We start from the raw sequence: 57,671 nt of genomic DNA, 5'->3' as shown, positions 1-57,671 counted from the left end.
TCTCCTTGTGGTCAGGCCCAGTCACATGGATGAGCAGGATTTTGCGTTTGGAAAGTGCTGCTTTTTCTAAGGTGTAGAATCAATATATGCCATTAGATAGCAATTGGTAAAGCGATTTATTGGTAATCGTGCATGCTGGCGGGAGACCGAGGCGAAGCGCATTCGCTCGCTTCACGCTGCGTTGTATGGAATAATCGTTGACACAATCTAGTTTCCGCCAAATGGCACCGGTAACTGCCAGAGATTGGCAACGAAAGGCATGCAATGGAGAATAATGTAACTAACCAACAGGTAGTGCGCGTCATGCTGGCCGACGATCATCCGATCGTGATGACAGGGTTTGCCATGTCGCTTGCGGCCGAGGGCATGGACGTCGTCGCCCAGGCGCGCACCCCGGAGGAGGCGGTGGCGCTGTATGCCGACAACAAGCCCGACGTCGTCGTGCTCGACATCCGCTTCGGCACCGAACTGACGGGCCTGGACGCGGCGCAGAACATCCTGCGCGCCGACCCGCAGGCCAAGGTGGTCTTCCTCAGCCAGTTCGACCAGGATAGCCTGATCAAGGAAACCTACCGCATCGGCGCCCACGCCTTCGTCACCAAGGATTGCGACCCGGCCGACCTGGCCGCGGCGGTGCGCCAGGCGAAAGCGGGTAAACTGTATTTTCCGCCGCAGATCGCCGAGCGATTGGCCAGCATCGCGGTGCGCGGCGACGTCTCGCCGCAGTCGCAGCTGGACGAGCGCGGCCTCGAGATTTTCAGGTTGATGGCCGAGGGGCTGACGAACGCCGAGATCGCCGAGAAGCTGAATCTGTCGACCAAGACCATCAGCAATACCAGCCAGTCGATCAAGGAAAAGCTGGGCGTCGAGCGCCAGGCCCACATCACCAAGCTGGCCGTGAAGTATGGCCTGATCCAGCCTTGAGACGATTGCGCGCGCTGGCGGCAAGCCTGGTGCTGGTCACCGGCGCCGCATTTGCCGCACCCACCTCGACGCCCCCCTCCGGCTACCGCTTCCAGATCGTCACCGGCGACGACAGCCACCTCACTGTGCGCATCGCCGAAGATCTATACAAGCGCCTGATGCCGACCTTTGCCGCCTTCCGCACCGAACTGGCGCAGCAGCGGCGCATGGTCTATATCGCCATCGGCCCGGATGGGCTGCGCCAGGCCGCGGCGCGCCGCTGCGATTGCGTCGTGATCGCCGCCTTTACCTCGAGCCAGGTGTGGCGCGCGGTCGTCGCCGCCTTGCCGCCGGCGCGCGCAAAAACGATGACGGCGGTGTACGCCGAGCCGGCGCCTGCAGACCAGGTCCGGCTGGCCACGCTGCTGTACCGGCGTCCGGTGCGGGTGGCGGCAGTCCTCGGACCGGACAGCGCGTTTCTCTTGCCCGACCTGGCCGGCCAGGCCGAGGTGCTGCAGGCCGGGCGCGAGGACGACATGGGCGACATCCTGGCGCGCGTCAAACGCAGCGAAGTGCTGCTAGCGCTGCCCGACAGCGCGATCTACAACCCGGAAAACATCCGCAACATCCTGCTCTCGACCTACCGCCGCAAGCAGGCCGTGATCGGCTTTTCCGCCGACATGGTGAAGGTGGGCGCGCTGGCGTCGACCTATTCCGAGATCGAGGACATCAACGCGCAAGTGGCCGAGATGGCGGCCGCCTTTGTCGCGACCGGAGAATTGCCGGCGCCGCAGTTCCCGCATTACTTCCGCACCGTGATCAACGAGGGCGTGGCGCGCTCGCTCGACGTCGCCGTGAGCGAGGAGGCGCGCCGCTTTGCGCGCGCGCGGCCATGAATGTACCGGGTTGGCGTTTTTGGCGCAGCTGGAGCATCGGCCTGCGCATGGCCTTCATCACCATGCTGCCGGTGGTGTTCCTGTTCACTGCCTTTGTCTGGTACTCGTGGTATGCGCACCGCGCGCAGGTGGCGGAAGAGCTGGCCGAAAGAGGGCGTATCCTGGCGCGCGCGCTGGCCGAGACCAGCGAGTACAACGTCATCTCGGGCAACCTCACCGACTTGCGCCTGACGATCAACGGCCTGGTGCAGTCCGACAGCAGCATCTACCGGGTCGACGTGGTCGACGCCAGCGGCAAGCGCGCCGTGCGCGTCACTTCCGAGACCGCGCAGGACGCCGAGCCGCATTACTACGAAGCGCCGATCCGCAAGCAGGTGGTATGGATCAACCTGTTTACGGACAACGGTACCCCGCACGTCTCAGCGTCCAGCGACGCCCGCCCGCCGACGCTGACCACCGAGATCGTCGGCGCGGTGCAGGTGCGCATGTCGCCCTCGAACATGCTGGCCAAGCAGGCCAGGCGCTTTCGCATCGAACTGGCGATGGCGGCGCTGGCCTTGCTCGCCAGCGGTATCCTGGCCTGGGTGCTGGCGCGCTCGCTGACAACGCCTTTAAAGGAGGCGATCGGCGCGCTGCGTGTCATTCGCGGCGGCCAGTACCGGGTCGACTTGCCGGTGACGACCGGTGGCGAAGTCGGCGAGCTGCAAGCCTCGATCGGCGAGATGTCGGTCGCGCTCGAACGCTCGACCCAGGACCTGGAAAACAAGGTGGCCGAGCGCACGCGCGACCTGCTCGCCTCGCGCAATGAGGCGCTGCGCGCCGATGCCGACAAGAGAAAGCTGATCCAGAAGGTGAACAACATCATCGAGGACGAGAGAAAGAGCATCGCGGTCGAGATCCACGACGAATTGAATGCGTCCTTGATCGCGGTGCGCCTGGAAGCGCAGAGCATCGGCACGCTGGCGTCACGCGCGCAGCCTGGCGCCGAGGTCGACGAGATCCGCACCAAGGCGCAGGCAATCACGAAACTGGCGCTCGACCTGTACGCCAACGGCCGCCGCCTGGTGCGGCGCCTGCGCCCTGAAGTGCTCGACATGCTCGGCCTGCATGGCGCGGTGGAAGAGATGCTGCGCCATTACGAGAGCGCCGACTGCCGCTTCGCCTTCCACTCCGAAGGGGACTTTTCGAAGCTCGGCAACGAGCTCGCTATTTCGGCCTACCGCATCGTGCAGGAAGCGCTGTCGAACATCATGAAGCACGCCGGCGCCACGGCGGCCGAGGTGACGCTGTTACTCGATGCCGAACACCGGCTGCTGCGCATCGAGGTCGCCGACAACGGCCAGGGCTTCGATCCTGCCAGCCGCGGCGAGGGCATCGGCATCATCGGCATGCGCGAGCGCGTGTATGCGCTGCGCGGCACGATCGCGGTGCGCTCGGCGCCAGAGCGGGGCACCACGCTGGCGATTGCACTGCCACTGGATGGTGCATCTGCGGTATCGTAGCGCCTTGGCCCAACCTCCCGCATCCATCATGTCGAACAATTTGAAGACGCCCTACGAACAGGGCAACCAGAACCAGACCACCACGCTGACCGACTGCATCGCCTGGTACGAAGCCCTCGCGCGCGACTACCCGCAGGTGCTGCGCTTCGGCGTGGTCGGCACCTCGGATGCCGGCGTGCCGATCCATGCAGGCGTGGTCAGCGCCGACGGCGTGTTCGAAGTCGCGGCAATCAAGGCGGCGGGACGGCCGGTCTTCTTCAACAACAACGGCATCCACCCGGGCGAACCGGAAGGCGTCGATGGCTGCATGGCGCTGGTGCGCGATTTTTGTACGCAGCCGGAACGGCTGGCGGCGCTTGGACAGACCGTGTTCCTGTTCGTCCCGCTGTACAACGTCGACGGCAGCCTGAATCGCGCGAATACCTCGCGCGTGAACCAGGACGGCCCCGAGCAGTTCGGTTTCCGCGGCAACAGCCGCCACCTCGACCTGAACCGCGACTTCGTCAAGTGCGACACGCTCACCGCGCAGGTGTTCAACAAGCTGTTCACGACCTGGGACCCGGACGTGATGGTCGACACGCATACCTCGAACGGCGCCGACTACAGCTACACCATGACGCTGATCCACACCCAGGCCGACAAGCTGGGTGGAGAACTGGGCGGCTTCCTGCGCGAGACCATGCTGCCGGCGCTGTACGCCGACATGGAGGCGCGCGGCTGGCCGACCTGCCCGTACGTGAATCCCGTAAAAGACAGCCCGGACCACGGCATCGCCGAGTTCCTGGAAACGGCGCGCTTCTCGACCGGCTACGCGGCCCTGCACCACACGATCGGCTTCATGCCCGAGACGCACATGCTCAAACCCTTCAAGGACCGCTACGAATCGATGCGCGCACTGGTCGAGTCGGCGCTGGCGTTTACGGTGCAGCACGGCGCCCAGATCCAGGCCTTGCGCCGCGCCGCCAAAGCCGCTGGCCGCACGCGCGCCGAGTGGCCGATCCACTGGACCATGGACGAACAGAACACGGCGACCTTCCGCTTCAAGGGCTACGAGGCGAAGTACAAGCCGAGCGCGCTGGGCGACTATACCCGCCTGTACTACGACCGTTCCAGCCCGTGGGAACGCGACATTGCCTACTACAACCGCTTCAATGCCGACGTAACGGTGACGGCGCCCAAGGCCTACATCATCCCGCAAGCCTGGCGTGAAGCGATCGAACGCCTGGCACTGAACGGCGTGCAGATGGAACGCGTGACTGAGGACCGCCTGCAGGACGTGGCGTACTACCACGTCGTCTCGGTCTCCTCGCGCCCCAACGCCTACGAGGGCCACATGTTCCACGACGACGTACAACTCGATAAGCGCCGCGCCCGCGTGCAGCTGCGCGCCGGCGACGTCATCGTCCCGCTCGACCAGGACCGCGCGCGCTACGTCGTCGAAACCCTGGAACCGCTCGCCCACGACAGCTTCTTCCGCTGGGGCTTCTTCAACAGCGTGCTGGAAAAGAAGGAAGCGTATTCGGATTATGTGTTCGAAGACGAAGCCGAGCAGCTGCTGCGCGATGAACCGACGCTCGCCGCCAGGTTCGCCGAATGGAAAGCCGCCAATCCGGGGCTGCTGTCGAACCAGGAAGCCGTCCTCGACTTCATCTTCGCCAACTGCGACAAATACAGCGAACCCGAATGGCGCCGCTATCCGGTGTTCATGGTCGAGTAAGCGGCTCGGCCTGCGTTCCGTGCACTGGACACGGAACGCTTCCCTTACCCGCGGCGCCTGCGCGCCGCGCACCGGATACGAAACGCTTCTCGTAGGATGGGCACTCGTGCCCATGCGGATCCAACCTACCACTTACAGCGCAGGCAACAGCCCCACGTACGCCTGCGCTCCAACCGCACGCGCACTGCCTGCAACAAAAACAAAGAGACCATGAAAACCCAGATTCACACTGCGGCCATCGCCGCCTGCCTCGCGCTCTCAGGCACCGCCATGGCCGCCACCCCCGGCCAAACCTTCTTCGAACAAAACTGCGCCAGCTGCCACACCGTCGACCCCGCGCTGTCCTCGCGCGCCGGCCCCGGCCTGTTCAACGTCCTCGGCCGCAAAGCCGCCGGCGTCCCCAGCTTCAACTACACCGACGCGCTCACCAAAGCCGGCGCCGCCGGCAAAACCTGGACCCGCGCCGAACTCGACATCTTCCTGCGCGACCCGAACAAGGACGTCCCCGGCACCGCTATGCCAATCGGCGTCGCCGATGCCAAGCAACGCGCCGCCGTGATCGCCTACCTCGCCACGCAAAGCGGCAAGTCCTCCGCTCCAGCAGCGGCAGCCGTCACAAAAACCGCAGCCGGCGACCACGCCGCCTGGACCGTCGACAAGCCCGGCGACCTGCACCACATCAAACCGACCGACCTGGTTGCCCCCTTCGCCAGCGAGAGCGCCGGCAACGGTCCCAAGCTCGCAGCCCGTCCCGATGGCGCGATGCCCGCCGTCCCCAAGGGTTTTAAAATCAGCATCTACGCCGACAAACTCGGCAAGCCGCGCCTGCCGCTGCGCGCGCCGAACGGCGACATCTTCCTGTCCGACGCGGCGAAGGGGCAAATCACGGTCCTGCGCGCCAACGGAGAGAAAGCCGAGACCGCCGGCGTATTCGCCGGCGGCCTGTCGCGTCCCTACGGCATGGCCCTGTGGCCGGCCGGCGCCAATCCACAATACCTGTACGTCGCCAACGTCAATTCAGTCGTGCGCTTCCCGTACAGCGTCGGCGACCTCAAGGCCAAGGGCGAACCGGAAGTGGTCGTCGAAAAAATCAGCGACACCAGCGGCGGCCACGTCACGCGTACGCTCGCGTTCTCGAAAGATGGCAAGACGATGCTGCTGTCGGTCGGCTCGGCGACGAATATCGCCTCTAAAATCGGCGCCACGCCGCCGCAGCCGCTGGCGCAGTGGGAAGCGAAATATGGCGTCGGCGCCGCCTGGGGCGAAGAAACCGAGCGCGCCGCCGTGCTGGCATTCGACGTCGACGGCCGCAACCGCCGCCCCTTCGCCAACGGCCTGCGCAACTGCGTCGGCATGCTGGTGTACCCGGCCACGGGCGACCTGTACTGCAGCGTCAACGAGCGCGACGAACTGGGCGACAACCTGCCGCCGGACTACATCACGCGCGTGAAAAAGGATGGCTTCTACGGCTGGCCGTGGTACTACATCGGCGCCAACGAAGAGCCGCGTTTAAAAGGTATCCGTCCCGACCTGAAAAACAAGGTGATCGTCCCCGACACCCTGATTCAGGCGCACTCGGCGCCGCTGGGCATGGTCGTCTACCAGGCACCGAAGGGCGCAAAAAATGCCTTCCCGAAAGAGTACGAAGGCGACATCTTTCTGGCCTTGCACGGCTCCTGGAACCGCGGCATCAGGACCGGCTATAAAGTCGTGCGCGTGCTGATGAAGGGTGGCGTGCCGACCGGGCAGTACCAGGACTTCATGACCGGCATGGTGCTCAGCGACCGCGATGTGTGGGGCCGTCCGGCGGCCGTCGAAGTGGCGGCGGATGGGGCGCTGCTGGTGGTCGACGATGGCGGCGGGGTGGTGTGGCGGATCGCGCCGGAGAAATAAAGCTAGCTGAAACGTTCCGTAGGGTGGACGGCTCTGCCGTCCACGCGTGCAGCCAGCCTTGCACACCTATAACCGGACAGGCTAAAGCCCCGCCAGTCATGTCCAAAAAAGAGTGCCGGCGTCACGCGTCTGCATTCACGGCGACAAACGCATCACTTCCCGCCACGCGCTCGAAGATGCTGTCGACCTCCGCTTCCAGTAACGGCAGTATTGCGTCATCGCGATTCAAAACCGCACCAAGCGATATATAGAAAACGGTGTCCTCGCCCGCAAAGTATTCATCCGTTTCGTCACCGGCAAAGATGCGCCAGCCGCTGTCATCTTCCTGTTCCGGGGCTTCACGGTACAGATACCCGATCGGTGCTCGATCGTACAGTACCCTGGCTGAAACATAACAGCGCGGGTGATAGCGGCTTACGAGGTCGCCGCCGCTGCTGTCGTCGTGCTCGACCTGGATGATGTGGAAATCGCTGAACTCGAGCGTATCGCCCGCATGCAGGTCGTTGATGTGACGGGGCTCATTGTCCAGGCGCCCGCGAAAATGGCCCTGTCCATCGATGTAGTCGACGAGAACCCACATGCGCTCGCCCGTCCAACCGTCGGGATTGTCGTTATCGTAGTTGAATATCAGCTTGACGGTATCGCCGACAGCCACCCTGCCGATCGCTTCGGCCGATGGACGATAGAACGTGTATTTGTTGGCAGCAGCAAGCTCCGCCCCATTTGCAAGGCTCCACGATGGCACGGCTTCTCCCGGGAATGTCGCTACACGCACGCACAAGGTGGAGCAAGGCTCACCTTGTGCGTACTCCTTACTTCGACTTAACGATCCACCGATCCACCTTCGCCTCCAGCAGCGACAGCGGCAGCGTCCCTTCACCCAGCACGATATCGTGGAAAGCGCGCAAATCGAACTTCGGCCCCAGCGCAGCTTCCGCGCGGCGGCGCAGTTCGGTGATCTTCAGGGCGCCGATCTTGTAGCCCAGCGCCTGCCCCGGCCAGATCATGTAGCGCTCGATCTGCGCGCGCGAATCCGCCTCGCTGTAGCCGAGCGTGTCGCTGAAATAGGTGATCGCCTGTTCGCGCGTCCAGCCCTTGGTGTGGATGCCGGTATCGACCACCAGGCGCGCCGCGCGCAGCATTTCGTCGTTCAGGTGGCCGAAATAATCTTCCGGCTTGTCGAACAGGCCCATGTCCTTGCCGAGGGTCTCGGCATACAGCGCCCAGCCTTCGGTAAATGCGTTGTTGCCGCCGAACTTGCGGAAGTTCGGTAAACCCAGTTCCTGTACCAGCGCGATGTGGAAGTGGTGGCCCGGCTGGCCTTCGTGCAGGAACAGCGTGACCATGCCGGTGCTGCCGTATTGCGTCGGGTCGTTCACGACCGACCAGAACACGCCGGGACGGGTGCCGTCCACAGCCGGCGGGGTGTAGTGGTCCGATGCGGTGGCGCGGCTCAGTTCAGGCTCGAGGCGCAGGTCGAGTGGCGACTTCGGCATCAGGTTGAACATCGACGGCAGCTTGGTGCGCAGTTGCGCATCGAGCTTGCGGTAGACGTCGATGACTTCCTGCTCGGTCTTGAACGGCTTGAATTTCGGCTGCTGCGCCACCCAGGCCGGCAGACCGGCGGCGGGGCCGTTATAGCCCATCTTCGGACCGGTGCGGCCGTATTCTCCCTGGATGCGCGCCACTTCCTTCAAGCCGATTTCGTGGATCGCCTCCGGCGTCAGGTCCGTCGTGGTCTGGCTGGCGACACGCACCTGGTACCAGGCGGCGCCGTTCGGCAGCGCGTTCCAGCCGGTGCTGGTGCGCGTGGCCGGCAGGTATTCCTTGTCGATGAAGGTGGCCAGGCGGTTCAAGGCCGGGTTCAATTTGCCGCCGATGGTCGCGCCATACAGCTTGGTGAGCGCGCGCTTGTCGGCGTCCGAAAAGCCGCCCGGAAAGTTGGTCACCGGCGTGTAGTAGATGCTCGTCTCCGGACTTGCTGCCACCAGCTGCTTGAACTGGGGCAGGGCGGAGACCATCACCGGACGTGGATGAACGATGCCGCGCTTGATCCCTTCGCGCATGTTGGCGATCGCCTGGTCGATCCAGGGACCCAGCTGCGCCAGGCGGCTGGCGTAGGCGCGGTAGTCCTGGGTGGTGGTCAAGGGTTGCGCGCCCTGGCCGCTGGCGTAATTCGCCAGCGTGACCGGCATGCTGTCCATCTGGTTCAGCGGCAGCAGGTGTTCGGGGAAGGGTTCGAAGCGCAGCGCCGTGGCCAGCTCGTAGTCGAGGATGTCGTAGCTGGTCTGGTCGCGCGCGTTCAGCTGGTTGCGCTTGATCGCGTGCAGGCGCTTCTGGAATGCCTTGTAGCGTGCGAACTGTTTGGTGCGCTCGGTCGGCGAGATCGTCATGCCGATCTGGTCGATGAAGCGGTTGTCGCCGCTTTCGCTGGCGGACACCGGGTCGAAGCGCGCCAGCGCATCGTAGTACTCGTCGGCGAGTACGTTCAAGGCTTTGCCGGCCTGCGGGCTGACGACGGCCTGTTTCGCCGAAGGCGCTGCGGCCTGTGCGGCGAGCGCCGGCGTGCAGGCGATCAGGGCGGCGGCGGCCAGCGCGCCGATGTTAAAAACGTGGTTCATGTCGTAAAACCTCAGTAACTTGCCAGTGGCGCCAGCGCGCTGTTTTTGAACGTGTAGACGGTGACGGCGGTCTTTTTCAGGTTGCCCTTGTCGTCGTAGCCGTAGCTGCCGACCACGCCCTGGTGGCTCAATGTACGCAGCTGTTGCGCCACCGCTGCCGGATCGAGGCTGTTGGCCGCTTTCATCGCCTGGGCGATGAACATGGTCTGGTCATAGAACGAGGGCGCGTAGACGTCGGGCTCGCGCTTGAAGCGCGCCTTGTACTTCGCCAGGAAGGCCGGACCCGCGGGCTGCTTGGCGATGATGGCGCCGGCCTGGGCGCAGCGCACGTTTTCTCCAACGGCCGCGCCGCCGAGTTTCGCCATCTCCGGACTGCACAGCGTGTCGCCACCGAGCAGCGGCACGTTCAGGCCGAGCGCCTTCATCTGGCGCACCATCGGCGCCGCCTGCGGCGCATAGCCGCCGAAGAAGATGGCGTCGACCTTTTTCGCCCGCAGGGCGGTGAGGATGGCGGCGAAATCGCTGGCCTTGTCGTTGGTGAATTCGTGGCCCGCGACCTTCATGCCGGCGGCCTGCGCCTGGCGCTTGAATTCGGTGGCGATGCCGGTGCCGAAGGCGGTGCGGTCGTCGATGACGCCGACATTCTTCAGCTTCAGCTCGCGCGCGGCGTAGTTCGCCATGGCGCCGCCGACCTGCGAATCGCTGGCGACGATGCGGAACACGCCCTTGTAGCCGCCTTGCGTGATCTTCGGATTGGTGCCGACCGTGGACATCAGGGCGCCGGCATCGTTGTAGACCCGCGAGGCGGGGATCGCGACGCCCGAATTGTAGGGGCCGAGCACGAACTTGACGCCGCCATCGACCAGTTTTTGCGCGACCGTCACGCCTTGCTTGGGATCGCCGGCATCGTCTTCGGACTGTAGCGCGAAGCGCAGCGTTTTACCCGCCACCTTGATGTTCTGGGTGTTGAGTTCTTCGACGGCCAGGCGCACGCCGTTTTCGTTGTCCTTGCCGGCAAAGGCATTCGCGCCCGAGAGCGGGCCGGTCACGCCAATCTTGATGGTCTGTTCCTGCGCCAGCGCCCCATTCGAGGCGCACAGCAGCGCGGCCAGCGCCAGCGGCGCGAGGTTCATTGTTGATGGCATCAGCCTGTCTCCGTTAATAGTACGAACGGCCGCAATCATCGCATACAACGACAGCCCGGTGCGACTGTCTCAGGCAGGCAAGCCGTGCGCGATCAGCTCCAGCGGCAGGGCAGTCGTGCACTTGATCTGCTCCATCGAGAAGGCCGAGGAGACGCCGCTCAGTTGCGCGGTCTTGATCAGCTTCTTGTAGAAGCGGTCGTAGCCGGCGATGTCGGTGGTGGCCACCTTCAGCAGGTAATCGACGTCGCCGCTCATGCGGTGAAATTCCAGCACTTCGGGCAGCGCGACGACGGCGGCGGCAAAGCGCTCCAGCCATTTTTCATCATGTTCGGGGGTACGCACGCTGACGAACACCGTCACCGGCAAGCCGACCTTCTGGCGGTTGACGATGGTGACGCGGCTTTCGATATAGCCCTCTTCTTCGAGGCGCTTGACGCGCTTCCAGCAGGGGGTGCTGGAGAGGCCGACCTTGTCGGAGAGGCCCGAGATCGACAGCGTCGCATCGGCCTGGAGTGCGGCAAGGATCGCACAATCAAACTTGTCCAGTGAATTCATTTTAATTATGGGTCACTAATAGAACAAACATGCTTTAAAAACTGTTTTTAATAGCTTATTTAGAACGTGCTTTCTGCCATATCTTCGTAAGATATTGCTTAACAATAACACGATCTGGGATCGTGTTTATTAGATATTGAGATTTATTATGAATATTGAAATTTACCTCGACGCGAATGCGACGTCACCGGTGCTGCCGGCGGCCATTCAGGCTGCGCAAGCGGCGCTACGCCAGTGTTTCGGCAATCCGAGCAGCAGCCATGCGGCCGGCCTGCGCGCGCGTGCGCTGCTCGACGACGTACGCAGCCGCGCCCGCCGTGTGCTCGGCGTGCAGGACGGCCGGGTGATCTTCAACAGCGGCGCTACCGAAGGCATCCAGACCGCCGTGCTGTCGAGCCTGTGCGCGCTGCGCGCACGGCGCGCGGCCGGGCTGCCCTGCGGCGACCTGCTGTTGTACGGCGCGACCGAACACAAGGCGGTGCCGGAAAGCCTGGCGCACTGGAACGCGCTGCTTGGCACCGGCTTGACGCTGCAGGCGCTGCCGGTCGACGCCGGCGGGCGCCATCGTCTCGACGTCTTGCGCGAACTGGCGCCGCGCACCGCCTTGCTGTGCACGATGGCGGCGAATAACGAAACCGGGGTCGTGTCCGACCTCGACGGCATTGCCGCCGTGCTCGAAGAAACCGGCAGCGCCGCGCTGTGGATGGTCGACTGCGTGCAGGCGCTCGGCAAGCTGCCACTGGCGCTGAGTAAAACGCGCATCGATTACGCGCCGTTCTCCGGCCACAAGCTGTACGCGCCGAAGGGCATCGGCATGCTGTACGTGCGCGACGGCGCTCCCTACACGCCGCTGCTGTGCGGCGGCGGCCAGGAAGCGGGCCAGCGCGCCGGCACCGAGAACATGGCCGGCATCGCCGCACTCGGCGCGGTGCTGCGCGCGCTGGAAGAGGGCGCTACATTCCGCAGTCATGCGCAGCTGCTTGCCATGCGTGCGCGGCTGGTGGCGAGCCTGCGCGCGGCCTTTCCCGGCATTGCATTCAATGCCCCTTTCGACCACGCGCTGCCGACCACGCTCAACTTCACGGTGCCGGGCAGGTCGGGCAAAGCGCTGCTCGACCTGTTCGATGCCGCCGGCATCCGCGTCAGCGCGGGGTCGGCCTGTTCGGCGGCGCAGGCCGCGCCCAGCTATGTGCTGGTGGCGATGGGACTGCCGCACGAACGCTGTGCGAATGCAGTGCGCATGTCCTTCGGGCCGCTGGCGGACGAGGCGTTCATCGACGCGGCCTGTGCACGCATCGCGCGTTGCGGCCAGGCGCTGCTGGCGCCGCCACCCGCCGCCTGTCCGGTAACCGGATCGGGCGCCATGCCTGCCGCGCCTGCGCTGCCGGCGTCGGCAGTGGCGCCATGCGCACTGGATGCGCAGGGATTGGCGATCTTCCTCGATGCGCACCCGAACGCGCTGCTGGTCGACGTGCGCGAAGCCTGCGAGCACGCGCTCGGCACACCCAGGCTGCATGGACGCGCGGCCTACAGCCTGCCCTTGTCGCGCCTGCCCGAACACGCAGCCTGGCTGGGGCGGGAGACGCGCCCGCTGGTGTTCTTCTGCCGCAGCGGCAGCCGCAGCGCCCAGGCGGCGCGCATCGCCGGCGAACTGGGGCACGCCACCGTGCGCCACCTCGCCGGCGGCCTCGCCTTGCTTGTACCCTGATGGCGCCCTGATCCGGGCCGGATGACAGGCACGCCCGTGGCGCGTTTGTAACCGTCCCGCCTGTGCGTTCGTCAACGCACAGTCTCTCCCTTGATGAGGTTTTAGCATGGTGCCAGCCGTGCGACGGGTTGCGCGCACGCCCATCATCGAGGCTTCTGTTGAACGACGAATTGCACACCAAGGCCGACGCGCCGCGCGCGGGGCAGGCGCCCGTCCGCGATGCCAGCGCCGCGGACGGTGCACCGCTGCGCGCGGCGCGTTTCGACGCCGCGCAGATGGCCGACCACGGGCGCCGCCTCGCGGCAGTCCACACGCTGGCGCCGCAGGAAGGCCCCGGCCGCCTGCGCGCGCGCCTGGACGAGAATGCGGCGGCCATCAGCGCGGCCTGTAGCACGCTGGCGGCGGGCGCCGATACGCCCGCGGCCGCCGACCTGTTGCTCGATCACTACCACCTGGTCATCGAGGGAATCCATAGCGCACGCCTGCAACTGCCGCATCGGTTGCCGCTGCTGGCGGCGCCGGCGCAGGCCGCGGGTACGCCGCGCGTCTACGAACTGGCGCTCAATCTGGTCGCCCATGGCGACGGCCTTGTCGAGGAAGACAGCCTGGCGCGCTTGATCGCCGCCTACCAGGAACACGCCCCACTGACGCTTGCCGAACTGGAGGCAATCCCGCTCATGCTGCGCCTGGCGCTGCTGGAAAACCTGCGCCGCCTGACCGTGCGTCTCAACGAGCGCGTGCTGCAGCACGCCCTGGCCGACGCATGGGCCACGCGCCTGCTCGAGACCGCCGCGCGCCGCCCCGGCGACCTGGTCTTGCTGATGGCCGACATGGCGCGTGCCCAGCCTATGGCGCCAGCCTTTGTCGCCGCACTGGCGCAGCGCCTGCAGGGGCAGGGCGCGCCGCTGGAGCAAGTGCTGGAATGGATCGGCACGCGCCTGGCAGACAGCGGCGATACGCTCGACGTGCTGGTGCGGCAGGGCGGCGAAGAGGCGACGCTGGACGCCGCCTCGCTCGCCAACGGCCTGGCCAGCCTGCGCCTGCTCGCGCGCATCGACTGGCAGGGTTTTATCGAAACCGCCAGCGTGGTCGAGCAGGCGTTGCGGCGCGATCCCGCCGGCGTGTACGCGCACATGGATGGCGCCACGCGCGGCCTGTACCGGTGCAGCGTGGAACGCCTGGCGCAGCGCAGCGAACAAGGCGAAAGCAACATCGCCGCCATGGCCCTGGCGCTGGCCGAAGGCGCAGCGGATGCGCGCAGCCGCCACGTCGGCCATTACCTGGTCGGCGCCGGCTTGCCCGCATTGCAGGCGCAACTGACGGCGCCGCCGGGGGCCTTGTTCGCACTGCGGCGCGCGGCGCGGCGCCGGCCGCTGCTGTCCTACCTGGGCGCGATTGGCGCTTTTACCCTGCTGTTCACGGCGGCATTGCTGGTGCATGCCTGGCAAGCCGGCGCCGGCGCGGCGCTGTTGATCGTGCTTGGTGTGCTGGCCGCCGTCGGCGCCAGCCAGCTGGCGGTCACCCTGACGAACCTGATGGTGGCGCGCCTGGTCGCGCCCCGTCTCTTGCCGCGCATGGATTTCAGTGGCGGCATCCCGCCGCAGGCGCGCACGCTGGTCGCCGTGCCGGCGCTCCTGCACGACAGCGCCACCGTCCAGGCATTGTGCGCGGGGTTGGAGTTGCGCTACCTCGCCAACCGCGACCCGCAGCTGCGCTTTTGCCTGCTGACCGATTTCGACGATGCGCTTGACGCGACGGTGTTCGGCGACGCCGAGCTGCTGGAAGAGGCGCGCGCCGGCATCGCCGCGCTGAATGCGCGCCATGACGAGTGCCCCTTCCTGCTGCTGCACCGCCCGCGCGTGTGGAGCACGAGCGAGCAGGTTTGGATCGGCCGCGAGCGCAAGCGTGGCGCACTGGCCGACCTGAACGCTTTCTTGCGCGGCGGCGCGCACGAACGCTTCATGCTGGTCGAAGGCGGCATTGACGAATTAAGCAGCGTGCGCTACGTGATCACGCTCGACCCCGACACCGGGCTGCCGCCCGACAGCGCGCGCCGCATGGTGGCCGCCATGGCGCACCCGCTCAACCAGCCGCAGTTGGACAGTGGCGGACGCCGCGTGGTCGCCGGCCACGCCGTGCTGCAGCCGCGCGTGACGAGCGCGCTGCCGCGTGCGCGCGCCTCGCTCTACGAACGCCTGTGCGGCGCCAGCCCCGACACTGGCGCGAACGTCTACCAGGACCTGTTCGCAGCAGGCTCGTACATCGGCAAAGGCATCTACGAAGTCGACACATTCATGCGCGTGCTGGGAGGGCGCCTGCCCGACAACGCCGTGCTGTCGCACGACCTGCTCGAAGGCTGTTACCTGCGCAGCGCCGCGCTGGGCGACGTCGCGCTGACCGACAGCTGTCCGGCGCACTACAGCGACGCCATCGCGCGCCGCCACCGCCGGGTGCGCGGCGACTGGCAGCTGGCAGGCTGGCTGCGCGCAACCGTGCCAAGCGCGGGCGGCGGGCGCGAAGCGAATCCCTTGCCGCCGCTGGCGCGCTGGAAGCTGCTCGACAACCTGCGCCGCAGCCTGGTGGCGCCGGCACTGACAGCCATGCTGGTGCTGTGCTGGGCACTGTTGCCGGGACCGGCCTTCTGGAGCGCCGCCGCGTTATCGGTGTTCTTCCTGCCCGCCTTTTTGACGATCCTCGTCGGCCTGGCCGACAAGCCGCGCGCCATGCCCTGGCGCCAGCACGTGCCCCACTGGGCGCACGGCGCGGCGGGCAGCCTCGCGCACGCCGTGATGGACACCGCCTTCCTGCCGCACGAAGCCTGGTACAGCATGCACGCGATCGCGCGCACCGGCTGGCGCATGCTGGTTTCGCGCCGGCGCCTGCTGCAATGGAAGGCGTCCAGCCTGGTGCGCGCGAGCACCGACGTCGAATCGGCCTGGCGCAGCATGTGGTTCGCGCCGCTGCTGAGCGTGGTGGTTGCGGTGCTGCTGACCTTCCTGCACCCGTTCGCCCTGTTCGCGGCGGCGCCTTTGTTACTGTTGTGGTTCCTGTCGCCGCTTGTCGCCTGGTGGGTCAGCCTGCCGTTCGAACGGGAGGCGCCCAACCTGTCGCCCGACCAGACCCGCTTCCTGGCGCGGCTGGCGCGCCGTGGCTGGCGCTATTTCGAGGATGTGGTGAATCCCGCCACCAACTGGCTGCCGCCGGCCGGCGTGCAGGAGTTCCCCGAACCGCTGCTGGTGCACACGACCGCGCCGACCCACATCGGCCTGTCGCTGCTGGCCAGCTTGAGCGCCTGGGACTTCGGTTTCATCCCGCAATCGAGCGTGCTGGCGCGCGTGCGTGGCGCGTTTGCCAGCATGGCGCTGCTGGAACGCCATGCTGGCCACTTCTATGCCGGCTACGACACGCGCACGCTGGCGCCGCTGCTGCCGGCGCGGGTGTCGACCGAGGACAGCGGCAACCTCGCTGCTTACTTGCTGACCCTGGCGAGCGGTATCGATGGCCTGGCCGACGCGCCGATCGCCGGCGTGCGTTCGATCGAGGGAATGCGCGCCACCCTGGACGTGCTGGAAGAGCACGCGCAAGGCGCCTCATCTCCGGTGCGCCGTGCGCTCGACGCCTGCCGCGACGCCTTCGATGCGCAGCGCTGCCGCAACGGCGACACCCTGCCGGGGCTGGCCGAATGCCTGCAGGCGGCGCTGCGCGCGGCGGGGGCGCTGACCGCCGCGCTGCCGGAAGATGCCGACGCCAACCTGCGCAACTGGGCGACGAAACTGGAGGAAGACTGCCGCGCCGCCCACGACGACTTGCTGCTGCTCGCGCCCTGGATGCGCGCGGTGCAGGAATACGTGCTCGACGCCAGCCTGACGCGCATCCCGACGCTGCGCGAACTGGCCGCCTGTTCGGTGCGCGCTTCCAGTGCGGGCGATACGGAGCAGGCACTGGCGCAAATGGTGGAAGAGGGCGCCGCCACCGCGCGCGAACGCCTGGCCGAGATCGAGGTCCTGGCCGCCTGCGCGCGCGAATTCGCGGACATGGATTTCGATTTGCTGTTCGACCCGGCGACCCGATTGCTGGCGCCTGGCTTCGACGTCGGCGCCAACCGGCGCGCGCCCGGCGGCATCGACCTGCTGGCCTCGAACGCGCGCCTGGCCAGCTTCATCGGCATCGCCCGTGGCCAGCTGCCGCAGGCGCACTGGCGCGCGCTCGGGCGCCGGCTGTCCCTCGTCGGCGACACGCCAGTACTGTTGTCCGAGCACGGTGCGCTGCACGACCACCTGATGCCGCAGCTGGTCATGCCGGGCTTGCGCCGCACCCTGTTTGATCGCAGCAGCCGCGCGCTGGTGCGCATCCAGATCGACTACGCGGCGCGCCACGCCATTCCCTGGGGTTTTACGCAATCCGGCTACAACAGCCTGGACGGCGCGCTGCACTACGAATATCGCGCGTTCGGCGTGCCGGGTGCCGGGCGCGGGCGCGGTCTCGGCGACGACCTGGTGGTGGCGCCGCACGCGTCATTGCTGGCGCTGCTGGTGGCGCCGGAAGCGGCATGCGCCAACCTGGAGCGGATGGCGGCGTTGGCTGCCGGCCCCTATGGCTTGTACGAGGCAATCGATTACACCGGGTCACGACGGCCGCGCGGCCAGCGCCATGCGCTGGTGCGCGCCTACCGCTCCGATCACCAGGGTATGGGCTTGCTGGCCCTGTCGTCCCTGCTGCACGGGCGCCCGATGCAGGCGCGCTTCGCGGCCGACCCACAATTGCGGGCGGCGCTGCCGCTGTTGCAGGAACCGGTGCCGCCAGTCGCCGCCATCGAAGCGGACGATTTTGCACCGTTGGCGCAGCGCGGTACGCCGCCACAGGCGCAGCTGCCGCTGCGCACGGTCACGCGCGTCGGCCTGGCGCAGCCGCAGGTGCAGCTGCTGTCGAACGGCCGCTACCACGTGATGGTGACGAGCGACGGCGCCGGCTACAGCCGCTGGAACGAGCTCGCGCTCACGCGCTGGCGCCTGGACGCCACGAGCGGCGACTGGGGCCTGTTCTGCTACCTGCGCGACCTCGACAGCGGCGCGGTCTGGTCGAGCGCCTGGCAGCCGACGCTGGCCCAGCCCGAGCACTACGAAGCTACCTTCCCGGAAGGACGGGCGCAGTGGCTGCGCCGCGACCACGGCATCGAACTGTTCACGGAGATCGTGGTGGCGCCGGACGACGATGTCGAGTTGCGCCGCACGCGCATCAGGAATTTATCTGACCGCGCGCGCCGCATCGAGCTCACCAGTTATACCGAGCCGGTGCTGGCGCCGAGTGCGGTGGATGATGCCCATCCCGCCTTCAGCAAGCTGTTCGTGCACAGCGAGATCGAAGCCGCGCATGACGCCATCCTCTGTATGCGCCGGCCGGGTGCGCAGCAGGAATCAACACCCTGGCTGGTCAACGCGATGGCAGTACATGGCGCCGCCGGCACGATCTCCTTCGAAACCAGCCGCGCGGATTTCATCAAACGCGGCCACGGCAACGCGCTGCCGGCGGCGCTGGTCGAGACCACGCCCCTGGACGGCGCCGCCGGCACCGTACTCGACCCGGCGCTGGTGAAGCGCCGCAGCCTGACGCTCGCGCCCGGGGACGAGGTCACGGTCGACCTGGTCCTCGGCGTGGCCGCGAACCGCCTCGAAGCCCTGGCGCTGGCCGACAAATACCGCGAACGCGAAGGCGCCGACCGTGTCTTTGCATTGGCCCCGGCCCGTGCCACAGCTGCGCTGCAGGACGCCAACACGAGCGAAGCCGACAGCCAGCTGTATGCGCGCCTGGCCGGCGCCGTGCTCTATCCGGGACGCGCACTGCGCGCCGAGCCCGGCCTCATCGCGCGCAACCGCCGCGGGCAATCGAACCTGTGGCCGTACGGGATTGCGGGCGACCTGCCACTGGTGCTGGTGCAGGTCGATGACGCGGGCGGCCTGGCGCTGCTGCGCCAGCTGCTGGGGGCGCACGCCTGGTGGCGTGCGCGCGGGCTGCACGTCGACCTGGTGATCTGGTGCGGTGAAAACGCAGCGGGCGAGCGCTCGCTGCACGCACAGGTGCTGGAGACAATCGGTGCTTCCGAGCGCGATCGTCCGGGCGGCGTGTACGTGCAGGTACATGACCAAGTGCCGGAAGAAGACCGCATCCTGCTGCAGGCAGTCGCGCGCGTGGTGCTGCCGAACGAACGCGGCAGCCTGGCCGAGCAACTGCGGCGCGTGGAGGCGCAGTTCGCCCCGGTATTGCCGGCGCTGCGCACCGAAGCGCCACCGCCCGCTGCCGCCCCAGTGCAGATGCCCGGCCCGGAACTCCTGCTCGACAACGGCATCGGCGGCTTCAGCCCCGACGGGCGCGAATACATCATCCGCACCAGCCCCGGCCGCCCGACACCGGCGCCCTGGTCGAACGTGCTGGCCAACCCGCGCTTCGGTTCGGTCGTCTCGGAAAGCGGCCAGGCGTATACCTGGAGCGAGAACGCGCGCGAACTGCGCCTGACGCCCTGGGAAAACGATCCCGTCAGCGACCGCGGCGGCGAAGCGTTTTACCTGCGCGACGATGCCAGCGGCGTGTTCTGGTCGCCGACCGCGCTGCCGGCACCGTCGGGCGGCGCCTACCTGTCGCGCCACGGCTTCGGCTACAGCGTCTTCGAGCACAGCGCGCATGGCATCCATTCCGAGCTGTCGACCTTTGTCGCCCAGGACGCGCCGCTGAAGTACACGGTGCTGCGCATCCGTAACGACAGCGGCAGGCAGCGGCGGCTGTCGGCCACCGGCTATGTCGAATGGGTGCTGGGCGAGCTGCGCGCGGCCTCCTGCATGCACGTGGTGAGTGAACGCGATGCAGCCAGCGGCGCGCTGTTGGCACGCACTGCCTGGAACAGCGACTACGCCGACCGTACGGCCTTTTTCCACGTCGACGCCGAGGTCAGCGCCTTTACCTGCGACCGCAGCGAATTCATCGGCCGCGGCGGCCATCTGCGCCAGCCGCAAGCGTTACGGGCCGCCGGCCTGTCCGGCAGCGTCGGCGCCGCGCTGGATCCGTGCGCGGCGCTGCAGGTGGCTTTCGTGCTGGCGCCGGGCGAGCAGAGGGAACTGGTGTTCATGCTGGGCGCCTCTAGCGGCGATGCCGCCGAACTGGTGCAGCGTTACCGCGGCAGTGTCGCGGCGCGCGCGCTGCGCGAACAGGTACACGCCTACTGGGAAGAGACGCTGGGCGCGGTGCGCATCGCCACGCCCGACCCGAGCCTGGACGTGTTGGCCAATGGCTGGCTGCTGTACCAGACCATCGCCTGCCGCATGTGGGCGCGCAGCAGTTACTATCAATCCGGCGGCGCCTTTGGCTTCCGCGACCAGCTGCAGGACGCGATGGCGCTGGTGCACACGCGCCCGCAACTGCTGCGCGCCCATTTGCTGCTGTGCGCCGCGCACCAGTTCGTCGAGGGCGACGTCCAGCACTGGTGGCATGCGCCGTCGAACAACGGCGTGCGCACGCGCTGCTCCGACGATTTGTTGTGGCTGCCGCTGGCGACTTGCCGCTACATCCGCGCCACCGGAAACCTTGCCGTGCTGGGCGAAACGGCGCCCTACCTCGAAGGGCGCGCGTTGGAAGAAGGGGAAGAGTCGTATTTCGACACGCCGCGCGTGGCGCAGCAGCATGGCGACCTGTACCAACACTGCGTGCGCGCGATCCGCCACAGCCTGCGCTTCGGCGAACACGGTCTGCCGCTGATCGGCAGCGGCGACTGGAACGATGGTCTTGACCGCGTCGGCGACAAGGGCCGCGGCGAGAGCGTGTGGCTGGGCTTTTTCATGATCGAAGTGCTGCAGCGCTTCGCCGAACTGGCCGACCGCCGCGCCGACTACGGCTTCGCCACCACCTGCCGCGCCGCTGCCCAGGCGCTCACCACCCAGCTGGAAAACCACGCCTGGGACGGCGAGTGGTACCGGCGCGCCTGGTTCGACGACGGTACTCCGCTCGGCTCGAAAGACAACGACGAATGCCGCATCGACCTCGTCTCGCAGAGCTGGAGCGTATTGTCGGGTGCGGCCGGTCCCGAACGCGCGGCCCAGGCCATGGCGGCGGTCGAGGCGCGCCTGGTGCGGCGCGAAGCGAGACTCATCCAGCTGTTCGATCCGCCTTTCGAGGCCGGCAGCCTGAATCCGGGCAGCCTGCGCGCCTATGCGCCCGGCCTGCGCGACAACGGCGGCCAGGCCACCCATGCCGCATTGTGGGGCGCGATGGCCTTTGCGCGCATGGGAGAAGGAGAGCGCGCCTGGGAACTGTTCGACATGCTCAATCCGGTGCGCCTGGCCGCCACGCCGGAGGATTGCGAACGCTACCGGCTCGAGCCGTATGTGGTCGCCGGCGACGTGCTGGCCGCGGCGCCGCATGTCGGGCGCGGCGGCTGGAGCTGGTACACTGGCTCCGCCGGATGGATGTACCGGCTGATCGTCGAATCGCTGCTCGGCATCGAGCGCATCGGCGAGCGGCTGGTGCTGGCGCCGCAACTGCCGCGCGGCTGGCCAGGTTTTACGCTGCAATACCGCTACCGTGCCACCACCTACGCCATCGACGTGCGCGCCGCCACCAGCCCGGCCTTGCTGGTCGATGGCGTCGACGTCGGCGGCGACACGGTGCAGTTAATCGACGATGGCCAGGCGCACCACGCCCTGCTGCACGTCGTGCGCCGGCAGCAAGGCGCCGGCGCGGCGGACCATCAACAACCTCATTCAAGAACGATCACATGAAAAAAATCCTGTTGGCCACTGGCGCCACCCTGTTGCTATCCTGCGGCGCCGCGAGCGCGGCCGACTGGAGCGACACCTCGATCAGCTGGCGTTACGGCACCCGCTTCGCCGAGCCTTTCAATCCGGAGCACATCAGGAAGCACATCTTTGCGCTGACCCACGCCAGCGGCTACAAATACGGCAGCAATTTTTTCAACGTCGACCTGCTGCAGTCCGATAAAACCGACCCGGCTTCGCTGACGCAAAACGAGGGCGCCCAGGAAGCCTATGTCGTCTACCGCCACCTGCTCGACATCGGCGCCCTGCGCGGCACCGAGAAGCGCTATGGCCCCGTCAAAGGCGTCGGGGTCACCCTCGGCTTCGACTGGAACACGAAGAACGACGTCGGCTACAACTCCCGTAAACGCATGCTGGTCGCCGGTCCGACGCTGATGTGGGACGTGCCGGCCGGTTTCCTGAATACGAGTCTCCTGGTGCTGCGCGAATCGAATGCGCCGAGCGGCGCCTTTCCTCCGATCGCCAACGTGAATGGCCGCTACACCTACGATACCCACGCGGCGCTGTCGGTGAACTGGGCGATTCCCGTGGCCGAGCGGCTCGCGTTCGAGGGCTATGGCATGTTCATCGCCGCCAAGGGGCAGGATGAAGTCGGCCTGGGCACCGGCGCCGAAACCAACATCGACATGGCGCTGATGTACGACGTGGGTGCTCACTTCGGCCAGCCCAAGAACCGCTTCCGGGTCGGCCTCGAATACCAGTTCTGGAACAACAAGTTCGGCAATACCCGCGCCACCACGGGCGGGCGCGGCCAGCGCGCCAGCACGCCGATGGTGCGCGCCGAATACCATTTTTGAACGCGAGCGGCAGCCAGTGCAGGCCGCTGTCCTTTTATCAAAAAATATATAATTATTAGCAACTAATGCGCGCTCTGGCGCAAGTTGGACTCATAGTGCAATTGCAACAATTGCACTATGAAAACCTCACTCCATACCCCTGCCAAGCTCGCCCTGTTCCTGCTGTGCTTGTGCGCTCCCGGCGCCTTTGCAGCCATCGACGAACACAGCGAATTCGAAGCCACTTTATACGCACCGTATCGGGCGCCTGATCCCGGCAAGGGCGAGGCGCGCACCTTTACGCTGGCGTTCGATTATCCGAACGCGCGCCAGGCGCAAGTCGTCGACTGGCAGCTCGAACTGATCTCGCCGCGCGGCGTCGTCGTGCGCCGCTGGCAGGACAGCACGCCGCTGGCCGAACAACCCGTGACCGTCACGGTGCCGTGGTCTGGCCTCGATGCCGGCAAGCTGGCCGCCGGCGTCTACGGCGTGCGCCTGCGCGCGACCAGCCGCGACGCGCTCGCCAAGGCGCCCGCACCCGACGTGCACGAGCAACTGTGGCAGATCGAGATCGGGCCGCCGCAAGCGCCGGTACTGCCGCCGTTTGCGCCGCTGCCGAGCGGCCGCATTGGCCAGCCCGGCGTCGCCCCGGCCGCCGGCGCGCTGCCGTTTATCGTTTATCTCGGCAACCTGCACAGCCAGACCAACCACAGCGATGGCGGCGCCGAACTGTCCGACTGCAAGGGCGCGCAAGAGCCGCTGACGGCGAAGTACGGTCCCGATGCCGCCTTCGGCTACGCGAGAAAACACGGCCTCGACATCCTGGTCGCCTCCGAACACAACCACATGTACGATGGCTCCGACGGCACCAAAGCCGACACCGATCCGGCCGTGCCCAGGGCGCTGTACCGCAAGGGGCTGGACACCGCCGCCGGCTTCAATGCCGCCCATTCGGATTTCCTCGCCGTCTATGGCATGGAATGGGGCGTCATCAACAAGGGCGGCCACGTCAACATTTTTAATGGCACGCAGTTGCTGGGCTGGGAAAAGAACGCCAAGGGAGAACTGCTGGCCGACGTAGCGACGCCGCGCAGCGATTACGCGGCGCTGTACACGCTGATGCGCGAGCGCGGCTGGGTCGGTCAGTTCAACCATCCGTCGACCAGCGGCCAGTTCAGCGTGAATGGCACGGCGCTCGGCTATACGGCCGATGGCGACGAAGCGATGGCGCTCTGTGAGGTGGTCAACAGCACGGCGTTTTCGAAGAACGACAAGGAAGGCGAGACCCGCCGCAGCAATTTCGAGACGGCCTGTAACAAGATCCTGGAGGCCGGCTTCCACGTTGCCTTCAGCACCAACCAGGACAACCACTGCGCCAACTGGGGCACGGCCTACACCAACCGCACCGGCATCCTGATCCCGAACGGCGCCGCACTGAGCCAGGCCAGCTTCGTCGACGCGTTAAAGGCGCGGCGCGTGTTCGCAACCATGGACAAGGGCTCGCAACTGGTCCTGACGGCGAACGGCCGCATGATGGGCGAGCGTTTTACCAATACCGGTCCGCTGAACGTGGTGGCGCATTTCGCCAGCACGGCGGGCAAGCAGGTGGCCTCTGTGGCGATCATGGAAGGAGTGCCGGGACGCGGCGGGGTGGTGACGCAGATGTCGGACCAGGCGACTGTGAATTTCACGCCGTCGGCAGGCGCACATTTTTATTATGCGAAGGTGACGCAGGCGGATGGCAACATCCTGTGGTCGGCGCCGGTGTGGGTGACGCAGGAGGTGGAGGAAAAATGACCATGCCTGCAACCGTTGAGCACGTAGGGTGGGCGCCCCGTGCCCACGCGGAATGATGCGCAGAGATAGCGTTTTCTCGAACCCGAGCCTATGCAAAAACGCGGCAGGATTAAATGTCCTAACCATTTAATCCTGCCGCGTTCATGCGAGCGATGCAGCAGAAAGAACGCCGCAGGCCGTGCAAACGTCCGCGTGGGCTCGGAGAGCCCACCCTACGGTACGCACATGATTCGATTACAAATAGTGAATCATTACTCGACCATCTGGCTCTGCAAATAATTCTGGATCCCGACCTTCACGATCAAATCGAGCTGGGTCTCGAGCCACTCGATATGTTCTTCGGTGTCTTCCAGGATCACCAGCAGCAGGTCGCGCGACACGTAGTCGGCGGCGGCTTCGGCGGCGGCGATGCCTTCCTTGACGGTCAGCTGGGCGGCGCGCTCGAGTTTCAAGTCGGCGGCCAGCATTTCCTCGGTGTTTTCGCCGATCAGGAGTTTATGCAGCGCCTGCAGGTTCGGCAGGCCGTCGAGCATCAGGATGCGGTCGATCAGCTTGTCGGCATGCTTCATTTCGCCGATCGATTCGTCGTATTCCTTTTTGCCGAGCTTGAAAAAGCCCCAGTGGCGGTACATCCGCGCATGCAGGAAATACTGGTTGACGGCGGTGAGCTCGTTGGTCAGCTGCGCGTTGAGCAGCCGGATGACGTTGGGGTCGCCCTTCATGATATGCCTTGTTGTGGTTATGCGTTGCCACAACTATAGCAAAGAGGGCGAACGCGCGCGCCGGAAACCCGGCGGCGTGGAAGAAAGAAACTTACGCGGTTTGTGTGGCGCGGAAGCTCAGTTCGGTGACAACGGTCTTGCTGTCGAGCGCTTCGTGCAGGACTTCGCGGGCATAGCTGATGCACTTGCCGCAGTCGGTACCCAGGCCCAGTTCGGCGCGCAGGGCGGCGATCGAGGTAATGCCGAGGTCGACGGCCTGGCGGATTTCACGGTCGGAGATGTTGTTGCAGACGCAGACGATCATCGAAGTAGTCCCTGAAGCGTTAACTCAAGTTGTCACTTAAATAATGAGAATCGTTCTCATTCGTGTTCTATTCTGCGCAGTTTTTTCGACGGACGCAAGCGGTTTTGTCGTGTAATCGTTCTGCAAATAGAAATAATTCGCATTTAGGTTTATGATGCTAGTATCTGTCTCATCAGCGCTACAGGTGAGCACCACACACCGGAAACGTCATCATGACTCTAGTCCCCACTTTGACCACACTCGACGCCCTCAAGGCCGGGCAGAGTGCGACCGTGATCCACCTTGCGCCGCACGCACTCGGCGGCCAGGACGTGGCGCGCCGCCTGATGGAACTCGGCTTCGTGCCCGGCGAACGCATCCGCATGCTCAAACGCGGCCTGCCGGGCGGCCCGGTTGCCGTGAAGGTCGGCGAATCGACTTTCGCCCTGCGCAAGTTCGAAGCCGCACTCGTCTCGATCCAGCCGGAATAATCGATGGGTGTCATGGAACAACAGGTGGCGACGCGCTCGCCCCTGATCGCTTTGCTCGGCAATCCGAACTGCGGCAAGACGGCCCTGTTCAACCGACTCACCGGTGCGCGCCAGAAGGTCGCCAACTACGCCGGCGTCACCATCGAACGTAAAGAGGGCAGTTTTACCTCGCCGGCCGGACGCGCGCTGCGCGTGCTCGACCTGCCGGGCGCCTACAGCCTGTCCGCGCAAACCCCGGATGAAGCGATTACGCGCGACGTCGTCGCCGGCCTGCGCGCCGGGGAATCGGCGCCGGATGCGATCGTCTGTGTCGTCAATGCCACAAACCTGCGCCTGAATTTGCGCCTGGTGCTGGAAATCCAGCGCCTCGGCTTGCCGATGGTGCTGGCCCTGAACATGGTCGACGTCGCCAAAAAGCGCGGCATCGAGATCGATACCGTCAAACTGGCGCAGGAATTGAAGATGCCGGTGGTCGAGACCGTCGCCATCCAGGCCGGCGGCGAGCAAGCTCTTTTAGATGCGCTCGACCGCATGCCGTTTGAACACGTGACGCCGCAGCCGCTGGCCGCCATCGATGCCGTCCCGGTCGAACAAACCCAGCGCGAAGTGCGGCGCATTCTCGACGCCACCACCAGCTACGCCCACGACAAGGGCAACCTGTCGGAGAAAATCGACCAGGTGATCCTGCATCCGGTCGCCGGCCCGATCCTGCTGGCCGCGCTGATGTTCGTCATCTTCCAGGCCGTGTTCAGCTGGGCCGAAGCGCCGATGGATTTCATCACCGGGTCAGTGGAGGGCATCGGCGCCTGGATCGGCGAGGCCATGAGCGACGGACCGCTGCGCAGCCTGATCGTGGACGGCATCATCGCCGGCGTCGGCGGGGTGCTGGTGTTCCTGCCGCAGATCCTGATCCTGTTCTTCTTCATCCTGATCCTCGAAGACGTCGGCTACCTGCCGCGCGCTGCCTTCCTGCTCGACCGCATGATGGGCGGCGTCGGCCTCTCCGGGCGCGCCTTCATTCCGCTGCTGTCCTCGTTCGCCTGTGCGATTCCCGGCGTGATGGCCGCGCGCACGATCCAGAACCCGCGCGACCGCCTGGTGACGATCATGATCGCGCCGCTGATGACCTGCTCGGCGCGTTTGCCGGTGTACGCCTTGATCATCGCCGCCTTCATTCCCGAGCGCGACGTCGGCATTTTCAACTTGCAGGGCCTGGTGCTGTTCGCGCTGTACGCGCTCGGCATCGTTAGTGCGATGGGCGTGGCCTGGTACATGAAGCGCCGTAGCGGCGGCGCCCAGCATCCACTGCTGCTGGAGCTGCCGGCCTATCACTGGCCGCACCTGCCGACGCTGGCGCTGGGCCTGTGGGAGCGCGCCAAGATCTTCCTGATGCGCGTCGGGACGCTGATCCTCACCCTGATGATCCTGCTCTGGTTCCTCTCGAGCTTCCCGGGCGCACCCGAAGGCGCGACCCAGCCGCCGATCTATTACAGCGTGGCCGGCATGCTGGGGCGCGCGCTGGCGTTCATCTTCGAGCCGATCGGCTTCGGCTGGCAGATCTGCATCGCCCTGGTGCCCGGCATGGCCGCGCGCGAAGTGGCGGTCGGCGCCCTTGGCACCGTCTACGCGCTGTCCGGTTCCGGCGACGAGGTCGCCAACACGCTGGGGCCGCTGATCGGCGCTTCCTGGTCGCTGGCCACCGCCTTGTCGCTGCTGGCCTGGTACGTGTATGCGCCGCAGTGCATCGCGACCCTGTCGGTGGTGCGCCGCGAAACCGGCAGCGCCAAATATGCCTGGATGATGGCCGGCTACATGTTCGCGCTGGCGTATGTCGCCTCCTTCATCACCTACCGCGTCGCCCTGGCGCTGGGCGGCGGCTGACATGTGGCAGGAACTGGTCGTCGCGCTGGTGGTGGTGGTCGCTGCCGTCTACGTCGGCGCCAAATACCTGCCGGCGGCCTGGCGCATCCGCCTCGTCAACCGCCTCTCGCGCGGCGGCGCCGACTCGACGCTGGTGCGCTGGCTCGGTACCGCCGACAGCTGCGGCGGCGGGTGCAAGAGCTGCAATACCTGCGAGACGCCGGCTGAGCCGGCGGCGCCGGAGGGAAGTAAACATCGGGTGATCAAGCTGCACCAGAAACCTTGATGATGTCGAGCACGTAGGGTGGAGTCCCGACTCCACGCGTAAACGTTGCGCACCACCTGCTTGTCCGACTCCACGCGCCGGCAACTCAACCGTTCTGCGTCCCATTTGACCTGCCCCATCCACGGCTAACCGGCATCGCTTTACGATGCCGCACCATGCCCCGCTACCGCCGCCAATTCACTGGCACCACCTATTTCTTCACCGTCGTCGCCTACCAGCGTCGCCCCATCTTTTGCTCTCTATTGCTGCGCACATCTTTGCGCAACGCCATCCAAACGGTACGCACGACCCGTCCCTTCGTCATCGACGCCTGGGTGCTGATGCCTGATCACATGCACTGCATCTGGACGCTGCCCGAAGGCGACGACGATTATTCGACACGCTGGGCAGAGATCAAGCGTTACGTTACCAGTGCCTGCAGGAACGACTTGCATGACCCACGTCTGTTGACGCGAGCGGCGCGACAGCGCGGCGAGTCGACCATCTGGCAGCGGCGTTTTTGGGAGCACCAGATTCGCGATGAAGGCGATATGGAGCGCCACGTCGATTACATCCATTTCAATCCGGTCAAACACAGGCAGGTAGGGCAAGTAAGCGATTGGCCGTATTCGACCTTTCATCGGTACGTGCTCGAAGGGATATATTCTTGTGATTGGGCAGGATCGCCGGACATCGCGGAAGCGGATTTGGAATGAGCAGGGTGGTGCGCAGCGTTTACGCGTGGACTCGGGAGTCCACCCTACATTCGCGATCAATCAGCCGTCGCGTCATCCATTCGGGCGGGCGCGGTGAACATCAAACCGATCGCCAATGCGTGATATATCGGGAATGTAGGGTGGACTCCCGAGTCCACGCGTAACGCACGCAGACCACAATCGTCACGTCATCCAACGAACGAGGCGTCACCTCAACCCCAACGCCGCCAGCAACCTTTGCGCATCATACGGCGCGTGCACCTTGATATCGTTATCGAAGTAGCAGTACACATCGCGGCTGGCGCGCTGGGGCGGGGCGGAGGTGGAGGCGCACATGAAACCGTCCGGCTGGCCGCCGGTGCTCCAGGCGCGGATGCGCGCGGCCCAGCGGGCGGTCGCTTCGTCGTCGTAGCCGCTCGCGTATAACTCCTTGTCGCCGTGCAGGCGGATGTAGACGAAGTCGGCGGTCACGTCTTCCATGTACGGCCAGCGGCCCGCCGTGTCGGCCACCACCAGCGCCACGTTGTATTTGCGCAGCAGGGCAATGAAGCGGGCGTCGCGGAAGCTCTCGTGGCGGACCTCGACCGCGTGGCGCATCGGACGTCGTTCATCCATTTCGAGGAAGACCTTGCCTTCAATGCGCGGCTGGTGCCGGCGCGCGAGCGCGAGGCCGCTTTCCGTGTCCTGGGGCAGGATGCTGAGGAAGTGTTCGAAGCGCTCGGGGTCGAACTTGACCATCTCCGGGAACTGCCACAGGAAGGGACCGAGTTTTTCGCGCAGCGCGAACACGCCCGAAGCCAGCACGTTCGCCAGCGGCCCGTCGACGTCTTTCAACTTCAGCATGTGGGTGATGAAGCGGTTGCCCTTCACCGCGAACAGGAAGCCGGGCGGCGTCGCGGCGTACCAGGCGGCGTAGCTTTCCGGGCGCTGCAGCGAATAGAAGGAGCCGTTGATCTCGATCGTCGGCAACTGGCGCGAGGCGTAGTCGAGTTCGCGCGCCTGCGCCAGCTTGGGAGGATAGAACTTGCCGCGCCAGGGCGCATAGCGCCAGCCGGAGATGCCGATGTGGATGTTGGCCATGATTTTGCCCATGCCTGGCATCATAGAAGCGCAGGCGCGGCGGCCTCGGTGCGTTGCCGAACCGTGCCGAGGTAGGGATAGGAAGGCGCGCCCTTACGCCGCCAACAGCAGGTGCGATGCGCGCTGCGGCTCGCCTGCCGCGACCTTGAACACGCCGACGACCTCGGCCAGGCGCTCGGCCTGCAGGCGCATCGCCTCGGCCGAGGCGGCCGCTTCTTCGACCAGCGCGGCGTTCTTCTGGGTCACGCCGTCCATCTCGGCGATCGCCTGGTTGACCTGGCCGATGCCCGCTTCCTGCTCTTCGCTGGCGGCGGTGATCTCGGCGATGATCCCGTTCACCTGGCGCACGCTGCTGACGATTTCTCCCATTCTCGCGCCGGCGCTGCGCACCAGCGTGCTGCCGGCGGCGACGCGCTCCACCGAGTCGTCGATCAAGCCCTTGATTTCCTTCGCCGCCGCGGCCGAGCGCTGGGCCAGCGTGCGCACTTCGCCGGCCACCACCGCAAAGCCGCGCCCCTGCTCGCCCGCCCGCGCCGCCTCGACGGCCGCATTCAGGGCCAGGATGTTGGTCTGGAAGGCGATGGCGTCGATCACGCCGATGATGTCGACGATCTTGCGCGAGGACTGGTTGATCGCTTCCATCGTCTGCACCACCTGCTGCACGGCGTCGCCGCCGCGTACCGCCACTTCCGCCGCCGACGCCGACAGGCGGTTGGCGTGGCGCGCATGTTCGGCATTCTGCTGCACGGCGCTGGTCAGCTGTTCCATCGAGGAGGCGGTTTCCTCCAGTGCGGCTGCCTGCTGCTCGGTACGGCTCGACAGATCGAGGTTGCCGGCCGCGATCTGATTGGAAGCGCTGGCGATCGCGTGGATGCCGACGTCGACTTCGCCCACGATCTTGCCCAGGCTGCCGTTCATGTCGCGCAGCGCGCCCAGCAGGTGCGCCGTTTCATCGTTGCCGCGTACATGGATGACGGTGGTGAGGTCGCCCGCGGCCACCGTGCGCGCCAGGGTCACGGCGCGTCCCAGGCGGCGCGTGATGCTGCGCGAAAGCGACAGGCCGAACAGCATCAGTACGCTCGAGATGACCAGCGTGGCGGCCGAGAACCACAGAACGCGCGGCCAGAACACGGCGCCGACGGTGTCCATGTAGACGCCGGAACCGATCACCCAGTTCCAGTCCGCGACCCCCTTCACGTAGGACATCTTCGGCACCGGCGCGTCCTGGCCCGGCTTGGGCCACATGTAGGCGATGTAGCCGGCGCCATCCTTACGCACGACGTCGACCGCGACCGCGAACAGGCGCAGGCCGTTCGGGTCGGCGATCGCGCCGATGTCCTGGCCGTCGAGTTCCGGCTTCAACGGATGCATCATCATGCGCGGCTGCATGTCGTTGACCCAGAAATACTCGGAACCGCTGTAGCGCAGCGCCTTCAGTTCGGCCAGCGCGGCCGCCTGCGCCGCTTCTTTGGTGGTACTGCCCGTTGCGGCCGCCTTCTGGTGGCGTTCGACGATGCCCGCCGCCACCTCGACCGCCTGGCGCACGCCATGCCCGCGTTCTTCGAGGATCAGCTGGCGCTCGGACACCAGGAAGCAGGCGGCGACGATCGCCATGCCGAGGCCGGAACTGATGGTGAGCAGGGCCAGTTTCTGGGCGATGTTCAGACGAAAAAGAATGTTCATGGATGGAGGAAGGAAAGGGAGCGCGAGTGCAATTGCCAAATTTGATGAACTGGCATGCAGGGGTTGCGATTGTAAAACTTAAGTTGCATTAAAGGAACATTAATCATCAAAAATACGCATGCCTTTTTGTAACCACGCAACAGTGCTAAGCTAGCGCTCCCTCGTTCTTCCACGCGCGCGTCCATGATCACCGTCCATCACCTGAACAATTCGCGCTCGCAGCGCATCCTCTGGTTGCTCGAAGAACTGGGCCTGCCTTACGAAATCAAGAAATACCAGCGCGACCCGAAGACGATGCTGGCGCCGCCGGAACTGAAGGCCGTGCACCCGCTCGGCAAGTCGCCGGTGATCACCGATGGCGACACGGTCGTGGCCGAATCGGGCGCGATCGTCGACTACCTGATCGAGCGCTACGGCGACGGCCGGCTGGTGCCCGCGGCGGGAACGCCGGAAAAACTGAAGTACAATTTTTACCTGCACTTCGCCGAGGGCTCGGCCATGTCGCCGCTGCTGATGAAACTCGTGTTCGACCGGGTCGAGAACGGCCCGATGCCCTTCTTCGCCAAGCCGATCGCGCGCGCCATCGCGCGCAAAGTAAAAGACACGTTCATCAACCCGAACATCAAAGGCCAGCTCGACTACCTGGAGTCGGAACTGGCGACGCGCGACTGGTTCGCCGGCGGCGACCTGACCGGCGCCGACATCCAGATGAGTTTTCCGCTGGAGGCGGCGGCGTCGCGCGCCGGGCTCGGTGCACAATACCCGCGCCTGAGCGCGTTCCTGGCCCGCATCCACGCCCGTCCCGCTTACGTACGCGCCCTGGAACGCGGCGGCAAATACGACTACGCAAGGTAATCCGCATGGCCAAGCTGCTCGCGATCGACGGCCTGAACATCGTGCGCCGGGTCTACGAAGCCAGCCCGGAGCCCGACTCCGATCTAAAAGCCAGCATCGCCCTGCGCCACGCGTTCTCCTCGTTTCGCAACGTGCTGGAGGTGCACGCGCCGACCCACGTGCTGGCCGCATTCGACTATGGCGGCCGGACCTGGCGCCATGCGCTGTACCCGCGCTACCGCGAGCACCGCGCGCCGATGCCGGCGGTGCTGCGCGAGGCGCTGCCGGAATTCCAGGAACGCCTGCGCACGGCCGGAGTGCCGGTCGCGATGCTGCCGGAAGTCGAAGCCGACGACGTGGTCGCCACCTGCGTCATGCGCTGGCTGCAGGAAAACCGGGGAGAGGCGATCGTCGCCACCACCGACAAGGATTTGCACGTCCTGATCGCGCACGGCGCCCTGGTGTGGGATCATTTCAAGAACGAGTGGCACGACGACGCCTGGGTGCGCAACCGCTTCGGCGTGGCGCCGGAACTGCTGCACGATCTGCTGGCGCTGATGGGCGACGCCACCGACGGCGTGCCGGGCGTGTCCAAGATCGGGATGAAGACGGCGGCGCGCCTGCTCAATGCCTACGGCAGCCTGGATGCAGTCATGGCCGGCGCCGGCATCCTGAAGACGCCGCTCGGCGAACGCCTGCGCGCCGAGCGCGACATCCTGTACCTGTCGCGCGAACTGGTGCGACTGAAGACCGACGTGCGCCTGGGCGTCACCTGGAAGTCGCTGGCGTACGAGTCGCACTGAAACCCCGACACTGAAGGGACTGGACCATGCTGAAAGCCGTCATCGTCGATTCGAACGCCATCTCGCGTGGCCTGCTCAATACCGTGTTGACCGAAGGCGGCTACGAGGTCGTGGGCCAGGCGCACACCGGCCAGAATGCGCTGCTGCAGGCGGCCAAATTCCGGCCGCAAATCATGTGCATCGCGCGCGAGCAGGTGGAAGACGGCAGCAACGTCGTCGAGCAGCTGCGCGCGACGCTGCCGAAAACACTGGTCTTCATGGTCTCGGGCACCCTCGACGCGCCCACCATCGAGGCGGCGCTGGCGCGCGGCGTGCAGGGTTTTATCGTGAAACCGTTCAAGGCCGATACGGTGTTAAAGACCATCCGCAATACCGTCATCGCCGTGGTGCGCAAGCAGCAGGCCGGCAGTACGCCAGACGCTAGCGGCGCCTGATCTCCTCGGCCGCGATCTGCGTCAGTTCGCCCAGCGCGCGCATCTCGCGCTCGCGCAGGCGGCGCGGTTCCTTGTCCATCACGCACAGGGCGCCGAGCTTGAAACCCTCGTCGTCGACCAGCGGAAAGCCCGCATAAAAACGCACGTGCGGCGTGCCTACCACCAGCGGATTGCGCTGGAAACGGACGTCGAGCAGGGCGTCGGGCACCACCAGCGGGCCGGCCTGGTTAATCGTATGGTTGCAAAAGGCATCCTCGCGCGCGCTCTGCGGCAGTTCGAACCCGACCCGCGACTTGAACCACTGACGGTGCGCCGTGACCAGCGACAGCAATGCGATCGGGCATTCGGTGACTTGCGTGGCGAGCCAGGTCAGGCGGTCGAACACGGCCTCGGCTTCGCTGTCGACCAGGCCGGTCGCGCGCAGCGCCATCAGGCGCGCATGCTCGTGGCCGGGCAGGGCGCAGGCGGCGTCCGCCAGGAAGTCGCCCGGGTCGGCGCTGCCGGCCGTTACAGTGCCGCCGGCGCGTTCGCGCAGCAGCGTGCTGACGGCGGAGAGACGCACGCGGCGGTGACCCCCCGGCGTCTTCCAGGCCGGCAGCGCGCCGTTTTCGATCCACTGCTGGGCAGTGCTGACCGCGATGCCGAGCAGCTTGGCCGCTTCGCGCGTGGTGAGGACCGGATCGGCGCCGTCGTCGAGGCTGAATGAAACCATGGTTTTTATTTTCACGTAATCAATAATTGGTTGGTATTTTACTTGAGCAACAATATAAAATGCCGAAATTGATGATCGCAGCGCGCACGGGTTTGTTTCTTAGTCACAGTGTGGCGTATTTACGCGTCAATTCGTGATAATTAAGTTGACTTGAGGAAATTTGACGATCAAAATGGTGTTATCATCATTTTCGTCATATCTTTTGGCGTCGGCCAGCAAGGACCAATATTCCATGAGTCACCCCCTGCCGGCCCAGCTGGAAACAGCCCGCCTCGACGCCCTGCGCAAACTCGACCTGCTCGACACGCCGCCCAACGAGGCATTCGATCGCATCACGCGCATGGCTGCCCAGTTGTTCGGCTTGCCGATCGCCGCGGTGTCGCTGACCGACGTCGACCGCCAGTGGTTCAAGTCGCGCGTCGGCGTCGAGCATTGTTCGATCCCGCGCGAGAAAGCGCCGTGCGCACAGGTGGCTACCACCAGCAGCATGCTGGTCATTCCCGACCTGGCGCTCGACCCTTGCTACCGCACCAGCAACCTGGCCGCGACCGGCGTACGCTTCTATGCCGGTGCGCCATTGATGACGCGCGATGGCCATTGCCTGGGCGCGATGTGCGTGCTCGGTATCGAACCGCGCTCGATCAGTGCTGCCGAACGCACGGGTCTTGCCGACCTCGCCGCGATGGTGATGGCGCAAATCGAACTGCAGCACGCGATCGGCCGGATCGATCCGGTCAGCGGCATCCCGAACCGCAGCCAGTTCGTCGACGACCTGCGCGACCTGGCGCTCGACCGCCCGGCCGGCGAAACGCGCCTGGCCGCGCTGGTGAACCTGGCCACCCCCGAACAGATGAGCAGCGCGGTGCGCGCGATGGGCGCCGGCTTCGTCGACGACATCGTCACCGAGGCAGCGCGCATGCTGCGCGCGGCGCTCGGCCCCACGCGCAAGCTGTACCACGTGGCGCCGTTCCAGTTCGCCTTCCTGGCCGAGCCGGACGCCGACCTGGCGCGCTTTTGCGACTGGCTCGGCGCCTGGGTCGCGCTGCGCGCCGACAGTACCACGGCGCGCTTCGTCACCACCGCCACCGTTGGCGTGGCGCTGTTCACGACCGGCCAGGCCGAGCCGCAGGACCTGCTGCGCGACATGTACAGCGCAGCGCACGACGCCATCGAAGGCGCGCAGCGGGTGCGGGTCTTCTCGGCCGAGCAGAATGCGGCTTTCATGCGGCGATTTCGCCTCGCCAAGGACTTCGGCAGCGCGCTCGAGGACGACAGCCAGCTGCGCCTCGTGTTCCAGCCGAAAATCGAACTGGCGACCGGACGCTGCATCGGCGCCGAGGCGCTGCTGCGCTGGCGCCACCCGGTCCTGGGCGAAGTCTCGCCGGGCGAATTCATTCCCGTCGTCGAGCAAACTTCGCTGGCGCGCGCGACCACACGCTGGGTGCTCGAGCGCGCGCTGCGCCAGCTGGCCGCCTGGCAGCGCGCCGGCCTGGTGACGCAGGTGGCGGTCAACGTCTCGGCGGTGAACCTGCTGGAGCCGGACTTCTGCGCCCACGTGCTGGCCCGCCTGCAGGCGCACGGCCTGGCGCCGGGTGCGCTGGCCATCGAGATCACCGAAAGCGCGCTGATGTCGAACCGCACGCTGGCCGCCGCCACCCTGGAAGCCCTGGCCGCCAGCGGCGTGCAGCTGGCGATCGACGATTTCGGCACCGGTTACAGCAGCCTGGCCTACCTGCAGAGCGTACCGGCGAAGGTAGTCAAGATCGACCAGAGTTTTATACGCAACCTCGATAGCGACGAGCGCAAGCGCGCGCTGGTGGCGACCATGATCAAGCTCTCGCACGACCTCGGCCAGCTGGTCGTGGCCGAAGGCGTGGAAACGGCGCCGGTGGCGCGCTTCCTGGCCGACGCCGGCTGCGACCAGGTGCAGGGTTATCTGTATGCGCGCCCGCTGGCGCCGCAGCAGTTCGAGGAGTGGATCTGCGCGAAGTGGACGCTGGCGCGTCCGCGCAGGGCGAAGCAGGGGCAGGCGGCCTGCGCTTGAAGCGCCGGTTCGTAGGGTGGGCACTTGTGCCCACGCGGTACGGCGTCAGCGGTCACACGGCTTTCAATGAGGTGGAAGGCACGCGCTGCGAGAGCCTGGCTGATACGTTGCGGTATGCATAGGTACGACCGCGTGGGCACGAGTGCCCACCCTACCTTACCTCGGCGTTCCGGGACAATGCGGCGTTCCCCGGAACGCAGCCGCTTCAGCGATTAAAACTCATCCCAGCCGTCGACACCGGCGCCGGCCAGCTGCATGTTGCGCGGCGTTGCGCGCACGGTCGCCGGTTGTACCCGGCGCGCTGCCGGCATGGCCGCTTGCCCCTCGTCCCCAATGTTAAACACGGCCACCGTGCTCGCCAGCGCCGCCGCCTGGCTGCGCATGGCGTCGGCCGCGGCCGAGGTTTCCTCGACCAGCGCGGCGTTCTGCTGGGTCACCTGGTCCATCTGGGTGACGGCCTGGTTGATCTGCTCGATGCCGGCGCTCTGCTCGCGGCTGGCGGCGCTGATTTCTCCCATGATGTCGGTGACGCGGCGGACGCTGGCCACGATCTCTTCCATCGTCGCACCGGCCTCGTTGACCAGGCGGCTGCCGTCGCCGACCTTGCTGTTCGAGTCGGCGATCAGGGCCTTGATGTCCTTGGCCGCCGCGGCCGAGCGCTGCGCCAGGTTGCGCACCTCGGCGGCGACGACCGCGAAGCCGCGGCCCTGTTCGCCGGCGCGCGCCGCTTCGACGGCGGCGTTCAGCGCCAGGATATTGGTCTGGAAGGCGATGCCGTCGATGACGCCGATGATGTCGGCGATGCGGCTCGACGACGCGGCGATCGCGTCCATCGTGCCCACCACCTGTTTGACGACGTCGCCGCCACGCGCGGCCACCGTCGACGCGGTGTCGGCCAGCGTGCTGGCCTGGCGCGCGTTATCCGCATTCTGTTTCACGGTCGAGGTCAGCTCTTCCATCGAGGACGCCGTTTCCTCGAGCGCGCTGGCCTGCTCCTCGGTGCGGCTCGACAGGTCGAGGCTGCCCGCCGCCACCTGCGACGAGGCGGTAGCGATCAGCTCGGTGCCGTCGCGCACCGTCGAGACGGTCGTGCGCAGGCTGTCGTTCATCTTTTTCAGGGCGGCGAGCAGCTGGCCCAGCTCGTCGCTGGTGGTGACCTCGATCCGGCTGGTGAGGTCGCCGGCGGCCACCGTCTCGGCCACGGCGAGGGCGCGCGCGACCGGCACCGTGATCGACGAGGTGATGCGCCAGGCGATGAACGCGGCGAGGGCGAAGATGGCCGCGCTCATGCCGATCATCATGTTCAGGGTGCTGGCGTAGGTCTGTTTGGCTTCGGCCACTGCCTTGTCGGCCAGTTCCTTTTGCATCGCGATCTGGCCGTCGATCACCTTGCGGTATTCGCCCAGCAGCGGGCGGTATTGTTTGACGAGATAGTCCGATGCGCCGGCAATGTCGTCGGCGCCGATGCGGCGCAGCAGTTCGTCCTGGGCGGCGACCGCTTGCGCGTTGTAATCGAGGCTTTGCTTCAACAGCGCCTTGCCCTGTTCGCTCACGATCACGCCCTGCAATCTGGTGAAGGTGGCGCCGATGGCGGCGCGTGCGCGCTCGACTTCGGCTTGCTGGGTCTTGCGGTCGGCCGCATCGGCGTTCAGCAGCATGTTGCGCAGCGCGATCGAGATGTTGTTGACCTCGGTAAGCACGGCATTCGATGCCTCGATCTTCGGCATGTAGTTATGGACGATGACCTCGGTGCCGGCATTGATGCGGCCGAGCATGGTCGTGCCGAACACGACAATGACGAGGAGGAAGGCGCACAGGATGGCGAAGCCCGCAAACAGTCGGGTGCGGACGCGCAGATTCGAGAGGTTCATGATTGACGTTTTCTAGTGATAGTCGGCGGCGAGGGCAGCACGTCCCTGATTTGATTTCCGCACGGAAATTAGAATAACGTCTCTAGCTGATAAAACTTAATACGTGATCGAAAAAAACTGCCGATTTTTCCGATTCATGAAAAATCTGTTAATGGATTGGTGCGGCGCTGCAACGGTTTATTGTCCCGTACGATCAAAAAAAAGACCGGCAATGCCGGTCTTCAGTTCGATGCAGCCAGCGGTAACGCTCAGCCCGGCACCGCGCTGGCGCCGTCGATGATGCCGCCGCCCAGGCAAATGTCGCCGTCATACAGCACCGCCGACTGCCCCGGCGTGACCGCCCATTGGGGGTCGGTGAAGTCGAGCGCGAAGCGGTCTAGCCCTTCGGCCGCCACCGTGCAGGACACGTCGGCCTGGCGGTAGCGCGTCTTGGCCGACAGCAGGCCAGGGGCCGGCGGCTCGCCCGCGACCCAGCTGGCCTGGCCGGCTTCGAGGCGGGCCGACAACAGCCACGGGTGATCATGGCCCTGCACGATGTACAGCGTGTTGGTGGCGATGTCCTTGCGCGCGACGAACCATGGTTCGCTGGTGCCGTCGTCGTTGCGGTGCGATTTCAGGCCGCCGATGCCGATGCCCTTGCGCTGGCCCAGCGTATAGAACGACAGGCCGATGTGTTCGCCCACGGTCTGGCCGTTGTCGAGCTTCATCGGGCCCGGCTTGTGCGACAGATACCGGTTCAGGAAGTCGCGGAACGGGCGTTCGCCGATAAAGCAGATACCGGTCGAATCCTTCTTGGCCGCGTTTGGCAAGTTCAATTTTTCGGCGATCTTGCGCACTTCCGTCTTCAGGATTTCGCCCAGCGGGAACAGCGATTTCGACAGCTGCGCCTGGTTCAGGCGGTGCAGGAAATAGCTTTGATCCTTGGTATGGTCGAAGGCTTTTAATAGTTCGAACTTGCCGGCGCTGTTTTCGCGTACGCGCGCGTAGTGGCCGGTGGCGATCAGGTCGGCGCCGAGTTTCATCGCGTGGTCGAGGAAAGCCTTGAACTTGATTTCTGCATTGCACAGCACGTCGGGATTGGGCGTGCGGCCGGCCTGGTATTCCCGCAGGAATTCGGCGAAGACACGGTCCTTGTATTCGGCGGCGAAATTGACCGCCTCGATGTCGACCCCGACCACGTCGGCCACGCTGGCCGCGTCGATCCAGTCCTGGCGCGTCGAGCAGTATTCGGAATCGTCGTCGTCTTCCCAATTCTTCATGAACAGGCCGATGACTTCATATCCCTGTTCTTTCAGCATCCAGGCCGCGACCGAGGAGTCGACGCCGCCCGACATCCCGATCACGACTTTTTTCTTGCGCATGTTACGTTCCCGCTCTTGTGTCTACTTCGTTACGTCTGATTCGCCAGCGTCTCTTCGAACACCGACGGGTGAGTGTACAGCAGGGCCAGGTCGGTACGCCGGCCGGCCAGGTAATCGTCCACACATTGCAGCACGATCGGGCTGCGGTGGCGCTCGCTCGATGCGGCGATCTCGTCGCGCGTCATCCACAGGGTGCGCAGGATGCCGTCGTCGAGCGGCTGGTCGTACTGCTTGCCGGCCATGCCGCAAAAGGTGAAGCGTAAATAAGTGATATCGGCATTGCGCGACTTCGAGTAATAGCGCGACATGTACATGCCGACCAGTCCGGTCGGGATGAATTCGTGCGCCGTCTCTTCCATCGCTTCGCGCACGACCGCCTGCTCGAGCGATTCGCCCGGATCGAGATGGCCGGCCGGCTGGTTCAGCTTGATGCCTTCGCTCGTCTCTTCCTCGATCAGGAGGAAACGGCCATCGCGTTCGATGATGGCGGCAACGGTGACTGACGGTCTGAAGGTATGGGTCATGCGCGTCCTCGACAAATGAGCCGATATTCTACAGCGCCCTTCAAAGCGTTGCTTGCAAGTACCTGTGCAGTGCAACAAAAAAGCGTCAATTGCAGCGATTTGATACAAAAAAGGGCAGCAATGTGGCCAGGTTGTATCGTATTTACCCACAACGCATGACACCTGCCGAGGCAGGTGCGGGGAATGACAAAAAGGCCATGTTTACGTGGTAGATTGTGAACAGAACACCAACATGAGGAGGAATGCATGAGAATCGGCATTCCGGCCGAAACACGGCCGGGCGAGACCCGCGTAGCGGCAACTCCGGAAACAGTGAAGAAACTGGCGAGTAAACACCAGGTCGTGGTGCAGTCCGGCGCCGGTGTTCACGCCGCCGTTACCGACGAGGCGTATGTTGCCGCCGGCGCCACGGTCGGCAGCGCGGACGATGCGTTCGGTTGCGAGATGGTCCTCAAGGTACGTGCCCCCATTGAGTCCGAACGCGCGCGCATGCGTCCCGGCACCGTGCTGATCGGCATGCTCAATCCGTTCGACAAGGACAACACCGCCGCCATGGCGGCCAGCCGCATCAGCGCCTTTGCGCTGGAAGCGGCGCCGCGCATCAGCCGCGCGCAGTCGATGGACGTACTGTCCTCGCAGGCGAACATCGCCGGCTACAAGGCCGTCATGCTCGCTGCAAATACCTATCAACGCTTCATGCCGATGCTGATGACCGCCGCCGGCACCGTGAAAGCGGCGCGCGTGCTGATCATGGGTGTCGGCGTGGCCGGCTTGCAGGCGATCGCCACGGCGAAACGCCTGGGCGCGGTGATCGAAGCATCCGACGTGCGCCCGCCGGTGAAAGAGCAGGTCGAGTCGCTCGGCGCCAAGTTCATCGACGTGCCATTCATGACCGACGAAGAGCGCGAGATTGCCCAAGGCGTGGGCGGCTATGCGCGGCCGATGCCGGCCGACTGGATCCGCCGGCAAGGAGAATTGGTGCACGAGCGGGCCAAACTGGCCGACATCATCATCACCACCGCCCTGATTCCGGGGCGCGCGGCGCCGACCCTGATCCGCGAAGAAACCGTGATGGCGATGAAGCCCGGTTCCGTCATCGTCGACATGGCGATCGAGCAGGGCGGCAACTGCCCGCTGACGGAACCGGGCAAAACGGTTATTAAACATGGCGTCCACATCATCGGCGAGCCGAACCTGGCGGCGCTGGTCGCGGCCGACGCCTCGGCGCTGTATGCGCGCAACGTGCTCGACTTTTTAAAGCTGGTGTTCGATAAGGAAGACAAGTTCACCATCGACCTGGAGGACGAGATCGTGCGCGCGACGCTGCTCTGCCACCAGGGCGAGACGCTGCGCGCCTAAAGGAGACGACATGGAAATCAGCCACACCATCATCAACCTGATCATCTTCGTGCTGGCGATCTACGTCGGCTACCACGTCGTCTGGACCGTGACCCCGGCGCTGCACACGCCGCTGATGGCGGTGACCAACGCGATTTCCGCCATCATCATCGTCGGCGCCATGCTGGCGGCCGGCCTCACCGAAGGGGTGCTGGGCCAGACGATGGGAACGGTCGCCGTCGCCCTGGCCGCGGTGAATGTGTTCGGCGGCTTCCTGGTTACCCAGCGCATGCTGGAGATGTTCAAGAAGAAGGAGCCGAAGCGGCCGCTTGACGCCGCTTCCGCCAAGCCGGCCCAGAAGGAGGCCGCATGAACGCCATCAGCATGAACATGGTCACGCTGCTCTACCTGGTCGCCTCGGTCTGCTTCATCCAGGCCTTGAAGGGGCTGTCGTCGCCATCGTCGGCGCGCATGGGCAATACTTTCGGAATGGCCGGCATGGCGATCGCCGCCGTCACCACGGTGGCCCTGATCCTGAAACTGCAGGCGGAGTTTGCCGCCGCGGACAGCGCGCGCAGCGGCGGCATGGGTTTTAGCCTGGTGCTGCTGGGCGTGGTGGTGGGCGGCGCGATCGGGGCGTATGCGGCGAAAAAGGTCGAGATGACCAAGATGCCGGAACTGGTAGCGGCGATGCACTCGCTGATCGGCCTGGCGGCCGTGTGCATCGCGGTGGCGGCCGTGTCCGAACCCTGGGCCTTCAATATCGCCGAGCGCGGCGGTGCGCTGCCGTTCGGCAACCGGCTGGAACTGTTCATCGGCACCTTTGTCGGCGCCGTGACCTTTTCCGGTTCCGTGATCGCCTTCGGCAAGCTGTCGGGCAAATACAAATTCCGCCTGTTCCAGGGCGCGCCGGTGCGATTCAAAGGCCAGCACATCCTGAACCTCGTCATCGCCATCGCCATCATCGCACTCGGGCTGGTGTTCTGCTTTTCCGATGCGGTGGAACCGGCCTGGACGCCGTTCGCGATCATGGCTGCGCTCTCGTTTGTGCTGGGCGTATTGATCATCATCCCGATCGGCGGCGCCGACATGCCGGTGGTGGTGTCGATGCTGAACTCGTATTCGGGCTGGGCGGCGGCCGGCATCGGCTTCTCGCTGAACAATTCGATGCTGATCATCGCCGGCTCGCTGGTGGGCTCGAGCGGCGCCATCCTCTCGTACATCATGTGCAAGGCGATGAACCGCTCGTTCTTCAACGTGATCCTGGGCGGTTTCGGCGGCGAGGCGACGGCGGCCAGTGGCGCCGCGCAGGAACAGCGCCCGGTGAAATCCGGTTCGGCCGAAGACGCCGCTTTTATTTTGCAAAACGCCGAATCGGTCATCATCGTCCCCGGCTACGGCCTGGCGGTGGCGCGCGCCCAGCATTCGGTCAAAGAGCTGGTCGACAAGCTGACCGAACACGGCGTGACCGTGCGCTACGCGATCCACCCGGTGGCGGGGCGCATGCCTGGCCACATGAACGTGCTGCTGGCTGAAGCCGAAGTGCCCTACGACCAGGTGGCGGAGATGGAAGACATTAACGGCGAATTTGGCCAGACCGACGTGGTGCTGGTGCTGGGTGCGAACGACGTCGTCAACCCGGCCGCGAAAGACCCAAAATCGCCGATCGCCGGCATGCCGATCCTGGAAGCGTACAAGGCGAAAAGCATCATCGTCAACAAGCGCTCAATGGCTTCGGGCTATGCGGGGTTGGACAACGATTTGTTCTACATGCCGAACACGATGATGGTGTTTGGCGACGCCAAGAAGGTGATCGAGTCGATGGTGAAGGCGGTGGAGTAAGGGACGGTTGTTGTCGTGTACACCACGGGCCGAAGTGTAACGTAGAGGGTGTGAAAAAAACGTCAGGGCAAGGTGCCGAGTCGAAGACAGTACGAGGGTACGGCGAGACGAGGCAACGCAGCCATGGCGATTTTTTCACATCCTCGTAGGGTAGGCATGCCCACGCGGACGTTCGCATCAGGTTGGCCCACAAACGCGGTAACGGCCGGTGATTAAACCGACACGTTATCGCGGATCATTCGAACGCTTTACCGGAATTCGACCGCGTTGGTTTAAAACGATGCAAACATGGTGCGCCGTCCCGCGTGGGCATGCCCACCTACGGTGCACAAGCGTTGCGGATTAACCGTGTCGATGCGGCAGCAACGCCGATCCGCCGCGGCGCCCGTACATCATGAGCTCCCCCAGCAGCGTGCGCGCCGGTTTTACCGCGTCCAGCGCCGCCAGGCCGAGCCCGAGCACCGATTGCAGCGGTCCGCTACCGACGAACGCGCGCGCCATGGCGTCGGTCAGCGCGATCGTCAGCTGGCGGTCTTGCGCGCGCTCGTCGAGGAAGCGCCCGATCCCTTCGGGGCCCGGGCAGCGCGCCAGCAAACGCGCCAGCACGGCGGCGTCGCGCAGGCCGAGGTTCAAGCCTTGGCCGGCCACCGGGTGCAGGGTCTGCGCCGCATTGCCGATGGCGACCGTGCGCGTGGTGGCGTGCGCTTCGGCGTTCAGGCCGAGCGGATACGCGAAACGCGCGGACACCCTGGTAAACCGGCCCAGGCGCCCGCCGAAGGCATCGCCCAGTTCGTGCAGAAAACGTTCTTCGTCCATCGCCTGCAGCGCTTCCGCGCGCTCGGGCTGCACGCACCAGACCAGCGCATACTGATACCCGTCGGCGCCTTCCTGCGGCAGCAGGGCCAGCGGGCCTTCGTCGGTGAACCGCTCGAAGGCGCGGTGCGCGATCGGACTGGCGGAGGAAACACGTGCAATGACTGCGCTCTGGCCGTAGTCACGCGTTTTATTCTTGTCTTCCTGCTGCCCGAACACGCCGCCTTCGGCGCCGACCGCCACCTGCGCCGTGAGCGTACGGCCGTCGTCGAGCGCCAGCGCCACGTGGCCGGCCGTTTCGTCGAGCGCGGCCACGCGCGCCGGGCGGATCACCTGCACCCCGGCACGCTCGACCGCGCGCGCCAGCGCATCGACGACGTCGCCGTAGCGCGTCACGTAGCCAAGGGCGTCGAGATTGTGTTCGCTGCGGTCGAGCAGGCTGCGCCCGAGCTGGCCGCGGCGCGAGACGTGGATGGTGTGGATTGGCGTCGCTGGAAACGGCCAGGCGCCGACTTCTTCCAGCAACTGGCGGCTGCCCCAGGCCAGCGCGATCGAACGCGGATCGGCAATCGACTGGCCCAGTGCGCGCGCATCGATCAAGGCGATGCGCTGCCCGGCTATGCCACGCCGCGCGAGCAGGGCGGCCAGGGCCAGGCCCACCGGCCCGGCGCCGCAGATCGCCACATCGACGTCGACATTGTTGTTGTGCTCTTCCATCATCGCTCCGCCATCAGGGTTTCGATTTCCAGCACCGTCTTCGGCGCGCTGCCGGACAGCACGCGCGCACCGCTTGCGTCGACGATCACGTCGTCCTCGATCCGGATGCCGATGTTCCAGAAGCGTTCCGGCACACCGGGACCGGGCCGGACATAAATGCCCGGTTCGACGGTCAGCGCCATGCCCGGTACCAGCGGGCGCGAAGGCTTGCCTGCGCTCGCGAGGTCGCGGTAGCTGCCGCTATCGTGCACGTCGAGTCCCAGCCAGTGGCCGGTGCCGTGCATGTAGAAGGGAGTATAAGCGCGTTCGGCCAGCACGTTGTCGACACTGCCCCAGGTGCTGCGATCAAGCAGGCCGACGTCGAGCATGCCTTCTGCCAGCACCGCCAGCGCCGCCTCGTGCACGTCGCTGTAGGGGCGGCCAGGGACGATGACGCGCAGCGCCGCATCCTGCGCGCGCAGCACCAGTTCATATAGCACCCGTTGCGCCTCGCTGAAGCGGCCGTTGACGGGGAAGGTGCGCGTGATGTCGGACGCGTAGCTGTCGAATTCGCAGCCGGCGTCGATCAGGACCAGGTCGCCGTCGACCGTTCGGGCATTGTTGGCGCTGTAGTGCAGGATGCAGGCGTTCGCGCCGCTGGCGACGATCGGCGTGTAGGCCGGGAACTGGGCGCCGTTGCGGCGAAATTCATAGAGCAGTTCGGCCTCGAGTTCGTACTCGAACATGCCGGGCCGCGCCGCGCGCATGGCGCGCACGTGGGCGGCGCCGGCAATCGTCGCCGCGCGCAGCATCACCGCTTGCTCGCTCTCGTCCTTTAACAAGCGCATCTCGTCCAACAACCCGAGCAGGTGCGCCGTCCGTGCCGGCGCAGCGATGCCGCTGCGCGACTGGGCGCGCACCGCCTTCAGCCAGCCCGCGACCTGGGCATCAAACGCCGCGCCGTGGGCCAGCGCGTAATACAGGACGGGGACGTCGGCCAGCAGGCGCGCCATGTGCGCATCGAGTTCGCCGATCGGATACGCGGCGTCGAAGCCGAAAGCTTCCTGGGCCGCCGCCGGGCCATAGCGAAACCCGTCCCAGATCTCGCGCTCGACGTTTTTCTCGCGGCAGAACAGGATGGAACGGGCGGGCACATCGCCCTGCGCGGCCACCAGCACCAGCACGCTTTCCGGCTCCATGAAACCGGTCAGATAGTAAAAATAGCTGTCGTGGCGGTAGGGGTAATCGCTGTCGCTGTTACGCGCTACCTCCAGCGCCGTGGCCAGCACCGCCACGGCGCCCGGTTCCATGCCGGCCGCCAGGCGTGCGCGGCGCGCGGCGAACGGATTCACGCGCCGACCCTTTTGGCCAGCGGCGCGTTGAGTTCTTCGAGCTGGGCGACGGTGCCGACGTTGACCCAGGGGCCTTCGTAGATTTCGCCGCCGACGCGGCCCTGGGCGATGAACTTGCGCATCAGCGGGCCGAATTTCACGAACTCGCCGGGTTGAATGCCGTCGAACATTTCAGGGCGGTAGACGCCGATATTCCCGAAGTTCCATTTCGGGCTGCCCTCGTTCGACAGGGTGTACATGTCGATGCCGAAGTCGCCTTCCGGGTTATGCCACGGGTTCGGCGTCAGGTACAGCCAGGCGATGTCGCGTTTATCTACGGGGAGCGGCTGGCCGATGGCGTCGTTGTCCGGCAGCGCATCGAACACCTGGGAAAAATCGAAATAGGGCGCATAGATGTCGCCCGACAGCGCCACGAAGGGTTCGTCGCCCAGCAGGTGCAGGGCGTTGGCGATGCCGCCGGCGGTTTCCAGCGGCGCCGGCTCGTGCGAGTACTGGATGCGCGCGCCAAATTGACTGCCGTCGCCCAGCGCGTCTTCGAGCATGTGGCCCAGGTGCGAGTGGTTGATGACGATCTCGGTGATGCCGGCGCGGACCAGGTTCAGGATGTGCCAGGCGATGAGCGGACGGCCGCGCACTTTCAATAAGGGTTTCGGGCAGGCGTCGGTCAGTGGACGCATGCGTTCGCCGCGGCCGGCGGCCAGGATCATGGCTTTCATGGGTTTTCCGAAAAAGTCACTCAGAAGGTGTAGCCGACCTGCGGCGCCTTGTCTTCGAAGGCGTCGAGCAGGCGCACCAGCGGCTTGAGTTCGATGTAGCGGTGCGCGGTCTTGCGCACGTAATCCATCACGGTCGGCAGGTCGCCCATGTAGATGGCTTTGCCGTCGCGGTAGTTCAGGCGGCAGAAGATGCCGAGGATTTTCAGGTGGCGTTGCAGGGCCATGAATTCGAAGTCGCGGTAGAACGCGTCGATGTCCGGGTTGACCGGCAGGCCGACCTGCTTGGCGCTTTGCCAGTAGCGTACGACCCAATCGAGCACGATCTCTTCGTCCCACTGGATGTAGGCGTCGCGCAGCAGCGAGCCGAGGTCGTAGGTGATGGGACCGTAGACGGCGTCCTGGAAGTCGAGCACGCCCGGATTGCCCTGGTCGAGGAACATCAGGTTACGCGAGTGGAAATCGCGGTGCATGAATACCTGCTGCTGCGCCAGCACGTTGGCGGTAATCGTCTCGAACACCTTGTCGAGCTGCGCCTGCTGCGCGTCGGTGAGCGTCACGCCGAGGTGGCGGGTGATGTACCACTCCGGGAACAGGTTCATCTCGCGCAGCACGAAGGCGCGGTCGAATTCGGGCAGCACGCCCGGCTGGCTGGTCAATTGAAACTTGATCAGGGCGTCGACCGCGTCCGAATACATGAAGGCGGCGTTGTCGGCATCGAGGCGGGCGAGATAGGTCGTGGTGCCGAGGTCGGACAGCAGCAGGAAGCCGCGTTCGACGTCGCGCGCAACGATGGCCGGCACGGTGACGCCGGCTTCGTGCAGCAGGCCGGCCACGTGGATAAACGCGGGTACGTTCTCGCGCTCGGGCGGCGCATCCATGGCGATCAGGGTGTCGCCGAGTTTGTCGCGTAGTGCCGGCGCCACATCGAGGCGGAAATAGCGGCGGAAGCTGGCATCGGACGAGGCCGGACGACGCGAACCGACTTCCACCAGGTCAAGCGAGCTCAGCCATTCGGTGAGAAGTGCGAGGCGCGCGTCCTGCTCGGCGGAAGTGGGGGAGTTTTGATACAAAGAAGCCATGGAACGTCCAGCGGAAACCAGTTGAGGAAGACAATTCCCATATAATAAGGGATTCAATCCAAAAAATCGCCCTTTATGGTGCAGCCACAGATTCCATGAGCTGGTTTACGGCCCTACCATTCCCGCGGCGGCGGGCAGTTGCCTTGTCCGCCCTCGTCACCGTGGCCTCGGGGCCCTTGCATGCGCAAGTTGCGCCGGCCACGCCCCATGCCGACGAACAAGAGCTTCCCGTAACCGTACGCGCCGAGGAAATCGGCGGCCGCCCGGACCGTGAAATCAATCTCGAACGCAACGTCGAAATCACCCGCGGCCAGTCGAAAATGACGGCCGACCGGGCGTGCTACCTGCTGGTGGAAGACGAAGTCACGGCCAGCGGCAACGTCGACATGTGGCGTTTCGGCGACCGCTACCAGGGCGACACGCTGCAGCTGAACATGTCCACCGGACGCGGCTACGTCACCAATCCGCGCTACAAGCTGCAGATGAACAATGCGCAAGGCCAGGCCGACCGCATCGATTTCCTCGGCGAGAACGAAGCGCTGGTCCAGGACGGCACCTACAGCACCTGCGAAGGCCCGGACCCGGACTGGTACCTGAAGGCGAGCACGCTGCGCCTCGATTCGGGGCGCGACGTCGGCACCGCCGGCAAGACCATCATCTATTTCAAGGACTTCCCGATCCTCGGCACGCCGGCGCTGTCGTTTTCGCTCTCGGGCGCGCGCCGCTCGGGCTGGCTGCCGGCCACCATCGGCTTCGGCTCGAAGGGCAAGTCCGAGGTGATGGTGCCGTACTACTTCAACATCGCGCCGAACCGCGACCTGACGGTCTACCCGCGCATGATGTTCGACCGCGGCCTGCAGCTGGGCGCGACCGGCCGCTACCTGGGCGAAACGGCGCGTGGTCCCTACGCCGGCGAGACCCACATCGAAGGGCTGCGCGACGACCGCATCACCCACACCGACCGCTGGCGCATCGACTCGACCCACAACCAGACGCTGGCGCCGGGCTGGGGCTACGGCTGGAACCTGCACAGCGCATCGGACGACGAGTATCCGAGCGATTTCGCGCCCACCGTCGCCACCAGCGCCGAGCGCCAGCTGATCCGCGAGGTGTACAGCAGCTATACGGCGCCGAACTGGAGCCTGACCGCGCGTGCCCAGAACATCCAGGTGCTGCAGGAACCGGCGGCGGTGGCCAACCCGGCGCTGGCGATTCCGCGTCCCTACGACCGGATGCCCCAGATTAACTTCCACACCGGCCGCTACGATGTGAAAGGTTTTGACTGGGCGATCGATGCCGAAGCGACGCGCTTCTCGCACCCGACGCTCGACAGCGGCAACCGCCTGCTGACCGTGTCCCAGCTCAGCTACCCATGGGTGCGTCCGGGTTACTACGTCACGCCCAAGCTGATGCTGCACGCGACCAAGTACAACATGGACGGCGATGCCGGCCGCCCCTCCAGCCTGACGCGCACGCTGCCGATCTTCTCGGTCGACAGCGGCATGGTGTTCGAGCGCGATACCAAGCTGTTCGGCGCCGCTGCCACCCAGACCCTGGAGCCGCGCCTGTTCTACGTGCGCACGCCGTACAAGGACCAGGACGACTTCCCGCTCTTCGATACCGCCGAAACCGGCTTCAGCTACGCCCAGTTGTTTACCGAAAACCGCTACGTCGGCGGCGACCGGGTGTCCGACGCCAACCAGCTGACCGCGGCGCTGGTGTCGCGCTACATCGAGCCCGACGGCGCCGAGCGCCTGCGCATGGCGATCGCCCAGCGTTTTTACTTCGACGAGCCGCGCGTCGGCCGCACCCTGACCGGCAGGGAATCGGGCCGTTCCGACCTGTTGCTGGCGGCATCGGGCCGCATCATCAATCACTGGAACTTCGACAGCAGCGTACAATACGATGCGACCAACAAGAGCGTGTACGCCCAGAACCATGGCGTACGCTGGACGCCGGGGCCGCTGAAAGTGCTCAATGCCGAGTACCGCTATGTGCGCGACAGCTTCCGCAACGCCGACGTGTCGGCCCAGTGGCCGCTGTGGAAACGCTGGTATGGCGTCGGCCGCGTCAGCTATTCGCTGCGCGACCACAAGGTGCTCGAGGGCCTGGTCGGTTTCGAGTACAAGGCCGATTGCTGGATCTTCCGCATGGGCGCGCAGCGTTTCGTGACGGCGGCGCAGGCGACCTCGACGTCGTCGTTCTTCCAGCTCGAGCTCAACGGCCTGTCGCGCCTCGGGCTGGGCAACCCGCTGGATGCGTTTTACAAGAGTATTCCCGGCTATACGCGGCTGAACCCGAATGTCGGCCGTCCCTAACCGGGACCATGGATGATTTTGACCTGAATGAGTGCTTCCCAGACTATGCGTACTACCCGTTTGCATCACCTTAAGCTCGCAGCGGCGCTGCTGTGCGCGCTCACGGCCAATGCGGCCCTGGCGCAAGCCGCGAAGAGTCCCGCTCCTGCCGCCGCCGCGCAGCCGGCCGCCGCCGCTCCCGGCAGCGGTTTCCTGCCGCCGGCCTCGAGCAGCGCCAACGTCATCGATTCGATCCGTGTCGTCGTCAACGACGAAGTCATTACCCGTAACGAAGTGCGCGGCCGCGTCGCCCAGATCGTGCAGCGCCTGCGCGCCCAGAACGCCCAGCTCCCGGCCCAGGCCGACCTCGAGCGCCAGGTGATCGAATCGATGATCGTCGAGCGCGCCCAGCTGCAGCTGGCCAAGGAAATGGGCGTGCGCGTCGCCGACCGCGAGCTCGACGCCGCCATCGGCCGCATCGCCGAAGGCCAGAAGATGTCGGTGCAGGACATGCGCAACCAGATGGAAAAGGAAGGCCTGACCTTCGCCCAGTTCCGCGAAGAGATCCGCAACGAAATCATGATGCAGCGCCTGCGCGAGCATGAAGTCGACAGCAAGATCCAGGTGTCGGACGCCGAAATCGATACCTATCTGGCCGCCGAAAAGGCCGCCGCGGCCGAGAAGGTCGAGATGGACATCGCCCAGATCCTGGTCGGCATCCCGGTCAACGCCACGCCCGAGCAGATCGCCGCACGGCGCGCGCGCGCCGACGAAGTCGCGCGCCAGCTGCGCACCGGCGCCGATTTCGCCAAGATCGCCGCCACCTATTCGGACGCACCCGACGCCCTGAAGGGCGGCGCCATCGGCTGGCGCGACCCGGACCGGCTGCCGCCGCTGATCTCCGACCAACTGCGCAAACTCAGCCCGGGCCAGGTCACGCCTGTCATCAAGAGCAATACCGGCTTCCACATCATCAAGATGATCGACAAGCGCAGCCTGGCGCAGTCGCAAACGCCGGCGCAGGCACTGGTGCAGCAGACCCGCGTGCGCCACATCCTCATGAAAGCCTCGCCGGCGATGCCGGTGGCGCAGGTCAAGGCCAAGCTGGCCGAGATCAAGGCGAAAATCGACAGCAAGTCGGCCAGCTTCGAAGACATGGCGCGCCAGAACGGCCAGGACGGCAGCTCCGCCCGCGGCGGCGAGCTGGGCTGGATCACGCCGGAAGACGTGGTGCCGGAATTCACCGCCGCGATGGATGCCCTGAAGCCGGGGCAGGTGTCGGACGTGGTCGAGACGCCGTTCGGCTTCCACCTGATCGAGGTCCTCGAACGCAAGACCGAAGACCAGAGCAAGGAAAAGGAACGCCTGAATGCACGCCAGGTGATCCGCGAGCGCAAACTCGGCGAAGCCTTCGAGGACTGGGCGCGCGAAGTACGCGACCGTGCCTACGTCGAGTACCGCGAAGAGGCATAAGGTAGTGGGTAACCCAACAGGTTCGCAGGCAGTGCGTCCGACGTTGGCGCTCACCGTCGGCGAGCCGGCCGGCATCGGGCCCGAGATCTCGATCCGCGCGGCCTGGGCCTTGCGCGAGCAGGCCAATTGCGTGCTGGTCGGCGACGCCGCCTTCCTGGCGCTCACCGCCAGCCTGATCGACCCGGAAATCCGCCTGGCGGCGCTGTCGATCCAGGCGCTGCGTAACGGCGGCCTGCCGCATTTCGGCAAGGAGCGCATCGCCGTCGTCGACGTGCCGCTGGCCGCCCACGTGGTGCCGGGCACGCTCGACGCGGACAATGGCCGCGCCGTGCTGGCCACGCTCGACCTCGCATTGGAGGGCGTGGCGGCCGGCTGGTTCGACGCCATCGTCACCGCACCGCTGCAAAAGAGCACCATCAACCAGGCCGGCGTCGCCTTTTCCGGCCATACCGAATACCTGGCCGACAAGACCAATACGCCGCAAGTCGTCATGATGCTGGCCGGCCAGCCGGCGGGCGACCAGCCGTATTTGCGGGTGGCGCTGGCCACCACCCATCTGCCGCTGCGCGCGGTAGCGGATGCGATCACGCAGGATGGCCTGGCGCAGGTGCTCGACATCCTGCACGCCGACCTGCGCAACAAATTCGGCATCGCTTCTCCGCGCATCCTGGTAACCGGCCTGAACCCGCATGCGGGCGAAAACGGCTACCTGGGGCGCGAGGAAATCGAGGTCATCGCACCCGCGCTGGCGGCGGCGCAGGCGCGCGGCATCGATGCGCGCGGGCCGTATCCGGCCGACACCCTGTTCCAGCCGAAGTACCTGCAGGAAGCCGACTGCGTGCTCGCCATGTACCACGACCAGGGTTTACCGGTGCTCAAGCACGCGACCTTTGGCCGCGGCATCAACGTCACGCTCGGCCTGCCCTTGATCCGCACCTCGGTCGACCACGGCACCGCGCTCGACCTGGCCGCGCAGGGCCTGGGCCTGGCCGATTGCGGCAGCATGGAAGAGGCGATCCGCGCCGCCATGCAAATGGTGGCCGCCAGCCGCACGGCATCACATTAACGAAAGTACGAATGAAACACGTAGCACGCAAGCGCTTCGGCCAGAACTTCCTGACCGATAACCACGTCCTCACCAGCATCATCGAAGCGATCGACCCGCGCCGCGGCGAAGCGATGGTCGAGATCGGGCCTGGCCTGGCGGCGATGACGGCGCTGCTGCTCAAGCAACTCGACCACATGCACGTGGTCGAACTCGACCGCGACCTGGTGGTCCGCCTGCAAAAGGCGTACCCGCCCGAGCGGTTGACGGTGCACTCGGCCGACGCCCTGAAATTCGATTTCGGCGCCTTGCCGGTACCGCAAGGGCAGAAGCTGCGCGTGGTCGGCAACCTGCCGTACAACATCTCGAGCCCGCTGCTGTTCCACCTGGCCGAGTTCGCCGACCTGGTCGAGGACCAGCATTTCATGCTGCAAAAGGAAGTGGTCGAGCGCATGGTGGCCGAACCGGGCACCAAGGCCTATGGGCGCCTGTCGGTGATGCTGCAATGGCGCTACGACATGGCGCTGCTGTTCATCGTGCCGCCCACCGCCTTCGACCCGCCGCCGAAGGTCGACTCGGCGATCGTGCGCATGGTGCCGACGCGCCGCAAACTGGCCGTCGACGGCGCGACCCTGGAAGCCGTGGTGCAAAAGGCGTTCTCGCAGCGGAGAAAAGTGATCCGCAATTGCGTGGCCGGCATGTTCACCGAAGCGCAGCTGCGCGAAGCCGGCATCGATCCGGGCGTGCGGCCGGAAAACGTTAGCCTGGAGCAGTATGTGGCGCTGGCGAATATCCTGAAGCCGGTTTGAGTCGCTAACGGCGGTGAACTGTAGGGTGGGCACTTGTGCCCACGCGGTCGTGCTGATGAATACCGCAACGCCTTTTGTACATGCGTCCCGTGCCTGACGGATTTCGAGGCCGCGCATCTGTACCAACCCGCGTGGGCACAAGTGCCCACCCTACGTTACGCATCTGCCGCATTCCTTCTACAACCCATCCGTGACGCGCTGCACAAGCGCGCCATATCGCGCCTGTGCGCGTTTCATCGCGCCCTTTGCGCAGTTCGTCGCACGCCGGTGGAAGGGCGGGGGACCGATTGCTAAAGTACTCCCATCGACAACCCGGACGCACACGCAACCGGGCAAACATCCAACCGAAGGGAGCCTGAAATGAACGTCCTCAAACACATGGAAACGCTGTTTCTGGTCGCCGCACTCGCTGTTGTCGGCACCACCTACGCCAGCGCCGAGAGCTACAAGGCGCAGGTGCGCGCCAGCGAAATGGTGTCGGTCGGCAGCGAGAAAATGGCGATCGTGAAGGTCACCGGCAAGCGTCTCCCAACCGCCACCAGGTTCGGCTAAGCCTTTGTCCAACACGCGGACAAAAAAAAGCCCACCGTTGCGGGTGGGCTTAAATCCAATTCTTTTCTGAGGAGAGTTGGAGGAGACAGGTGCAATTATGCTGCACCACAACATATACGTCTAATTTTCTTTCGGAATGATCGACATATATATTGTGAATGTCTCGCTCAATTCACTCAAGCCGGCTCAGGTCGGATTCTTGACGCAGTTAACGCTGATCGTCGTTACCGGGTTGTCCTTCATGATGCCGGCGCCATTGGTGACGGTGCAGGTCTGGCCGGTCGGCTGAACCAGGACCGTCACGCCATAGGTCTGGTCGTAGGTGACCGGGGCGCCGAAGACGAAGGCTGCCGGATAAGCTCCGGTTTCCGCATTCTTGACCACTGGCAACTGAATGCCGCCATTGTTCAGGATCAAGCCATCGGCTGCCAAGCCCGTGATCGTGCCGCCGATCGAGTTGGCGACCAGGTTGCAAACGAACGCGGCATTGATGGTTGACAGGCGCCCGGCCGTCTCGGCGTTGCCGCCGGCGGCCTGGCAAACCTGGTGCTCGGGCTGCTTCTTGATGGTGACGCTGTAGGGCTCGCCGTAGTCGAGCTGCTTGGAGAACTGGTAGGACACGGTCCTGATCGCCGTCTTGTCGTCGTTCAGGCCCAGCGGCGCGACGTTGACGTCGTCGCTGAGGTTGTTGGTCAGGACCAGGCCCGGATACTGCAGGCCGTCGACCGTCCCGCCGATCGTATAGCTCGAGGTGCCGCCGCCGCAGGCGCTGAGGCCGGCGGCCAGGGTCAGTGCGCACAGCGCCAGGATCGATTTCTTCAAATTAGCCTCCAGAATTATTAAACGCAACGCACGACGACGTTGCCGATGTCGGTCGCCCGCATCGTGCCGGTCGCGTTTTCGACCGTGCACTGGCGGCCGGTCGGCTGCGCCAGGATGGTCACGCCGTATGGCAGGTCTTCCGTCACCGGGGCCATGCTGAAGGCTTGCGGATCGGTGCCCGACGGCGTGATCGTCTGGCGGTCGGTACCGTTCACGAGGACCAGGCCGGTGGCGCTGCCCAGGCCGATGACGTTGCCGGTGAGCGCATGGGTACGGATCCGGCACGCCACGCGCACGGTGGTGATGGTGAAGACCGCGCGGCCCGAGCCGCCGCTGACGAAGCAGTTTTCGATGCCGTCGACGTTCGGTGGCACGGCCTTGACCTTGACGTCGTAGCCGGCGTCGGTTTCGACACGGGTGTTGAAGAAGAACTCGCTGGCGTTCGCCGGAACGGCGAGGTCGTCGCCGCCGTTGTTGGTCAGGACCAGGCCTTCCTTGGTCACGCCGGACACCGAGCCGCCGATATACACATCACCGTCGCCGCCGCCGCAGGCGGACAGGCTGAGCGCGCATGCCAGCGCGATGCCGGCACGCAGGGGGGAACGAATCATAATTTCTCCAAAAAAGGGGAGGGGCAAGGCGCGCAATTGCACGGCGCCGGGCCGCATGGTGGAAGTTTGCCCATCATTTTAGAGCATTTGACAAGGCCCGCGCGCATTAGGCTTTGTATCGGGGTGTAACGGCGCACGCGAACCGTTCCCGCTGGCGCCGTCCGTTTGCATTTCGCCGCTGGCCTCGCTATGCTGGGGTCACCCTGACGACCGCTTGCGATCACCCGGCATGAAGCCATCCCACCGCCGCCCCTGGCCCAAAGCCATCCTGTTCGACCTCGACGACACGCTGTGGCCGATCGCGCCCGTCATCCTCCAGGCCGAGCAGACGCTGTTCGCATGGCTGGCCAGCAACGCGCCGCGCGTGGCCGAACGCTTCACCATCGACAGCCTGCGCCAGGCGCGCCTGGAACTGCTGGCGCGCCGTCCCGAATTCCAGCTCGACCTCGGCGCCCTGCGCCGCGCCGGCCTGGTCGCCGCCTTCGAGCAGGCCGGCGAAGACGCAGGCAAGGTCGAACTCGCCATGACCGAATTTTTCGCCGCCCGCAACGCCGTGGTTCCCTACGACGACGTGCTGCCGGGCTTGCTTCGCCTGAAAGGGCGCATCCTGGTCGGTTCGGTCACCAACGGCAATGCCGACCTGCAGACGATCGGCCTGGCCCATCATTTCCACGCTTCGGTGGCGGCGCCCAGCTTCGGGCGCGCGAAACCCGATGCCGCGATCTTCCACGCCGCCTGTGCGGCGCTCGGCGTGGCGCCGCACGAGGCGGTGCACGTCGGCGACGACTTGCTGCTCGACGTGCAGGGCGCCCAGCGCGCCGGCCTGCGTGGGGTCTGGATGAACCGCACCGCCAGCCGCCGGCACCTGGAAGAGGGCGTGCAGCCGGATGCCATCGTCGAGAACTTCGACGGTTTGCTCGACTGGCTCAAGCGCGAACACGCGTGAGTGCACAGCGCACGCGCGAGCGTGCATAATAGCCGTGCAACCATTCTGCGCACCACCACTCCCCATGCAACTTGAACCCCGAGCCCAAACCCTGCTGAAAGCCCTCGTCGAGCGTTACATTGCCGACGGCCAGCCGGTCGGGTCGCGTGCGCTCTCGAAAATTTCCGGCCTCGACCTGTCGCCGGCCACGATCCGCAACATCATGGCCGACCTCGAGGAAATGGGCTATGTCGCCAGTCCCCATACCTCGGCCGGCCGGGTGCCGACGCCGCGCGGCTACCGCCTGTTCGTCGACACGCTGCTGACGGTGCAGCACCTCGATGGCCAGCACGGCGTCGACGCCGAGCGCATGCGGCTGTGCGTCCAGCAGCCGCAAAAACTCATCGCCAACGCGGCGCAGATGCTCTCGTCGCTGACGCAATTTGCCGGCGTCGTGCAAAGCCCGCGGCGCGAATCCGTGTTCCAGCAAATCGAATTCCTGCGCCTGTCGGAAAAGCGCATCCTGCTGGTGATCGTCGACCCGCGCGGCGACGTCCAGAACCGCCTGCTGCTGACCGAGGTCGACTACACGCCCGCCCAGCTGGTGCAGTCGGCCAATTACCTGAACCAGAATTTCGCCGGCCTCACCTTCGACGAAGTGCGTGCACGCCTGACGGGAGAACTGCGCCAGTTGCAGGAGAACATTGGCGGCCTGATGCAGACGGCCGTGGAAGCCGGCAGCGAGGCGATGGCCGAAGGCAGCGAAGAGATGGTCATTTCGGGCGAGCGCAATTTATTGTCGGTAGCCGACCTGTCCTCGAACATGAGTTCGCTGCGCCAGATGTTCGAGATGTTCGAGCAAAAGACCGGCCTGATGCAATTGCTGGACGTCTCCAGCCGCGCTGGCGGCGTGCAGATTTTTATTGGCGGCGAATCGAACCTGGTGCCGATGGACGAAATGAGCGTGGTTACCGCGCCCTACGAGGTCAACGGCAAGATCGTCGGCACCCTTGGTGTGATTGGCCCGACGCGCATGGCGTATGAGCGGGTGATTCCGATTGTCGATATCACGGCCAAGCTGTTGTCGAATGCGTTGAGCAATTCTTAATTGCCACGCACTAGTTGCTCCATACCCGTAAGGTGGGCGGCTTTGCCGCCCACCTTACGGGTCAAGCACACCCGGCGCGGGCCATTTACCAACAAAAAACGGCGCCGCGGCGCTAATGCCGTTCAGTTAAGGTCCTTCTTCAGGACGCGAACGGTGTAACGCTGAGGCAAGGCCTTGA

45 protein-coding genes are annotated in these 57,671 nt (G+C 65.5%); 27 read left to right on the top strand and 18 right to left on the bottom strand.

Going from position 1 to position 57,671, the window contains the following annotated elements; translation table 11 throughout:
- Positions 1 to 264: 264 nt before the first annotated feature.
- From IFT60_RS22195 to IFT60_RS22175, 5 genes are all read left to right on the top strand, one after another.
- Positions 265 to 924, top strand: coding sequence for a response regulator (locus IFT60_RS22195; RefSeq protein ID WP_192055823.1), 660 nt, complete (start codon positions 265 to 267; stop codon positions 922 to 924).
- Positions 921 to 1,799: a hypothetical protein gene (locus tag IFT60_RS22190; RefSeq protein WP_192055820.1), complete on the top strand. Its 879-nt coding sequence runs from the start codon at positions 921 to 923 to the stop codon at positions 1,797 to 1,799. Before IFT60_RS22195 ends, IFT60_RS22190 begins: the two co-directional genes overlap by 4 nt.
- The gene (locus IFT60_RS22185; protein WP_192055819.1) at positions 1,796 to 3,301 is read left to right on the top strand and encodes a sensor histidine kinase; all 1,506 of its coding nucleotides are present in this window, start codon (positions 1,796 to 1,798) and stop codon (positions 3,299 to 3,301) included. The genes IFT60_RS22190 and IFT60_RS22185 overlap by 4 nt, the downstream gene beginning before the upstream one ends.
- A gap of 28 nt (positions 3,302 to 3,329) precedes the next feature.
- Positions 3,330 to 5,018 (top strand): M14 family zinc carboxypeptidase, encoded by a 1,689-nt coding sequence (locus tag IFT60_RS22180; protein WP_192055816.1) that lies wholly within the window; start codon positions 3,330 to 3,332, stop codon positions 5,016 to 5,018.
- A 210-nt stretch (positions 5,019 to 5,228) separates the two neighbouring features.
- Entirely contained in the window at positions 5,229 to 6,911 is a 1,683-nt protein-coding gene (locus IFT60_RS22175) for a PQQ-dependent sugar dehydrogenase (protein ID WP_192055814.1), read from the top strand.
- 121 nt (positions 6,912 to 7,032) lie between these two features.
- Here IFT60_RS22175 and IFT60_RS27205 read toward each other — a convergent pair whose 3' ends face one another.
- The 4 genes from IFT60_RS27205 to IFT60_RS22155 all read right to left on the bottom strand — a co-directional run bounded on the left by IFT60_RS27205 (position 7,033) and on the right by IFT60_RS22155 (position 11,232).
- Positions 7,033 to 7,656, bottom strand: a complete 624-nt coding sequence (locus IFT60_RS27205) for an immunity protein Imm33 domain-containing protein (protein ID WP_192055812.1) — start codon at positions 7,654 to 7,656, stop codon at positions 7,033 to 7,035.
- 67 nt (positions 7,657 to 7,723) lie between these two features.
- Complete coding sequence (locus IFT60_RS22165; protein ID WP_192055810.1) at positions 7,724 to 9,532, bottom strand: DUF885 domain-containing protein; 1,809 nt, start codon at positions 9,530 to 9,532, stop codon at positions 7,724 to 7,726.
- An 11-nt stretch (positions 9,533 to 9,543) separates the two neighbouring features.
- Entirely contained in the window at positions 9,544 to 10,677 is a 1,134-nt protein-coding gene (locus IFT60_RS22160; protein ID WP_229511085.1) for a branched-chain amino acid ABC transporter substrate-binding protein, read from the bottom strand.
- A gap of 69 nt (positions 10,678 to 10,746) precedes the next feature.
- Positions 10,747 to 11,232, bottom strand: coding sequence for an Lrp/AsnC family transcriptional regulator (locus IFT60_RS22155; protein WP_192055808.1), 486 nt, complete (start codon positions 11,230 to 11,232; stop codon positions 10,747 to 10,749).
- A gap of 148 nt (positions 11,233 to 11,380) precedes the next feature.
- Here IFT60_RS22155 and IFT60_RS22150 point away from each other — a divergent pair, with 148 nt between their 5' ends.
- The 4 genes from IFT60_RS22150 to IFT60_RS22135 all read left to right on the top strand — a co-directional run bounded on the left by IFT60_RS22150 (position 11,381) and on the right by IFT60_RS22135 (position 24,332).
- Complete coding sequence (locus IFT60_RS22150; RefSeq protein WP_192055806.1) at positions 11,381 to 12,940, top strand: aminotransferase class V-fold PLP-dependent enzyme; 1,560 nt, start codon at positions 11,381 to 11,383, stop codon at positions 12,938 to 12,940.
- Positions 12,941 to 13,098: 158 nt separating this feature from the next.
- Complete coding sequence (locus IFT60_RS22145) at positions 13,099 to 21,702, top strand: glycoside hydrolase family 94 protein (protein ID WP_229511083.1); 8,604 nt, start codon at positions 13,099 to 13,101, stop codon at positions 21,700 to 21,702.
- Positions 21,699 to 22,556: an outer envelope protein gene (locus tag IFT60_RS22140; RefSeq protein WP_192055804.1), complete on the top strand. Its 858-nt coding sequence runs from the start codon at positions 21,699 to 21,701 to the stop codon at positions 22,554 to 22,556. The genes IFT60_RS22145 and IFT60_RS22140 overlap by 4 nt, the downstream gene beginning before the upstream one ends.
- Positions 22,557 to 22,673: 117 nt before the next feature.
- Complete coding sequence (locus IFT60_RS22135) at positions 22,674 to 24,332, top strand: CehA/McbA family metallohydrolase (protein ID WP_192055802.1); 1,659 nt, start codon at positions 22,674 to 22,676, stop codon at positions 24,330 to 24,332.
- Positions 24,333 to 24,583: 251 nt separating this feature from the next.
- Here IFT60_RS22135 and bfr read toward each other — a convergent pair whose 3' ends face one another.
- The gene (bfr, locus tag IFT60_RS22130) at positions 24,584 to 25,054 is read right to left on the bottom strand and encodes a bacterioferritin (protein WP_192055800.1); all 471 of its coding nucleotides are present in this window, start codon (positions 25,052 to 25,054) and stop codon (positions 24,584 to 24,586) included.
- Between the two features lie 91 nt (positions 25,055 to 25,145).
- The gene (locus tag IFT60_RS22125) at positions 25,146 to 25,358 is read right to left on the bottom strand and encodes a (2Fe-2S)-binding protein (protein WP_192055798.1); all 213 of its coding nucleotides are present in this window, start codon (positions 25,356 to 25,358) and stop codon (positions 25,146 to 25,148) included.
- A 212-nt stretch (positions 25,359 to 25,570) separates the two neighbouring features.
- On the opposite strand from IFT60_RS22125, the gene IFT60_RS22120 reads away from it, so the two are divergent.
- The 4 genes from IFT60_RS22120 (at position 25,571) to IFT60_RS22105 (ending at position 28,669) form a co-directional block, all read left to right on the top strand.
- On the top strand, positions 25,571 to 25,828 hold the full coding sequence (locus IFT60_RS22120; protein WP_136221979.1) for a FeoA family protein: 258 nt from the start codon (positions 25,571 to 25,573) through the stop codon (positions 25,826 to 25,828).
- A gap of 3 nt (positions 25,829 to 25,831) precedes the next feature.
- Entirely contained in the window at positions 25,832 to 27,709 is a 1,878-nt protein-coding gene (feoB, locus tag IFT60_RS22115; RefSeq protein WP_192055796.1) for a ferrous iron transporter B, read from the top strand.
- Between the two features lies 1 nt (position 27,710).
- Positions 27,711 to 27,974, top strand: a complete 264-nt coding sequence (locus IFT60_RS22110; protein ID WP_192055794.1) for a DUF6587 family protein — start codon at positions 27,711 to 27,713, stop codon at positions 27,972 to 27,974.
- Positions 27,975 to 28,129: 155 nt separating this feature from the next.
- On the top strand, positions 28,130 to 28,669 hold the full coding sequence (locus tag IFT60_RS22105) for an REP-associated tyrosine transposase (RefSeq protein WP_192055791.1): 540 nt from the start codon (positions 28,130 to 28,132) through the stop codon (positions 28,667 to 28,669).
- Positions 28,670 to 28,876: 207 nt separating this feature from the next.
- Here IFT60_RS22105 and IFT60_RS22100 read toward each other — a convergent pair whose 3' ends face one another.
- Together IFT60_RS22100 and IFT60_RS22095 are read right to left on the bottom strand one after the other, a co-directional pair.
- The gene (locus IFT60_RS22100) at positions 28,877 to 29,749 is read right to left on the bottom strand and encodes a DUF72 domain-containing protein (protein WP_192055858.1); all 873 of its coding nucleotides are present in this window, start codon (positions 29,747 to 29,749) and stop codon (positions 28,877 to 28,879) included.
- 93 nt (positions 29,750 to 29,842) lie between these two features.
- Positions 29,843 to 31,432 carry a methyl-accepting chemotaxis protein gene (locus IFT60_RS22095; protein WP_229511081.1) on the bottom strand — a complete coding sequence of 530 codons (1,590 nt, stop codon included), beginning with the start codon at positions 31,430 to 31,432 and terminating at the stop codon, positions 29,843 to 29,845.
- Positions 31,433 to 31,615: 183 nt separating this feature from the next.
- Between IFT60_RS22095 and IFT60_RS22090 the strand changes: the two genes are divergently transcribed.
- From IFT60_RS22090 to IFT60_RS22080, 3 genes are read left to right on the top strand one after another with little or no spacing between them, the layout of a single operon-like run.
- On the top strand, positions 31,616 to 32,287 hold the full coding sequence (locus IFT60_RS22090) for a glutathione S-transferase family protein (protein WP_192055789.1): 672 nt from the start codon (positions 31,616 to 31,618) through the stop codon (positions 32,285 to 32,287).
- A 5-nt stretch (positions 32,288 to 32,292) separates the two neighbouring features.
- On the top strand, positions 32,293 to 33,069 hold the full coding sequence (locus IFT60_RS22085; RefSeq protein WP_192055787.1) for a 5'-3' exonuclease: 777 nt from the start codon (positions 32,293 to 32,295) through the stop codon (positions 33,067 to 33,069).
- A gap of 26 nt (positions 33,070 to 33,095) precedes the next feature.
- Positions 33,096 to 33,503, top strand: a complete 408-nt coding sequence (locus IFT60_RS22080; RefSeq protein WP_192055785.1) for a response regulator — start codon at positions 33,096 to 33,098, stop codon at positions 33,501 to 33,503.
- Here IFT60_RS22080 and IFT60_RS22075 read toward each other — a convergent pair.
- Positions 33,490 to 34,215, bottom strand: a complete 726-nt coding sequence (locus IFT60_RS22075; protein WP_192055782.1) for a GAF domain-containing protein — start codon at positions 34,213 to 34,215, stop codon at positions 33,490 to 33,492. The two genes, IFT60_RS22080 and IFT60_RS22075, sit on opposite strands and share 14 nt — an antisense overlap.
- A gap of 232 nt (positions 34,216 to 34,447) precedes the next feature.
- Between IFT60_RS22075 and IFT60_RS22070 the strand changes: the two genes are divergently transcribed.
- Entirely contained in the window at positions 34,448 to 36,259 is a 1,812-nt protein-coding gene (locus IFT60_RS22070; RefSeq protein ID WP_192055780.1) for a sensor domain-containing phosphodiesterase, read from the top strand.
- Positions 36,260 to 36,471: 212 nt separating this feature from the next.
- On the opposite strand, the gene IFT60_RS26970 is transcribed toward IFT60_RS22070, so the two are convergent.
- The 3 genes from IFT60_RS26970 to IFT60_RS22055 form a co-directional block, all read right to left on the bottom strand.
- Positions 36,472 to 38,130 (bottom strand): methyl-accepting chemotaxis protein, encoded by a 1,659-nt coding sequence (locus IFT60_RS26970; protein WP_192055777.1) that lies wholly within the window; start codon positions 38,128 to 38,130, stop codon positions 36,472 to 36,474.
- Positions 38,131 to 38,378: 248 nt separating this feature from the next.
- Positions 38,379 to 39,491, bottom strand: coding sequence for a tRNA 2-thiouridine(34) synthase MnmA (mnmA, locus tag IFT60_RS22060; protein WP_192055775.1), 1,113 nt, complete (start codon positions 39,489 to 39,491; stop codon positions 38,379 to 38,381).
- Between the two features lie 29 nt (positions 39,492 to 39,520).
- Positions 39,521 to 40,015 carry an NUDIX hydrolase gene (locus tag IFT60_RS22055; RefSeq protein WP_192055773.1) on the bottom strand — a complete coding sequence of 165 codons (495 nt, stop codon included), beginning with the start codon at positions 40,013 to 40,015 and terminating at the stop codon, positions 39,521 to 39,523.
- A gap of 246 nt (positions 40,016 to 40,261) precedes the next feature.
- Between IFT60_RS22055 and IFT60_RS22050 the strand changes: the two genes are divergently transcribed.
- From IFT60_RS22050 to IFT60_RS22040, 3 genes are read left to right on the top strand one after another with little or no spacing between them, the layout of a single operon-like run.
- Positions 40,262 to 41,374 (top strand): Re/Si-specific NAD(P)(+) transhydrogenase subunit alpha, encoded by a 1,113-nt coding sequence (locus tag IFT60_RS22050; protein ID WP_192055770.1) that lies wholly within the window; start codon positions 40,262 to 40,264, stop codon positions 41,372 to 41,374.
- Positions 41,375 to 41,384: 10 nt separating this feature from the next.
- Complete coding sequence (locus IFT60_RS22045; RefSeq protein ID WP_192055768.1) at positions 41,385 to 41,726, top strand: NAD(P) transhydrogenase subunit alpha part 2; 342 nt, start codon at positions 41,385 to 41,387, stop codon at positions 41,724 to 41,726.
- Positions 41,723 to 43,195: an NAD(P)(+) transhydrogenase (Re/Si-specific) subunit beta gene (locus IFT60_RS22040; RefSeq protein ID WP_192055765.1), complete on the top strand. Its 1,473-nt coding sequence runs from the start codon at positions 41,723 to 41,725 to the stop codon at positions 43,193 to 43,195. Before IFT60_RS22045 ends, IFT60_RS22040 begins: the two co-directional genes overlap by 4 nt.
- A gap of 342 nt (positions 43,196 to 43,537) precedes the next feature.
- Here the strand turns inward: IFT60_RS22040 and IFT60_RS22035 are convergent, their stop codons facing one another.
- Genes IFT60_RS22035 through IFT60_RS22020 form a run of 4 tightly spaced genes read right to left on the bottom strand, consistent with a single transcriptional unit; the run spans position 43,538 to position 47,851 of the window.
- Positions 43,538 to 44,725 carry an FAD-dependent monooxygenase gene (locus IFT60_RS22035; RefSeq protein ID WP_192055763.1) on the bottom strand — a complete coding sequence of 396 codons (1,188 nt, stop codon included), beginning with the start codon at positions 44,723 to 44,725 and terminating at the stop codon, positions 43,538 to 43,540.
- Complete coding sequence (locus IFT60_RS22030) at positions 44,725 to 46,056, bottom strand: aminopeptidase P N-terminal domain-containing protein (protein WP_192055761.1); 1,332 nt, start codon at positions 46,054 to 46,056, stop codon at positions 44,725 to 44,727. The genes IFT60_RS22035 and IFT60_RS22030 overlap by 1 nt, the downstream gene beginning before the upstream one ends.
- Positions 46,053 to 46,772, bottom strand: coding sequence for an N-acetylmuramate alpha-1-phosphate uridylyltransferase MurU (gene murU / locus IFT60_RS22025; protein ID WP_192055759.1), 720 nt, complete (start codon positions 46,770 to 46,772; stop codon positions 46,053 to 46,055). The genes IFT60_RS22030 and murU overlap by 4 nt, the downstream gene beginning before the upstream one ends.
- 20 nt (positions 46,773 to 46,792) lie before the next feature.
- Entirely contained in the window at positions 46,793 to 47,851 is a 1,059-nt protein-coding gene (locus IFT60_RS22020; protein WP_192055757.1) for an aminoglycoside phosphotransferase family protein, read from the bottom strand.
- A gap of 95 nt (positions 47,852 to 47,946) precedes the next feature.
- Between IFT60_RS22020 and lptD the strand changes: the two genes are divergently transcribed.
- From lptD to IFT60_RS21995, 5 genes are all read left to right on the top strand, one after another.
- The gene (gene lptD, locus IFT60_RS22015) at positions 47,947 to 50,169 is read left to right on the top strand and encodes an LPS-assembly protein LptD (RefSeq protein ID WP_192055755.1); all 2,223 of its coding nucleotides are present in this window, start codon (positions 47,947 to 47,949) and stop codon (positions 50,167 to 50,169) included.
- 45 nt (positions 50,170 to 50,214) lie between these two features.
- A complete protein-coding gene (locus tag IFT60_RS22010; protein ID WP_192055753.1) occupies positions 50,215 to 51,621 on the top strand; it encodes a peptidylprolyl isomerase in 1,407 nt (468 codons plus the stop codon).
- A gap of 4 nt (positions 51,622 to 51,625) precedes the next feature.
- Positions 51,626 to 52,687 carry a 4-hydroxythreonine-4-phosphate dehydrogenase PdxA gene (gene pdxA, locus IFT60_RS22005; RefSeq protein WP_192055750.1) on the top strand — a complete coding sequence of 354 codons (1,062 nt, stop codon included), beginning with the start codon at positions 51,626 to 51,628 and terminating at the stop codon, positions 52,685 to 52,687.
- Positions 52,688 to 52,698: 11 nt separating this feature from the next.
- On the top strand, positions 52,699 to 53,475 hold the full coding sequence (rsmA, locus tag IFT60_RS22000) for a 16S rRNA (adenine(1518)-N(6)/adenine(1519)-N(6))-dimethyltransferase RsmA (RefSeq protein WP_192055749.1): 777 nt from the start codon (positions 52,699 to 52,701) through the stop codon (positions 53,473 to 53,475).
- A gap of 360 nt (positions 53,476 to 53,835) precedes the next feature.
- Positions 53,836 to 54,027: a hypothetical protein gene (locus tag IFT60_RS21995; RefSeq protein ID WP_192055746.1), complete on the top strand. Its 192-nt coding sequence runs from the start codon at positions 53,836 to 53,838 to the stop codon at positions 54,025 to 54,027.
- A gap of 186 nt (positions 54,028 to 54,213) precedes the next feature.
- Here the strand turns inward: IFT60_RS21995 and IFT60_RS21990 are convergent, their stop codons facing one another.
- Together IFT60_RS21990 and IFT60_RS21985 are read right to left on the bottom strand one after the other, a co-directional pair.
- A complete protein-coding gene (locus tag IFT60_RS21990; protein WP_192055744.1) occupies positions 54,214 to 54,849 on the bottom strand; it encodes a hypothetical protein in 636 nt (211 codons plus the stop codon).
- A gap of 17 nt (positions 54,850 to 54,866) precedes the next feature.
- Positions 54,867 to 55,460, bottom strand: a complete 594-nt coding sequence (locus tag IFT60_RS21985) for a hypothetical protein (RefSeq protein WP_192055741.1) — start codon at positions 55,458 to 55,460, stop codon at positions 54,867 to 54,869.
- Positions 55,461 to 55,689: 229 nt separating this feature from the next.
- Between IFT60_RS21985 and IFT60_RS21980 the strand changes: the two genes are divergently transcribed.
- Both IFT60_RS21980 and hrcA read left to right on the top strand, forming a co-directional pair.
- On the top strand, positions 55,690 to 56,406 hold the full coding sequence (locus tag IFT60_RS21980; protein ID WP_192055739.1) for an HAD family hydrolase: 717 nt from the start codon (positions 55,690 to 55,692) through the stop codon (positions 56,404 to 56,406).
- 64 nt (positions 56,407 to 56,470) lie between these two features.
- A complete protein-coding gene (gene hrcA / locus IFT60_RS21975) occupies positions 56,471 to 57,493 on the top strand; it encodes a heat-inducible transcriptional repressor HrcA (RefSeq protein WP_192055737.1) in 1,023 nt (340 codons plus the stop codon).
- Positions 57,494 to 57,671: the final 178 nt, after the last annotated feature.

Source organism: Massilia sp. CFBP 13721 (assembly GCF_014842025.1).
Classification (GTDB): Bacteria; Pseudomonadota; Gammaproteobacteria; order Burkholderiales; family Burkholderiaceae_D; genus Telluria.
This window is presented reverse-complemented; position numbering and strand designations above follow the sequence as displayed.

Bases quoted from the DNA above. Each gene is read 5' to 3' on its own strand.
- IFT60_RS26970 (WP_192055777.1), bottom strand. From the start codon at position 38,130: ATGAACCTCTCGAATCTGCGCGTCCGCACCCGACTGTTTGCGGGCTTC.
- IFT60_RS22120 (WP_136221979.1), top strand. From the start codon at position 25,571: ATGACTCTAGTCCCCACTTTGACCACACTCGACGCCCTCAAGGCCGGG.
- rsmA (WP_192055749.1), top strand. From the start codon at position 52,699: ATGAAACACGTAGCACGCAAGCGCTTCGGCCAGAACTTCCTGACCGAT.
- IFT60_RS22155 (WP_192055808.1), bottom strand. From the start codon at position 11,232: ATGAATTCACTGGACAAGTTTGATTGTGCGATCCTTGCCGCACTCCAG.
- IFT60_RS22150 (WP_192055806.1), top strand. From the start codon at position 11,381: ATGAATATTGAAATTTACCTCGACGCGAATGCGACGTCACCGGTGCTG.
- IFT60_RS22070 (WP_192055780.1), top strand. From the start codon at position 34,448: ATGAGTCACCCCCTGCCGGCCCAGCTGGAAACAGCCCGCCTCGACGCC.
- IFT60_RS22125 (WP_192055798.1), bottom strand. From the start codon at position 25,358: ATGATCGTCTGCGTCTGCAACAACATCTCCGACCGTGAAATCCGCCAG.
- IFT60_RS21980 (WP_192055739.1), top strand. From the start codon at position 55,690: ATGAAGCCATCCCACCGCCGCCCCTGGCCCAAAGCCATCCTGTTCGAC.
- IFT60_RS22035 (WP_192055763.1), bottom strand. From the start codon at position 44,725: ATGGAAGAGCACAACAACAATGTCGACGTCGATGTGGCGATCTGCGGC.
- IFT60_RS22105 (WP_192055791.1), top strand. From the start codon at position 28,130: ATGCCCCGCTACCGCCGCCAATTCACTGGCACCACCTATTTCTTCACC.
- IFT60_RS22075 (WP_192055782.1), bottom strand. From the start codon at position 34,215: ATGGTTTCATTCAGCCTCGACGACGGCGCCGATCCGGTCCTCACCACG.
- IFT60_RS22140 (WP_192055804.1), top strand. From the start codon at position 21,699: ATGAAAAAAATCCTGTTGGCCACTGGCGCCACCCTGTTGCTATCCTGC.
- IFT60_RS22045 (WP_192055768.1), top strand. From the start codon at position 41,385: ATGGAAATCAGCCACACCATCATCAACCTGATCATCTTCGTGCTGGCG.
- murU (WP_192055759.1), bottom strand. From the start codon at position 46,772: ATGAAAGCCATGATCCTGGCCGCCGGCCGCGGCGAACGCATGCGTCCA.
- IFT60_RS22195 (WP_192055823.1), top strand. From the start codon at position 265: ATGGAGAATAATGTAACTAACCAACAGGTAGTGCGCGTCATGCTGGCC.
- IFT60_RS22110 (WP_192055794.1), top strand. From the start codon at position 27,711: ATGTGGCAGGAACTGGTCGTCGCGCTGGTGGTGGTGGTCGCTGCCGTC.
- IFT60_RS22185 (WP_192055819.1), top strand. From the start codon at position 1,796: ATGAATGTACCGGGTTGGCGTTTTTGGCGCAGCTGGAGCATCGGCCTG.
- IFT60_RS22160 (WP_229511085.1), bottom strand. From the start codon at position 10,677: ATGCCATCAACAATGAACCTCGCGCCGCTGGCGCTGGCCGCGCTGCTG.
- IFT60_RS22090 (WP_192055789.1), top strand. From the start codon at position 31,616: ATGATCACCGTCCATCACCTGAACAATTCGCGCTCGCAGCGCATCCTC.
- IFT60_RS21995 (WP_192055746.1), top strand. From the start codon at position 53,836: ATGAACGTCCTCAAACACATGGAAACGCTGTTTCTGGTCGCCGCACTC.
- IFT60_RS22175 (WP_192055814.1), top strand. From the start codon at position 5,229: ATGAAAACCCAGATTCACACTGCGGCCATCGCCGCCTGCCTCGCGCTC.
- lptD (WP_192055755.1), top strand. From the start codon at position 47,947: ATGAGCTGGTTTACGGCCCTACCATTCCCGCGGCGGCGGGCAGTTGCC.
- IFT60_RS22050 (WP_192055770.1), top strand. From the start codon at position 40,262: ATGAGAATCGGCATTCCGGCCGAAACACGGCCGGGCGAGACCCGCGTA.
- IFT60_RS22180 (WP_192055816.1), top strand. From the start codon at position 3,330: ATGTCGAACAATTTGAAGACGCCCTACGAACAGGGCAACCAGAACCAG.
- IFT60_RS22040 (WP_192055765.1), top strand. From the start codon at position 41,723: ATGAACGCCATCAGCATGAACATGGTCACGCTGCTCTACCTGGTCGCC.
- IFT60_RS22020 (WP_192055757.1), bottom strand. From the start codon at position 47,851: ATGGCTTCTTTGTATCAAAACTCCCCCACTTCCGCCGAGCAGGACGCG.
- IFT60_RS22165 (WP_192055810.1), bottom strand. From the start codon at position 9,532: ATGAACCACGTTTTTAACATCGGCGCGCTGGCCGCCGCCGCCCTGATC.
- IFT60_RS22135 (WP_192055802.1), top strand. From the start codon at position 22,674: ATGAAAACCTCACTCCATACCCCTGCCAAGCTCGCCCTGTTCCTGCTG.
- IFT60_RS22085 (WP_192055787.1), top strand. From the start codon at position 32,293: ATGGCCAAGCTGCTCGCGATCGACGGCCTGAACATCGTGCGCCGGGTC.
- feoB (WP_192055796.1), top strand. From the start codon at position 25,832: ATGGGTGTCATGGAACAACAGGTGGCGACGCGCTCGCCCCTGATCGCT.
- IFT60_RS22095 (WP_229511081.1), bottom strand. From the start codon at position 31,432: ATGAACATTCTTTTTCGTCTGAACATCGCCCAGAAACTGGCCCTGCTC.
- IFT60_RS21985 (WP_192055741.1), bottom strand. From the start codon at position 55,460: ATGATTCGTTCCCCCCTGCGTGCCGGCATCGCGCTGGCATGCGCGCTC.
- mnmA (WP_192055775.1), bottom strand. From the start codon at position 39,491: ATGCGCAAGAAAAAAGTCGTGATCGGGATGTCGGGCGGCGTCGACTCC.
- hrcA (WP_192055737.1), top strand. From the start codon at position 56,471: ATGCAACTTGAACCCCGAGCCCAAACCCTGCTGAAAGCCCTCGTCGAG.
- IFT60_RS22100 (WP_192055858.1), bottom strand. From the start codon at position 29,749: ATGGCCAACATCCACATCGGCATCTCCGGCTGGCGCTATGCGCCCTGG.
- IFT60_RS22010 (WP_192055753.1), top strand. From the start codon at position 50,215: ATGCGTACTACCCGTTTGCATCACCTTAAGCTCGCAGCGGCGCTGCTG.
- IFT60_RS22055 (WP_192055773.1), bottom strand. From the start codon at position 40,015: ATGACCCATACCTTCAGACCGTCAGTCACCGTTGCCGCCATCATCGAA.
- bfr (WP_192055800.1), bottom strand. From the start codon at position 25,054: ATGAAGGGCGACCCCAACGTCATCCGGCTGCTCAACGCGCAGCTGACC.
- IFT60_RS22080 (WP_192055785.1), top strand. From the start codon at position 33,096: ATGCTGAAAGCCGTCATCGTCGATTCGAACGCCATCTCGCGTGGCCTG.